This window comes from Paracoccus sp. TRP (genome assembly GCF_000185925.1).
Lineage (GTDB): Bacteria > Pseudomonadota > Alphaproteobacteria > Rhodobacterales > Rhodobacteraceae > Paracoccus > Paracoccus kondratievae.
Genome location: NZ_AEPN01000001.1, coordinates 111,248 through 165,094, shown reverse-complemented (window position 1 = coordinate 165,094; position 53,847 = coordinate 111,248). Strand labels below are relative to the sequence as shown.

The 53,847-nt window shown below is 63.9% G+C and carries 55 protein-coding genes (2 of these 55 only partly in view); 29 read left to right on the top strand and 26 right to left on the bottom strand.

Annotated elements, in window-relative coordinates; translation table 11 throughout:
* The 4 genes from dnaQ to PARACOCCUSGL_RS0100760 form a co-directional block, all read right to left on the bottom strand.
* Window positions 1–232: the 5' portion of a DNA polymerase III subunit epsilon gene (gene dnaQ / locus PARACOCCUSGL_RS0100775; RefSeq protein WP_010392062.1), read on the bottom strand. 488 nt of this gene lie to the left of the window's left edge; the window shows 232 of its 720 coding nt (coding positions 1–232); its start codon is at window positions 230–232; its stop codon lies beyond the left edge, outside the window.
* A complete protein-coding gene (gene coaE, locus PARACOCCUSGL_RS0100770) occupies window positions 225–824 on the bottom strand; it encodes a dephospho-CoA kinase (RefSeq protein WP_010392060.1) in 600 nt (199 codons plus the stop codon). Before coaE ends, dnaQ begins: the two co-directional genes overlap by 8 nt.
* The gene (locus tag PARACOCCUSGL_RS0100765) at window positions 821–1,669 is read right to left on the bottom strand and encodes a shikimate dehydrogenase (protein ID WP_010392058.1); all 849 of its coding nucleotides are present in this window, start codon (window positions 1,667–1,669) and stop codon (window positions 821–823) included. Before PARACOCCUSGL_RS0100765 ends, coaE begins: the two co-directional genes overlap by 4 nt.
* 144 nt (window positions 1,670–1,813) lie before the next feature.
* Window positions 1,814–2,260 (bottom strand): Rrf2 family transcriptional regulator, encoded by a 447-nt coding sequence (locus PARACOCCUSGL_RS0100760; RefSeq protein WP_010392056.1) that lies wholly within the window; start codon window positions 2,258–2,260, stop codon window positions 1,814–1,816.
* A gap of 153 nt (window positions 2,261–2,413) precedes the next feature.
* On the opposite strand from PARACOCCUSGL_RS0100760, the gene PARACOCCUSGL_RS0100755 reads away from it, so the two are divergent.
* From PARACOCCUSGL_RS0100755 to PARACOCCUSGL_RS0100725, 7 genes are read left to right on the top strand one after another with little or no spacing between them, the layout of a single operon-like run.
* On the top strand, window positions 2,414–3,631 hold the full coding sequence (locus PARACOCCUSGL_RS0100755; protein ID WP_010392053.1) for an NAD-dependent epimerase/dehydratase family protein: 1,218 nt from the start codon (window positions 2,414–2,416) through the stop codon (window positions 3,629–3,631).
* Entirely contained in the window at window positions 3,628–4,482 is an 855-nt protein-coding gene (locus PARACOCCUSGL_RS0100750; protein WP_010392050.1) for a glycosyltransferase, read from the top strand. Before PARACOCCUSGL_RS0100755 ends, PARACOCCUSGL_RS0100750 begins: the two co-directional genes overlap by 4 nt.
* The gene (locus PARACOCCUSGL_RS0100745) at window positions 4,479–5,321 is read left to right on the top strand and encodes an NAD(P)-dependent oxidoreductase (RefSeq protein ID WP_010392049.1); all 843 of its coding nucleotides are present in this window, start codon (window positions 4,479–4,481) and stop codon (window positions 5,319–5,321) included. The genes PARACOCCUSGL_RS0100750 and PARACOCCUSGL_RS0100745 overlap by 4 nt, the downstream gene beginning before the upstream one ends.
* Before the next feature lie 9 nt (window positions 5,322–5,330).
* Window positions 5,331–5,783 (top strand): GAF domain-containing protein, encoded by a 453-nt coding sequence (locus PARACOCCUSGL_RS0100740; protein WP_010392048.1) that lies wholly within the window; start codon window positions 5,331–5,333, stop codon window positions 5,781–5,783.
* Window positions 5,761–6,156 (top strand): GFA family protein, encoded by a 396-nt coding sequence (locus tag PARACOCCUSGL_RS0100735; protein ID WP_010392046.1) that lies wholly within the window; start codon window positions 5,761–5,763, stop codon window positions 6,154–6,156. The genes PARACOCCUSGL_RS0100740 and PARACOCCUSGL_RS0100735 overlap by 23 nt, the downstream gene beginning before the upstream one ends.
* A 51-nt stretch (window positions 6,157–6,207) precedes the next feature.
* Window positions 6,208–6,834, top strand: coding sequence for a LysE family translocator (locus tag PARACOCCUSGL_RS0100730; protein WP_010392044.1), 627 nt, complete (start codon window positions 6,208–6,210; stop codon window positions 6,832–6,834).
* On the top strand, window positions 6,831–7,478 hold the full coding sequence (locus PARACOCCUSGL_RS0100725; protein ID WP_010392043.1) for a pseudouridine synthase: 648 nt from the start codon (window positions 6,831–6,833) through the stop codon (window positions 7,476–7,478). The genes PARACOCCUSGL_RS0100730 and PARACOCCUSGL_RS0100725 overlap by 4 nt, the downstream gene beginning before the upstream one ends.
* 3 nt (window positions 7,479–7,481) lie before the next feature.
* Here the strand turns inward: PARACOCCUSGL_RS0100725 and truB are convergent, their stop codons facing one another.
* From truB to rbfA, 3 genes are read right to left on the bottom strand one after another with little or no spacing between them, the layout of a single operon-like run.
* Complete coding sequence (gene truB, locus PARACOCCUSGL_RS0100720) at window positions 7,482–8,378, bottom strand: tRNA pseudouridine(55) synthase TruB (RefSeq protein ID WP_010392040.1); 897 nt, start codon at window positions 8,376–8,378, stop codon at window positions 7,482–7,484.
* Between the two features lies 1 nt (window position 8,379).
* Window positions 8,380–9,135 (bottom strand): phosphodiester glycosidase family protein, encoded by a 756-nt coding sequence (locus PARACOCCUSGL_RS0100715; protein ID WP_010392037.1) that lies wholly within the window; start codon window positions 9,133–9,135, stop codon window positions 8,380–8,382.
* A complete protein-coding gene (rbfA, locus tag PARACOCCUSGL_RS0100710) occupies window positions 9,125–9,556 on the bottom strand; it encodes a 30S ribosome-binding factor RbfA (protein ID WP_010392035.1) in 432 nt (143 codons plus the stop codon). The genes PARACOCCUSGL_RS0100715 and rbfA overlap by 11 nt, the downstream gene beginning before the upstream one ends.
* 69 nt (window positions 9,557–9,625) lie before the next feature.
* Here rbfA and dapB point away from each other — a divergent pair, with 69 nt between their 5' ends.
* From dapB to trxA, 6 genes are read left to right on the top strand one after another with little or no spacing between them, the layout of a single operon-like run.
* Window positions 9,626–10,432, top strand: a complete 807-nt coding sequence (gene dapB / locus PARACOCCUSGL_RS0100705) for a 4-hydroxy-tetrahydrodipicolinate reductase (protein WP_010392033.1) — start codon at window positions 9,626–9,628, stop codon at window positions 10,430–10,432.
* A 31-nt stretch (window positions 10,433–10,463) separates the two neighbouring features.
* Window positions 10,464–11,882, top strand: a complete 1,419-nt coding sequence (locus tag PARACOCCUSGL_RS0100700; RefSeq protein ID WP_010392031.1) for a bifunctional tRNA (adenosine(37)-N6)-threonylcarbamoyltransferase complex ATPase subunit type 1 TsaE/phosphotransferase — start codon at window positions 10,464–10,466, stop codon at window positions 11,880–11,882.
* Window positions 11,879–12,550: a nucleotidyltransferase family protein gene (locus PARACOCCUSGL_RS0100695; protein ID WP_010392029.1), complete on the top strand. Its 672-nt coding sequence runs from the start codon at window positions 11,879–11,881 to the stop codon at window positions 12,548–12,550. The genes PARACOCCUSGL_RS0100700 and PARACOCCUSGL_RS0100695 overlap by 4 nt, the downstream gene beginning before the upstream one ends.
* On the top strand, window positions 12,543–15,485 hold the full coding sequence (gene addB / locus PARACOCCUSGL_RS0100690; RefSeq protein WP_010392027.1) for a double-strand break repair protein AddB: 2,943 nt from the start codon (window positions 12,543–12,545) through the stop codon (window positions 15,483–15,485). The genes PARACOCCUSGL_RS0100695 and addB overlap by 8 nt, the downstream gene beginning before the upstream one ends.
* Window positions 15,475–18,855: a double-strand break repair helicase AddA gene (gene addA / locus PARACOCCUSGL_RS0100685; protein WP_010392024.1), complete on the top strand. Its 3,381-nt coding sequence runs from the start codon at window positions 15,475–15,477 to the stop codon at window positions 18,853–18,855. The genes addB and addA overlap by 11 nt, the downstream gene beginning before the upstream one ends.
* A 53-nt stretch (window positions 18,856–18,908) precedes the next feature.
* Window positions 18,909–19,232, top strand: a complete 324-nt coding sequence (trxA, locus tag PARACOCCUSGL_RS0100680) for a thioredoxin (protein ID WP_010392022.1) — start codon at window positions 18,909–18,911, stop codon at window positions 19,230–19,232.
* A 4-nt stretch (window positions 19,233–19,236) separates the two neighbouring features.
* On the opposite strand, the gene PARACOCCUSGL_RS0100675 is transcribed toward trxA, so the two are convergent.
* Window positions 19,237–20,157 carry a hypothetical protein gene (locus PARACOCCUSGL_RS0100675; RefSeq protein ID WP_010392020.1) on the bottom strand — a complete coding sequence of 307 codons (921 nt, stop codon included), beginning with the start codon at window positions 20,155–20,157 and terminating at the stop codon, window positions 19,237–19,239.
* A gap of 101 nt (window positions 20,158–20,258) precedes the next feature.
* Between PARACOCCUSGL_RS0100675 and hslV the strand changes: the two genes are divergently transcribed.
* The 4 genes from hslV to PARACOCCUSGL_RS0100655 all read left to right on the top strand — a co-directional run bounded on the left by hslV (window position 20,259) and on the right by PARACOCCUSGL_RS0100655 (window position 23,550).
* Entirely contained in the window at window positions 20,259–20,813 is a 555-nt protein-coding gene (gene hslV, locus PARACOCCUSGL_RS0100670) for an ATP-dependent protease subunit HslV (protein WP_010392018.1), read from the top strand.
* Window positions 20,814–20,878: 65 nt separating this feature from the next.
* Window positions 20,879–22,183: an ATP-dependent protease ATPase subunit HslU gene (gene hslU, locus PARACOCCUSGL_RS0100665; RefSeq protein WP_010392016.1), complete on the top strand. Its 1,305-nt coding sequence runs from the start codon at window positions 20,879–20,881 to the stop codon at window positions 22,181–22,183.
* A gap of 56 nt (window positions 22,184–22,239) precedes the next feature.
* Window positions 22,240–22,416, top strand: coding sequence for a PLDc N-terminal domain-containing protein (locus tag PARACOCCUSGL_RS21325; RefSeq protein WP_010392014.1), 177 nt, complete (start codon window positions 22,240–22,242; stop codon window positions 22,414–22,416).
* Between the two features lie 60 nt (window positions 22,417–22,476).
* A complete protein-coding gene (locus PARACOCCUSGL_RS0100655) occupies window positions 22,477–23,550 on the top strand; it encodes an alpha/beta hydrolase (protein WP_010392012.1) in 1,074 nt (357 codons plus the stop codon).
* On the opposite strand, the gene PARACOCCUSGL_RS0100650 is transcribed toward PARACOCCUSGL_RS0100655, so the two are convergent.
* The gene (locus tag PARACOCCUSGL_RS0100650) at window positions 23,547–24,164 is read right to left on the bottom strand and encodes a Smr/MutS family protein (RefSeq protein ID WP_010392010.1); all 618 of its coding nucleotides are present in this window, start codon (window positions 24,162–24,164) and stop codon (window positions 23,547–23,549) included. The genes PARACOCCUSGL_RS0100655 and PARACOCCUSGL_RS0100650 overlap by 4 nt on opposite strands.
* Window positions 24,165–24,167: 3 nt before the next feature.
* On the bottom strand, window positions 24,168–24,824 hold the full coding sequence (locus PARACOCCUSGL_RS0100645; protein WP_010392009.1) for a Tim44/TimA family putative adaptor protein: 657 nt from the start codon (window positions 24,822–24,824) through the stop codon (window positions 24,168–24,170).
* A gap of 109 nt (window positions 24,825–24,933) precedes the next feature.
* Here PARACOCCUSGL_RS0100645 and PARACOCCUSGL_RS0100640 point away from each other — a divergent pair, with 109 nt between their 5' ends.
* The 3 genes from PARACOCCUSGL_RS0100640 to PARACOCCUSGL_RS0100630 all read left to right on the top strand — a co-directional run bounded on the left by PARACOCCUSGL_RS0100640 (window position 24,934) and on the right by PARACOCCUSGL_RS0100630 (window position 26,806).
* Window positions 24,934–25,494: an FxsA family protein gene (locus PARACOCCUSGL_RS0100640; protein ID WP_010392005.1), complete on the top strand. Its 561-nt coding sequence runs from the start codon at window positions 24,934–24,936 to the stop codon at window positions 25,492–25,494.
* A 50-nt stretch (window positions 25,495–25,544) separates the two neighbouring features.
* Complete coding sequence (gene secB / locus PARACOCCUSGL_RS0100635; protein ID WP_010392003.1) at window positions 25,545–26,081, top strand: protein-export chaperone SecB; 537 nt, start codon at window positions 25,545–25,547, stop codon at window positions 26,079–26,081.
* A gap of 119 nt (window positions 26,082–26,200) precedes the next feature.
* Entirely contained in the window at window positions 26,201–26,806 is a 606-nt protein-coding gene (locus PARACOCCUSGL_RS0100630) for an HD domain-containing protein (RefSeq protein WP_029371215.1), read from the top strand.
* 42 nt (window positions 26,807–26,848) lie between these two features.
* Here PARACOCCUSGL_RS0100630 and PARACOCCUSGL_RS0100625 read toward each other — a convergent pair whose 3' ends face one another.
* The 3 genes from PARACOCCUSGL_RS0100625 to PARACOCCUSGL_RS0100615 all read right to left on the bottom strand — a co-directional run bounded on the left by PARACOCCUSGL_RS0100625 (window position 26,849) and on the right by PARACOCCUSGL_RS0100615 (window position 28,477).
* Window positions 26,849–27,157: an H-NS family nucleoid-associated regulatory protein gene (locus PARACOCCUSGL_RS0100625; protein WP_029371213.1), complete on the bottom strand. Its 309-nt coding sequence runs from the start codon at window positions 27,155–27,157 to the stop codon at window positions 26,849–26,851.
* 81 nt (window positions 27,158–27,238) lie between these two features.
* Complete coding sequence (locus PARACOCCUSGL_RS0100620) at window positions 27,239–27,787, bottom strand: ActR/PrrA/RegA family redox response regulator transcription factor (protein ID WP_010391997.1); 549 nt, start codon at window positions 27,785–27,787, stop codon at window positions 27,239–27,241.
* 30 nt (window positions 27,788–27,817) lie between these two features.
* Complete coding sequence (locus tag PARACOCCUSGL_RS0100615) at window positions 27,818–28,477, bottom strand: SCO family protein (RefSeq protein WP_010391996.1); 660 nt, start codon at window positions 28,475–28,477, stop codon at window positions 27,818–27,820.
* 92 nt (window positions 28,478–28,569) lie between these two features.
* Here PARACOCCUSGL_RS0100615 and PARACOCCUSGL_RS0100610 point away from each other — a divergent pair, with 92 nt between their 5' ends.
* From PARACOCCUSGL_RS0100610 to PARACOCCUSGL_RS0100600, 3 genes are all read left to right on the top strand, one after another.
* Entirely contained in the window at window positions 28,570–29,913 is a 1,344-nt protein-coding gene (locus PARACOCCUSGL_RS0100610; RefSeq protein WP_010391994.1) for an ActS/PrrB/RegB family redox-sensitive histidine kinase, read from the top strand.
* Window positions 29,914–29,991: 78 nt separating this feature from the next.
* The gene (locus PARACOCCUSGL_RS0100605; RefSeq protein WP_010391992.1) at window positions 29,992–31,590 is read left to right on the top strand and encodes a PAS-domain containing protein; all 1,599 of its coding nucleotides are present in this window, start codon (window positions 29,992–29,994) and stop codon (window positions 31,588–31,590) included.
* Between the two features lie 93 nt (window positions 31,591–31,683).
* Entirely contained in the window at window positions 31,684–32,331 is a 648-nt protein-coding gene (locus PARACOCCUSGL_RS0100600; protein WP_010391989.1) for a 5'-methylthioadenosine/S-adenosylhomocysteine nucleosidase, read from the top strand.
* 578 nt (window positions 32,332–32,909) lie between these two features.
* Here PARACOCCUSGL_RS0100600 and PARACOCCUSGL_RS0100590 read toward each other — a convergent pair.
* From PARACOCCUSGL_RS0100590 to PARACOCCUSGL_RS0100560, 7 genes are all read right to left on the bottom strand, one after another.
* Window positions 32,910–34,538, bottom strand: coding sequence for a DUF4139 domain-containing protein (locus PARACOCCUSGL_RS0100590; RefSeq protein WP_010391987.1), 1,629 nt, complete (start codon window positions 34,536–34,538; stop codon window positions 32,910–32,912).
* Between the two features lie 106 nt (window positions 34,539–34,644).
* On the bottom strand, window positions 34,645–35,667 hold the full coding sequence (locus PARACOCCUSGL_RS0100585) for an aspartate-semialdehyde dehydrogenase (RefSeq protein WP_010391985.1): 1,023 nt from the start codon (window positions 35,665–35,667) through the stop codon (window positions 34,645–34,647).
* A 101-nt stretch (window positions 35,668–35,768) separates the two neighbouring features.
* Window positions 35,769–36,383: a glycosyltransferase family 29 protein gene (locus PARACOCCUSGL_RS0100580; RefSeq protein ID WP_010391983.1), complete on the bottom strand. Its 615-nt coding sequence runs from the start codon at window positions 36,381–36,383 to the stop codon at window positions 35,769–35,771.
* On the bottom strand, window positions 36,380–37,426 hold the full coding sequence (locus PARACOCCUSGL_RS0100575) for a glycosyltransferase family 4 protein (protein WP_010391981.1): 1,047 nt from the start codon (window positions 37,424–37,426) through the stop codon (window positions 36,380–36,382). The genes PARACOCCUSGL_RS0100580 and PARACOCCUSGL_RS0100575 overlap by 4 nt, the downstream gene beginning before the upstream one ends.
* The gene (locus PARACOCCUSGL_RS0100570; protein WP_010391979.1) at window positions 37,419–38,612 is read right to left on the bottom strand and encodes an MFS transporter; all 1,194 of its coding nucleotides are present in this window, start codon (window positions 38,610–38,612) and stop codon (window positions 37,419–37,421) included. The genes PARACOCCUSGL_RS0100575 and PARACOCCUSGL_RS0100570 overlap by 8 nt, the downstream gene beginning before the upstream one ends.
* Before the next feature lie 69 nt (window positions 38,613–38,681).
* Window positions 38,682–39,458 (bottom strand): 5'-nucleotidase, lipoprotein e(P4) family, encoded by a 777-nt coding sequence (locus PARACOCCUSGL_RS0100565; RefSeq protein ID WP_010391977.1) that lies wholly within the window; start codon window positions 39,456–39,458, stop codon window positions 38,682–38,684.
* A 96-nt stretch (window positions 39,459–39,554) separates the two neighbouring features.
* On the bottom strand, window positions 39,555–40,799 hold the full coding sequence (locus tag PARACOCCUSGL_RS0100560; RefSeq protein WP_010391974.1) for an MFS transporter: 1,245 nt from the start codon (window positions 40,797–40,799) through the stop codon (window positions 39,555–39,557).
* A 121-nt stretch (window positions 40,800–40,920) separates the two neighbouring features.
* Here PARACOCCUSGL_RS0100560 and PARACOCCUSGL_RS0100555 point away from each other — a divergent pair, with 121 nt between their 5' ends.
* Complete coding sequence (locus PARACOCCUSGL_RS0100555) at window positions 40,921–41,508, top strand: glutathione S-transferase family protein (RefSeq protein ID WP_010391973.1); 588 nt, start codon at window positions 40,921–40,923, stop codon at window positions 41,506–41,508.
* On the opposite strand, the gene PARACOCCUSGL_RS0100550 is transcribed toward PARACOCCUSGL_RS0100555, so the two are convergent.
* The 5 genes from PARACOCCUSGL_RS0100550 to PARACOCCUSGL_RS0100530 all read right to left on the bottom strand — a co-directional run bounded on the left by PARACOCCUSGL_RS0100550 (window position 41,484) and on the right by PARACOCCUSGL_RS0100530 (window position 47,291).
* Window positions 41,484–42,749, bottom strand: a complete 1,266-nt coding sequence (locus PARACOCCUSGL_RS0100550) for a TIGR03862 family flavoprotein (RefSeq protein WP_010391972.1) — start codon at window positions 42,747–42,749, stop codon at window positions 41,484–41,486. The two genes, PARACOCCUSGL_RS0100555 and PARACOCCUSGL_RS0100550, sit on opposite strands and share 25 nt — an antisense overlap.
* Window positions 42,722–43,750 (bottom strand): DNA polymerase III subunit delta, encoded by a 1,029-nt coding sequence (gene holA, locus PARACOCCUSGL_RS0100545; RefSeq protein WP_010391971.1) that lies wholly within the window; start codon window positions 43,748–43,750, stop codon window positions 42,722–42,724. The genes PARACOCCUSGL_RS0100550 and holA overlap by 28 nt, the downstream gene beginning before the upstream one ends.
* On the bottom strand, window positions 43,747–44,232 hold the full coding sequence (gene lptE, locus PARACOCCUSGL_RS0100540) for an LPS assembly lipoprotein LptE (protein ID WP_010391970.1): 486 nt from the start codon (window positions 44,230–44,232) through the stop codon (window positions 43,747–43,749). Before lptE ends, holA begins: the two co-directional genes overlap by 4 nt.
* On the bottom strand, window positions 44,219–46,753 hold the full coding sequence (gene leuS, locus PARACOCCUSGL_RS0100535; RefSeq protein WP_010391969.1) for a leucine--tRNA ligase: 2,535 nt from the start codon (window positions 46,751–46,753) through the stop codon (window positions 44,219–44,221). Before leuS ends, lptE begins: the two co-directional genes overlap by 14 nt.
* Window positions 46,754–46,829: 76 nt before the next feature.
* On the bottom strand, window positions 46,830–47,291 hold the full coding sequence (locus tag PARACOCCUSGL_RS0100530; RefSeq protein ID WP_010391967.1) for a DUF3576 domain-containing protein: 462 nt from the start codon (window positions 47,289–47,291) through the stop codon (window positions 46,830–46,832).
* Between the two features lie 322 nt (window positions 47,292–47,613).
* Here PARACOCCUSGL_RS0100530 and PARACOCCUSGL_RS0100525 point away from each other — a divergent pair, with 322 nt between their 5' ends.
* From PARACOCCUSGL_RS0100525 to pnp, 5 genes are all read left to right on the top strand, one after another.
* The gene (locus PARACOCCUSGL_RS0100525) at window positions 47,614–48,618 is read left to right on the top strand and encodes a porin (protein ID WP_010391965.1); all 1,005 of its coding nucleotides are present in this window, start codon (window positions 47,614–47,616) and stop codon (window positions 48,616–48,618) included.
* Window positions 48,619–48,687: 69 nt separating this feature from the next.
* Window positions 48,688–49,341, top strand: coding sequence for a YggS family pyridoxal phosphate-dependent enzyme (locus PARACOCCUSGL_RS0100520; RefSeq protein ID WP_010391964.1), 654 nt, complete (start codon window positions 48,688–48,690; stop codon window positions 49,339–49,341).
* A 147-nt stretch (window positions 49,342–49,488) separates the two neighbouring features.
* Window positions 49,489–50,406, top strand: a complete 918-nt coding sequence (locus PARACOCCUSGL_RS22300; RefSeq protein WP_304412093.1) for a calcium-binding protein — start codon at window positions 49,489–49,491, stop codon at window positions 50,404–50,406.
* A 151-nt stretch (window positions 50,407–50,557) separates the two neighbouring features.
* Entirely contained in the window at window positions 50,558–50,827 is a 270-nt protein-coding gene (rpsO, locus tag PARACOCCUSGL_RS0100510) for a 30S ribosomal protein S15 (protein WP_010391962.1), read from the top strand.
* A 288-nt stretch (window positions 50,828–51,115) separates the two neighbouring features.
* Complete coding sequence (gene pnp, locus PARACOCCUSGL_RS0100505) at window positions 51,116–53,266, top strand: polyribonucleotide nucleotidyltransferase (protein ID WP_010391961.1); 2,151 nt, start codon at window positions 51,116–51,118, stop codon at window positions 53,264–53,266.
* 368 nt (window positions 53,267–53,634) lie between these two features.
* Here the strand turns inward: pnp and PARACOCCUSGL_RS0100500 are convergent, their stop codons facing one another.
* A protein-coding gene (locus PARACOCCUSGL_RS0100500; protein ID WP_010391960.1) for a peroxiredoxin crosses the window boundary here: on the bottom strand, window positions 53,635–53,847 show its end. The gene runs 444 nt beyond the window's last position; the window shows 213 of its 657 coding nt (coding positions 445–657); its start codon lies beyond the right edge, outside the window; it ends in the stop codon at window positions 53,635–53,637.

Here is a 53,847-nt window from a genome sequence, read left to right as displayed (position 1 = left end):
CGAAATCGGCGGCGATTTCAGCGAATTTGGGCTTGTCGCGCAGAAAGTCGTCGCCAAGACCGTGCACCTCGAATGCCTCCTGCGGCATCGGGCGTTCGGGGTTGATATAGACGTGAAAGGTCTGCCCGGTGGGCAGGTGGTTCATCAGCTCGACCGCGCCGATCTCGACGATGCGGTCGCCGGTATCGGGGTCAAAGCCCGTGGTTTCGGTATCCAGTACGATCTCACGCATGGGCCTTACCTGCCATGATCAGGTTGCAGATGTCCACAATGGCGGCGCGCGCGCCTTCCAGCGTGTCCGAAGGGATTACCCAGTCGGCGCGTTTGCGTTTTTCGGCGTCAGGCATCTGGCGCGACAGGATCATCTGGAAATTCGCCTCGGTCATGCCGGGTCGGGCAAGGACGCGGGCGCGCTGCACCTCGGGCGGGGCCGAGACAACCGCCACGCCGTCCATCTGCGCCTGCATCCCGCCTTCGAACAACAGCGGGATGTCCAGGACCACAATGGGCGCATCGGCATGAGTGGATATAAAGGCGGCGCGATCTTCGGCCACCAGGGGATGAACGATGGCTTCAAGGCGGCGAAAACCCTCGGGCCTGGCCGCCAGCTTTTCGCGCAGGGCGGCGCGATCAATGCTGCCATCAGGGCCGAGCACACCGGGAAAGGCCGCCGCGACCGGAGCGACCGCGCGGCCGCCCGGGGCATAGAGGCGATGCACCGCCGCATCCGCATCCCAGACCGGGTGGCCAAGGTCGCGAAACATCCCGGCGGCGGTCGATTTGCCCATGCCGACCCCACCCGTCAGGCCAAGACGGAAGCTCATGCCAGAACGGCCCGGCGCAGTTCGTCATCGACCTCGGGGCGGTGGCCGAACCAGCGTTCAAAGCCCGGGGTTGCCTGATGCAACAACATGCCAAGCCCGTCCACGATCTTGCATCCGCGGGCCTGCGCCTCTTGCAAAAAGGAAGTCATCAGCGGGGTATAGACCAGATCGGTGGCCAGCGTTCCGGATGCCAGCGCGTCCAGTGGCACCCGCAGCGGAGGCTTGCCCTCCATCCCCATCGAGGTGGCGTTCACCACGGTCACCGCGCCCTCCAGCATGTTGCCGGCCTGTGCCCAGTCATAGACCACGACCTTGGCGCCGAACTCGGCCTTGATCTGCTCGGCCCGGATGCGGGTGCGGTTGGTGATGCGCAACTCGGGTACGCCGCTTTCCAGCAGCGAGGCGACCACCGCCCGCGCCGCACCCCCGGCCCCGATCACCGCGGCCGGGCCAAGGCCGGGGCTCCAGTCCGGCGCATGCTGGCGGATATTGGCAATAAATCCGTAACCGTCTGTATTATCGGCATGAATCTTGCCATCTGGGCGGAAAATCAGCGTATTCGCTGCGCCGATCAGCGCCGCGCGGTCGGTGACGACATCGGCCAGCGCCAGCACGCTTTCCTTATGCGGGATGGTAACATTTGCACCGACAAAACCCATGCGCGGCATGGCGCGCAGAACCTCGGCCAGATGTTCGGGCATCACCGGCAGGGGCACGTAATGGCCTGTGATACCATAGCGTTGCAGCCAGTGCCCGTGCAGCCGGGGCGAGCGGGAATGTGCAATCGGCCAGCCTATGACGCCGGCAATCGGCACGTTACGTGAGGCAGAGGGGGTATCAACCATGGCGAACCTGCGGCGCTTTCCAATGGGGTCATCACCCCGGCATCGGACAGATATGTTGCCTCACAACTGCCGCCCCCCCGTGCCGGGGTCAAGCGGCATCGCCCCTTTGTCCCCCGCCGCCATGGCAGGAATGCAACCAATGTCTCAGGCCAGGCTGATTTCCGGCAGGTCGCCCTCGGCCACCAGATCTTCCAGCGTCAGCGATTCGATCAGCAGCAGGTAGGACCAGAACACCTGTCCGAACATGCGGCGCAGGCGGCAGGTCGCCTCGTCCTCGCAATCCTCGCAGCGTTGGTAGGACCGGCGCGACAGGCAGGGCAAAGGCGCGATCGGCCCGTCCACCTGACGCAAAAGCTCGCCAATCGAGATTTCCTGAGGTCGCTTGATCAGCACATAGCCGCCTGCCCGGCCACGCCGCGAACCGACATAGCCGGCGTTGCGCAGTTCCAGCATGATATGTTCGAGAAAACGTTTGGGTGCGCCGGATCGCTGCGCGATCTCTTCGATCGTCAGGGCATTGCCGCCGGCGGCTACCTCATCTGCCAGGGCCATCAGAGCCTTGATGGCATATTTCGTTTTCTGCGAGATCATAAAGGAAATCCTTAGTGTTCACTGTCTCATCATGCAATGATTTCGGCAAGAATTTGCAGGCAGGGTTTTATTTCGTCTAGGAACCGACACCAAAGCGTTATCGTTTTGACACATTGCCAGCGCATTCCTGCCGGCAAAAGCGAGGAGAAGACCATGCGTATCGCAGTTCTTGGCGGTGACGGTTTCGTGGGCTGGCCGACGGCCCTGCATCTGTCGAACCTGGGCCATGATATCCATATAGTGGACAATCTGTCGCGGCGCTGGATCGACACCGAGCTGGGGGTGCAATCGCTGACGCCGATGGATTCGATTCAGGAACGCTGCCGCATCTGGCAGGAGCAGACCGGGCGGCGCATCCATTTCCACCTTTTGAACCTTGCCACCGAATATGAGCGGCTGAAGGCGTGGCTGGCCGAATACCGTCCCGACGCGGTCATCCATTTCGCCGAACAGCGCGCCGCGCCCTATTCGATGAAGACCGACCGCCACAAGGTCTATACCGTCGACAACAACATCAACGCCACGCATAATCTGCTGGCTGCGCTGGTCGAAACCGGCATCAATGCCCATTTGGTTCATCTGGGTACCATGGGGGTTTATGGCTATTCGACGGTTGGCGCCCCGATCCCCGAGGGTTATCTGGATGTCTCGATCGACACGCCCGCCGGCCCGCGCGAACAGCAGATCCTGTACCCGACCCGTCCCGGCTCGGTCTATCACATGACCAAGAGCCTCGATCAGATCATGTTCCAGTTCTATGCCCAGAATGACGGGCTGCGGATCACCGACCTGCATCAAGGGATCGTCTGGGGCACCCATACCGATCAGACCCGCCGGCACGAACAGCTGATCAACCGCTTTGACTATGATGGCGATTACGGCACGGTGCTGAACCGCTTTCTGATTCAGGCGGCGATCGGCTATCCGCTGACTGTGCATGGCACCGGCGGCCAGACGCGTGCCTTTATTCATATTCAGGACTCGGTGCGCTGTATCGAGCTGGCCTTGAACGACGCCCCGCAGGCCGGGGAACGGGTGCGCATCTTTAACCAGATGACCGAGACCCACCGCGTCCGGGACCTGGCCGAGATGATCGCGCGCTTGACCGGGGCCGAGGTCGCCTATTTGCCGAACCCCCGCAAAGAGGCCGATGAGAATGAGCTGGTGGTCAAGAACGACCAGTTCCTGGCGCTGGGTCTGGAACCGATTACTCTTGCCGAAGGTCTGTTGTCCGAGGTGGTCGAGGTGGCGCGCAAATATGCCCATCGCATCGACCGTTCGCGCGTGCCGGCGGTCTCGGCCTGGACCCGCGATCTTGCGCGCCGGCTTGAGCATGATCCCGAAGGCAACAGGCTGCGTTCCGTATCGTGATTTCCCAAGGCATTCACCCAGAAGGCAAGGCGCGGTCCGACCGCGCCTTTGTCACGCTGGCCACCAACCCCGACTATGCGACCGGGGCGGCGGCGCTGTTTCGCTCGTTACGGCGGACCGGGACCAGCGCCGATCTGGTCCTGCTTTATACTGACCTGCCCTCGGATGCGGTCGAGGGGTTGCGGGCACTGGATGTGCGGCCGGTGCGCGTCGATCTGTTGCCGACCTCCGAGGGGTTCAATGTACTGCATGCCCGTGACCGGCTGCATGGCGCAGCGCCTTTTACCAAGGGTGAAAAGCCGCCCTTTCACACGCCCCTGGACAATTTTGCCAAGCTGCGGCTGTGGCAGCTGGATTATGCGCGGGTGGTCTTTATCGACGCCGATGCCATCGTTTTGCAAAACATCGACCGGCTTTTCGACTACCCCGAATTTTCGGCCGCGCCGAATGTCTATGAATCGCTGGCCGATTTTCATCGGCTGAACTCGGGTGTGTTCACGGCGAGACCTTCGGCGATGACCTTTCAGGCAATGCTGGCTCGTCTGGACCAGCCGGGGCAGTTCTGGCGGAGGACCGACCAGACGTTCCTGGAAAGCTTCTTTCCGAATTGGCACGGCCTGCCGGTGTTCGACAACATGCTGCAATATGTGTGGCTGAACCTGCCCCAGCTCTGGCGCTGGCAGGATATCCGCGTGTTGCATTACCAGTATGAAAAACCGTGGCAGGACCATGCCAAGGCCCGGCAGCTTGCCCCGCTGATCGAGCTGTGGCGCGCCCATGCCGGCGACGGTCCGGTTCCTGATCTGCGCGATCTGCCACCCCCGCCCGGTGCGGCAGGGGGCGGGGCATGAGGATCGCGGTGACCGGGGCTTCGGGCCTCGTCGGGCGCTGGCTGCATCGCGCCGCGCTGGGGGCGGGGCATGAGGTGCTGACACTGCCCGGTTGGCGGCTGGGCGATCTGCCCGGTCTTTCGGGCTGCGATGCGCTGATACATGCTGCATTTCACCACCTGCCCGGGCGCTATCGCGGCGGTGAGGGTGACGATCCGCAGGGATTTTTGCGCGCGAACCTTGATGGCTCGCTGATGCTTTTCCGTGCGGCCCGGGATCAGGGGGTGGGCCGGGTGCTGTTTCTATCCTCGCGTGCAGTGCATGACGGTCACCCCGAGGGGATGGCGCTGCCCGACGATCTGCCCCCCGCGCCGACCAGTCTTTATGGCGAGGTCAAGGCACGGGCCGAGGCGGCGCTGTTCAAAATGGCGGATGCCGCTTTCCTGACCGCCAGCCTGCGCCCGACCGGCGTTTATGGCCCGGGCACGCCGCAGAAATGGGCCGGGCTGATTGCGGATTTCCTGCAGGGCCAGACCCCCACCCCCCGCGTCGCGACCGAGGTGCATGGTGCGGACCTTGCCAATGCGGCGCTGATGGTACTGGCCGATCCCGCGATGGCGGGCAGCTATAACGTCAGCGATCTGGTGCTGGACCGGCAGGACCTGCTGGCCGAGGTGGCGCGGCTGACCGGCTGCGGAACGGTCCTGCCCGGGCGGGCCGATGCCTCGGTGCTGCGCCTGCCGCTTTGCTCCCGGCTGGAGGCTTTGGGTTGGAGGCCGGGCGGAAGGGCGTTTTTACGGCGCGAGATGCCCGTGATCCTGCGTGATCTGCAGGGTGACAGTGCCGCGAGCCGTGGTTAATCTGGCCATATGCCAGATTATGATGACCTTGCTGCCCGCATCCGTGCCCTGACCCATGGCGAGACCGACGAGGTCGCGCTTATGGCAACGCTGGCCTGCGAAATCCACCACTCGGACGACCGTTTCGACTGGACCGGCTTTTATCGCGTGACCGAGCCCGGATTGCTTAAGATCGGCCCTTATCAGGGCGGGCATGGCTGTCTGGTGATTCCGTTTTCGCGTGGGGTCTGCGGGGCGGCGGCGCAGACGCGGCAAACCCAGCTTGTCCCCGATGTGGACGCTTTTCCCGGACATATCGCCTGCGCCAGTTCGACAAGGTCCGAACTGGTGATCCCGGTCATTTCCAGCGGTGAACGGCTGGTCGGCGTTCTGGATATCGACAGCGACCAGCCCGACGCCTTTACGCAACAAGACGCCGGCCGCCTGCAGGAGATCCTTGATGCCACGTTCGGACGCGACTGAATTCACTGGCCATTGCCTTTGCGGCGCCATCCGCTTTCACGGCACCTATGACGCAGGGCATGACCTCAAGGCCTGCCATTGCAGCCAGTGCCGGCGCTGGTCGGGGCATTACTGGGCTGCGATTCTGCCCCGGTCGCTGCAGATCGAGGGCGAGGTGAAATGGTATCGCGCCTCGGACATCGCCCGGCGCGGCTTTTGCGCCGAATGCGGCAGTTCGCTGTTCTGGCAGCGCGACGGGTCCCCCGTTATCGACGTGGCGGCGGGCGCCATCGACAGCCCGACCGGGTTGCGGTTGCAGGGGCATATCTTTGTCACCGACAAGGGTGATTATTATCAGATCATCGACGGGCTGCCTCAGGATCCGCACGAATAGTTGACGCCGTGCGCCGCCCGGCATAGGCGGCGGGAAAAAAAGGGGCGCGCGATGATCTGGGACACGCTGGCGAATTTTCCGTTGCAACAGCTTCTGGCCTTCATGGCCGGGGCATTGGTGCTGAATTTTGCGCCGGGGCAGGATGTGTTCTTTGCCAGCGCCTGTGGCATACAGAACGGGCCGCGCGCGGGGGCTTTGGCCGGGTTCGGGGTCGGGCTTGGCGTCGTCTGCCATGTCGTCATGGCGACGATCGGTCTGGGCGCGCTGGTTGCCGCCCATCCGGGCGCGCTTGCGGCGATCAAATATGCCGGGGCGGCTTATCTGTTGTTTCTGGCATGGAAAAGCTGGAACGCCGGGGCGATCACGCCACAGACCAGCGCCGCCAGCCGCAGCTGGAACATCATTCGCCGCGGCGCGCTGTCAAACCTGCTGAACCCCAAGCCGGTGCTGTTCCTGCTGGCCTTTCTGCCCCAGTTTACCCGCCCGGAATACGGCCCGATATGGCAACAGATTCTGGGGCTGGGGCTGATGTTCACCCTGTCGGGGACGCTGGTCACCATGGGCTATGGCGTGGTCGCGGGGCTTGCAGGCAAGGTGATCGGGCAAAGGCTTGGCGTCGTCAATCGCATCGCGGCGGTGATGTTTGCCGGTCTGGCGCTGCGGCTGGTCTGGAAATGAGCTTTTCCTATCAGCCGACGGCCGAGCAGCCGCGCGTGATCCATGCCGATCACGAAATCCTCGTGGTAGAAAAGCCGGCGGGCCTGTTGTCCGTGCCCGGCCGGGGCGAAGATCGCGCCGACTGCCTGATCGAGCGGTTGCGCACGGCCTTTCCCACCGTGCTTTTGGTGCATCGGCTGGACATGGACACCTCGGGGGTGATGGTTTTTGGCCTGACGCCCCATGCGCAGCGGCATCTGTCCAGACAGTTCGAGGACCGCCGCACGAAAAAGACCTATGTCGCCCGGCTCTGGGGTCGGCTTGAGCCGAAAAGCGGCATGGTGGACCTGCCGCTGATCGTCGATTGGCCGAATCGCCCGCGACAGAAGGTCGATCATGAACAGGGTCGCCCTGCACAGACCGAATGGCGGGTGGTCAAATCCTCGGATGCCGAGACGCGCGTGCGGCTGATGCCGATCACCGGCCGCAGCCATCAGTTGCGGGTGCACATGGCCGAGCTTGGCCACCCGATCCTTGGCGATCCGCTTTATGCGACGGGCGCGGCGGCGGATTTCCCGCGGCTGATGCTGCATGCCGAAAGCCTGCGTTTCAAACACCCGGAAACCGGTGTCATGCAAAGCTTTTCCGCGCCCGTGCCGTTCTGAGCCTTAGCCCAGATTAAAGACTCGCGATGGCTGGACCTCGCCACCCATGTAACGGCCGATGCACAGGGCGCGACCGTTGCGGCTGACCCAGACCTCTTCGCCGAACTCGGCATGGCCCAGAACCTGACCGGGGTTGCCGTTCAGGATACGGGTGGCGCCGATTTCGGTCGCCTGCATCTCGGGCAGGTCGGTCAGGGCGGCTTGTACGGGCAGCAATGCGGCCTCGATCTCGGCCTGATTGGCGCGGTCGATGCGGTCAAAGGCAAAGCCGTCCCCGGCGTCGAAGGGGCCTGACCAGATGCGGCGCAGCTGTCCGACATAGCCAAGGCAGCCCAGTTTGCGGCCAAGGTCGCGCGCGATCGAGCGGACATAGCCGCCTTTGCCGCAGACCATGCGCAGATCGGCGCTGTCGGAGGTCGCTGCCAGCAGCTCAAGCGATTCCACCCACAGCGGGCGGGCGGCAAGCTCGACCGTCTCGCCCTCACGAGCAAGGTCATAGGCGCGTGCGCCATCGACACGGACCGCCGAAACGGCGGGGGGGACCTGCATGATCTCGCCGGAGAAATCGGGCAGTGCGGCGCGGATCGCGGCCTCGTCAGGGCGCATGTCGCTGGTCTTTGTCACCTCGCCCGAGGCGTCGTCGGTCGTCGTCTCGGCGCCCCAGAGCACAGTAAAATCATAGGCTTTCAGCGCCTCGGTCAGGACCGGCACGGTCTTGGTCGCCTCACCCAGCGCCACGGCCAGCACGCCGGTCGCATCGGGGTCCAGCGTTCCGGCGTGGCCGGCCTTTTTCGCGTCGAGCGCCCAGCGGACCTTGCTGACCACATCGGTCGAGCCAATGCCCGCAGGCTTGTCCACGATCAGCCAACCGTGGATCTCGCGTCCCTTTTTTCGCGCCATTCTAGTTCTGTCCTACATATCCAATAATCGGCCCCAGCCGCCGGCCGAAATCGGCGCGGCCAAGGTCTGGGGCGTATAGCCGCGAGACCGAGCCATCGAAATAGAGCGCGTCACGCGCCCCAAGCCCGTCGCGGAACAACCGGCCGAATTCGTGAAAGGTCACTGCGCGGTCCGAGATGGCGAACCACGCCGTCTGCCCGTCGGGCGAGACGCCGACACCGTTGCGGATATAACGGCTGTCGCTGTCCACCAGAAAGCGCGGGTGCAGTGCGCCGTCGATCACCAGCATCGGTCCCGACTGGGTGGCGATGCGGCATTCGGGCCGGGCCTTGGCAAAAGCGCGGCTTTCGATCACCTGATAGGGCCGCGTGCCGCCGGCGCAAAAGACGCCGTTTGGCAACATGCCGAAATTGCCGCCTCCGCCCGCCGTGACCAGATCGTGTCGGGTGACGCCCTCACTGACGTAAAGCCCGACCGGAGAGTAATCGGGGTGATACATGCCCGCGTTCATGGCAAACCCCAGCACTTCGTCTTCGGCGAGGGTGCGGCGAACAGAGGTAAAATCGCCCAGAACACGCCCGTCGGGACCGTTCAGCCACAGCCTGAGCCCCGGCTCCTGTTCGGCCGTCAGCGTGCAGATCACATAGTTCTGCCCGTCAAAGTCACGCTTTTCGCAGATCCCTGCTACGGCGGGCAGGGTCATGGCGATCAGCGCGCCGATGGCGAGGCCAAGCCGGCGCCTGAGGTCAGTCTTCATCGTCTTCCGGGGCCGATTCGATATCACGCCGCACGCGATCTTCGGACAGAAGGCGGCGGGTGTCATCCATACGGTCGAAGGTCTCGTCTAGGACAAAGCGCAGCTGCGGCGCGTATTTCAGCGTCATCGCCTTGGCGACAAGGTGGCGCAGCTCGCCCGAGTTGCGGCGCAGCGCGGCCAGCGCCTCTTGGGCGTCGTGCCCGCCCAGCGGCAGCACATAGGCAGTTGCGACCTTGAGGTCGGGCGAAGTCCTGACCTCTCCGACCGTGATCGAATGCCGGTTCAGGTCGGGGTCGTGAACGTCCCCCCGCAGGAGGACGTCGGAAAGCGTGCGGCGAATCAGCTCGCCGACGCGAAGCTGGCGCTGCGAGGGGCCATGATGCGAAGATCCTGCGCCGGAATGAAAGCGGTTCTGTGCCATGGGCGCAGATGTAGGGGGTCGCGGCCCGCGCCGCAACGGGATAGACATGCCTGAAACGGGAGATCGAGTATGGAAAAACCGGGAATCGTCATCACGGGCGCATCCGGCCGCATGGGTCAGATGCTTGTGCGCACCGTTCTTGCCTCGGATCAGGCCCGCCTTGCCGGTGCCATCGTGCGCGAGGGCAACTCCTGGGTCGGCCGCGACCTGGGTGAGGCAATGGGCGGTGCGGCGCTGGGAATCACCGTGACCGACGACCCGGTCGAGGCGATTGCCAAGGCACAGGCGGTGATTGATTTTACCACTCCGGCGACAACCGTGGCCTTTGCGGAACTGACCGCGCAGGCGCGTGCCGTGCATGTGATCGGCACCACCGGCTTTGAGCCCGAAGATCTGGCCAAGCTGAAGGCGGCCGCCCGTCATGCGCCGATCATACGCGCGGGAAACATGAGCCTTGGGGTGAACCTGCTTGTCGGCCTGACCCGCAGGATCGCAGCCACCCTGGGCGAGGACTGGGATGTCGAGGTGGTCGAGGCCCATCACAACCGCAAGGTCGATGCTCCTTCGGGCACGGCGCTGATGCTGGGCGAAGCTGCCGCCGTCGGGCGGGGCCACAGCCTGGACGAGCTGCGCACCCCGGCGCGCGAAGGGATCACTGGCGCCCGTGTTCCCGGCTCGATCGGTTTCAGCGCCATTCGTGGCGGCGATATCGTGGGCGAACACGATGTGATCTTTGCCACCGCGGGTGAACGGGTGGTGCTGCGCCATGTTGCCACCGACCGCGCCATCTTTGCCCGCGGTGCGTTGCGCGCTGCGCTGTGGGGACAGGACAAGGGGCCGGGGGAATACGACATGGCCGACGTTCTGGGGCTTTGACAGCGGCGCGTCCCGCATTAGGTTTCCTGTGATGACCCTGCTTGCGACGCTTGATCATGCCGATGCCGACCTGACCGCATGCCTTGCGCGGATCATGGCGGCTGTTCTGAAACCCGGCGACGTGGTCGCGTTGCAGGGGCCGGTCGGTGCGGGCAAGACGCATTTCGCCCGCGCCCTTATCCGCGCACGTCAGGGTGCGGGGGCCGAAGAGGTGCCCAGCCCGACCTTTACCCTTGTCCAGACCTATGCCGACCCGATGGGGACCGAGATCTGGCACGCCGATCTTTACCGGCTGACCCATCCTGACGAGCTGGAAGAGCTGGGCCTTGATGATGCCATGCGTGAGGCGATCGTGCTGATCGAATGGCCCGAACACGGCGGCCCCCTGCCCGATCCGCTGACCATCGGGCTGGAGCCCTTGCCCGAGGCGCCCGATCTGCGCCGTATCACGATTGCCGGGGCCGAGCCGCATTGGGGCGCGATGACCCGCCTGCCCGCCATTGCCCGGCTGATCCATCGCGCCGGCTGGTCCGAGGCGCGGCTGGTCCCGCTGGCCGGAGATGCCTCGTCGCGGCGCTACTTCCGGCTGATCGAACCGGACGGGCGCAGTGCGGTGCTGATGGATGCTTCGCCCGGTGTGACCGCGCCCTATGTGGCGATGACGCAATGGCTGCGCGCCCTTGACCTGCATGCGCCCGGGATACTCGCCACCGATCAGGCGCAGGGCCTGCTGCTGATCGAGGATCTGGGCGACGATCTGGTTGCCCGCGTGCTTGAGGCCCAGCCCGAGCTTGCGCCGCGTATCTATGATCGCATGACCGACCTTCTGGTGCAGTTGCATGGGCACGAGCCGCCCGATTTCGTGCTGCGCCTCGATGGGGCGGAACTGGCCCATCAGGTCGGGCTTTTTGCCGAATATTACCCCGCCGCTGCTGGCGCGCCCGGCAAGGGGGCCGAGGTCGCCCCGGTGATCGAACGGCTGCATGCCGAACTGGCCGCGGACATGCCTCCGGTGCTGGGTCTGCGTGACTTTCACGCCGAGAATGTCGTCTGGCGCGACGATGCTCCGCTGGGGCTTCTGGATTTTCAGGACGCGGTGGCGGTGCACCCGGCCTATGACCTTGTCTCGGCATTGCAGGATGCGCGCCGCGATGTCGCGCCCGAGATCGAAGAGGCCCAGATCGCCCGTTACATCGCCGCGACCGGGGTTGATGAGGCGCGGTTCCGTGCCGTCTATGCGCTGCTGGGCGCGCAGCGCAACCTGCGCATCATGGGTATCTTTGCCCGGCTGGCACAGCGCGACGGCAAGCGGCGCTACCTGGCGTTCATGCCGCGCGTCTGGGCGGCGATCCAGCGCGACCTGACCCATCCTGCGCTGGCCCCGCTGGTCGAGGCACTGGAGGGTGTCCCCGCCCCCACGCCCAAGGTGATCGAAGGGATTGCCGGATGAGCTTGCCGATGATGGTCTTTGCTGCGGGCAAGGGCACCCGCATGGCGCCGTTGACCGACCGGGTACCGAAACCGTTGATCAAGGTCGGCAGCCAGACGCTGCTTGACCGGGCGCTGGCGCTGGGACGGCAGGCGGGCGCCACCCGGCTGGCGGTGAACATCCACCATCTGGGCCAGCAGATACGTGACCACCTTGCCGGACAGGATGTCGCCATTTCGGACGAATCCGATCTGTTGCTTGAAACCGGGGGCGGGCTGCGCAAGGCACTGCCGTTGCTGGGCCCGGGCCCGGTCATCACCGTGAATCCCGATGTGATCTGGACTGGTCCGAACCCGGTCCGCGCGCTGCTTGATGGCTGGCGCGAGGATATGGACGCGCTTTTGATGCTGGTGCCGCTTGCGCAGACGCGTGGCCGTCAGGGGGGCGGAGATTTCAGCCTTGACCCCGCAGGCCGGCTGATCCGCAAGGGGGACCTGGTCTATGGCGGCGCGCAGATCATCCGGCACGACCGGCTGGCCGAGATCCCCGATGAGGTGTTTTCGCTGAACCGCCTGTGGGACCTGATGATTGCCGAGGGCCGGGCCTACGGCCTTGTCCACCCCAGCCTGTGGTGTGACGTTGGCCGGCCTGACTGCATCCCGCTGGCCGAGGCACTGATTGATGAGTGACTGGCAGAACGGCCTGTTCGCCCTGCCCTGCGGAGCCGATTTTCCCGGCGCGCTGGCCGAGGGGCTGATCCGCCGCATGGAGGGCCGCCCCCCGCAAGAGATGGCGCGGGTCACGGTCTATGCGAACTCGGGTCAGTCGCTGATGGCGCTGCGTCAGGCCTTTATCCGGCGCGGGCCGCTGCTTTTGCCGCAATTGCGACTGATCGCCGATCTGGGCGGCGGCGCGGCCACCGCGCCTCTGGCCCGCCGGCTGGAGCTGGGGCGGCTGATAGACGCGGCGCTGCGGGCCGATCCCGATCTGGCGCAAGGGCAGTCGGTGCCGGAACTGGCGGCATCGCTTGCGGCGCTGATGGCCGAGATGCAGCTTGAGGGGCTTGGTCCCGAGGCGCTTGAAAAGATCGACGCCAGCGAACATGCCCAGCATTGGGGTCGGGCGCTGGCCTTTCTCAAGATTGCGGCGGGCTACTATCTTGCCGATCCGCCGCAGGACCGCGAGGCCCGGCAGCGCGCCGCGGCCGAGGCGCTTGCCGCTGCCTGGGCGCGGGGCGAGAAATTGCCGCAAGGGCCGGTGATTGTCGCGGGCTCGACTGGCTCGCATGGCGCGACCCGGGATTTCATGCGCGCCGTGGCCCGCCTGCCGATGGGGGCGGTGGTGCTGCCCGGGTTTGATGCCGACCTGCCGCAATCGGTCTGGGACGGGCTGGATGTCATGGCCGAGGATCACCCCCAGGCCCGCTATGCGCCCTTTCTGGAGGAATTCGGCCCACCCCGCGAATGGGTCGAGGGTGCGGCCCCTGATCCGGCACGCAACAGGCTGATTTCGCTGGCGCTGCGGCCTGCACCAGTCACCGACCAATGGATTGAGGAAGGTCCGCAGCTTGGCGATCTGCCGCCTGCGACCGCAAACCTGACACTGATCGAAGCCGAAAGTCCCGGCGAAGAGGCCGAGGCCGTCGCGCTTATCATCCGCAAGGCGGTCGGGGATGCCCGGCCGGTGACACTGATTGCCGCTGACCGCATGCTGACCCGTCGCGTGCAGTCAGCGCTGGACCGCTGGGGCATCATCCCTGACGATTCCGCCGGTCAGCCCCTGCCACTGACCGCGCCCGGCCTGTTCCTGCGTCATGTCGCCGATTTTTTCGGGACGGAAATGATGGTGGACGCGTTGCTGGTGCTGCTTAAGCATCCGGTGACGGCAACCGGGCTTGGCTCTGATTACCGGCGCGAACACAACCGCCACACCCGCGATCTGGAATTGCACCTGCGTCGCAACGGCCCCGCCTTTCCCGATGGTAAGGCGCTGCGGGACTGGGCGGACAGGGGCGATACCTCTAGCAAACCCTGGGCGCTGTGGCTGGCAGGTCTGCTTGAGCGGATCGTGCCGCTGGCCCGCGACCGGGCACCGCGCCCGCTGGCCGACCGGCTGCGCGATCTGCGCGCCTTGGCCGAAGAGCTGGCCGCGGGTCCGGGGGGGGATGCAGAATCGTCCGGACTGTGGGCCAAGGCATCGGGCGGGCTTGCGCGCGGGGTGCTTGACCATCTGGCCGCTCATGCCGCCATGGGCCATGATCTGCGTCCGGGCGAATTCCGCGATCTGCTTTACGAAGAGCTGCAAGGTCAGGCGGTGCGGCAGGATGTGGCCGCCCATCCTCTGGTCCGTTTTCGCGGCCCGCGTGAGGCCCGGACCGAGGCGGTCGGACCCGAGGCCGGACTGGTCATCCTGTCCGGCCTGAACGAGGGCGGCTGGCCGCAGGCGCTGCCCCCTGATCCCTGGCTGTCGCGGCCGATGCGGCTGGCAGCGGGGCTGACCCTGCCCGAACGGCGCGTGGGTCTTGCCGCGCATGACTTTCAGCAGGCGGTTGGCGCTGCGCAGGTGGTGCTGACCCGCGCCCGCCGCGATGCCGAGGCCGAGACGATCCCCTCGCGCTGGCTGAACCGGCTTGTGAACCTGCTTGGCGGCCTGCCCGCCCAGCAGGGGCCCGAAGCGCTGGAGGCGATGCGCAGCCGCGGTCGGTACTGGCTTGATCTTGTCGAGGTCCAGGCCCGTCCGCGCATTCAGCCTGAGCCTGCGCCGCGTCCTTCGCCTGTCCCGCCGCCCCCGGCGCTGCGTGAAATGTCGGTGACCGAGGTGCGGACACTGATCCGCGACCCCTATTCGGTCTATGCCCGCCGGGTTCTGGGCCTGCGCGCGCTGGATCCCTTGCGCCCCGAGCCGGACGCGGCCGAGCGGGGCAACGTCCTGCATGTGATCATGGACCGCTTTCTGCGTGGCCTTCCCGAACTGCCCGAGACACCTGCGGCGATGAAATCGCGCTTGCTGTCCATCACCGATGAGGTGCTTGAGGCCGAGGTGCCATGGCCCTCGGCGCGGCTTTTCTGGCGGGCGCGTATCGCCGGTATTGCTGATCGGCTGATCGCGGATGAGGTCGACCGGCTGTCGCGCGGCACCCCGACCGTGGTCGAGGAATACGGCGCCCTGAGTGTCGAGGGGCTGGATTTCCGTCTGATCGCCCGACCCGACCGGCTGGATCTGCTGCAGGACGGCCGGGTGCATGTCTATGACTACAAATCCGGCCCGCCCCCGACCGATAAGCAGATCCGGCATTTCGACAAGCAACTGCCGCTTGAGGCGGCGATGGTTCAGAACGGAGCCTTTCAGGCGCTGGGTCCGGCTGAGGTCGAAGGGATCAGCTATATCCAGCTTGGCGGCGAGGGAAAAACCCAGGGCCGCGAGTTCAGCCCCGAACTTGCCGAGGAAACCTGGCAGGGCTTTGTGACCCTGATCCGCCGTTATCTGACGGGCGAGCGCGGCTTTACCGCCCGTCTGGCGATGGAGCGGTCGGACCATGCCAGCGACTATGACCACCTGTCACGGCATGGGGAATGGGACACGACCGAGATGCCGAAAAAGCAGAGGTTCGGCGATGATGGATGAGGCGACGCTGGCGCAGGTGCGGGCGGCGGACCCGCATCGCTCGACCTGGCTGACCGCGAATGCGGGCTCGGGCAAGACACGGGTGCTGACCGACCGCGTGGCGCGGCTTCTGCTGGCCGGAACCGCACCCGAGCGCATCCTGTGCCTGACCTATACCAAGGCCGCAGCGACCGAGATGCAGAACCGTCTTTTGTCGCGACTGGGTAAATGGGCGATGCTGCCCGAGGCCGATCTGCGCGCCGAGCTGGCCCGGCTGGGCGAGGCGGGCGCGCCTGATCTGCCTGCCGCGCGCCGGCTGTTTGCCCGCGCAATCGAGACGCCGGGCGGGCTGAAGGTCCAGACGATCCACAGCTTTTGCGCCGGGGTCCTGCGCCGCTTTCCGATCGAGGCCGGGGTGCCCCACGGCTTTACCGAACTTGATGACCGCAGCGCCGCCCTGATCCGCGCCGAGATCATCGAGGAGATGGCCCGCGATCAGGTGCCTGAATTGCAGGACCTTCTGCTTTTGCATTCCGGCGACAAACTTGACGCCTTTCTTGCCGGGTTGCGAGGGTTCGATGCACCTGCGGACCGCGATACGCTATGGGCGGCCAGCGGGCTTGAACCTGGCGAGGACATGCAGGCGCTGCTGGCGGAATGTTTCGCGGATGGCGCGATGGTCATTCCGGCGCTGATCCCGCATCTGCTGAAAGGCCGCAGCACCGACCAGAAGGCGGCAGAAAAGCTGATGCCCGGCAATTGGACGCAGCCGGGGCTGGCCGAGCTTGCGATCCTTGAATCGGTGCTGCTGACCGGTGCGGGGGCGAAGCAACCCTTCAGCGCCAAATATGACAGCTTTCCGACCAAGGATCTGCGCAACGGTCCCTGCGCCGGGCTGATCGACGACCTTGCCATCCTGATGGAGCGGGTCGAGGCCGCCCGCCCTCGTCGTGTTGCCCTGACCCATGCTGAGCGGACGCTGGCGCTGCACCGCTTTGGCCATGCGTTTCTGACCCGCTATCGCGCCCATAAGGCGGCGCATGGCCATCTGGACTTTGACGATCTGATCGAACGCACCGCACGGCTGTTGTCCGAAAACAGCATGGCGCAATGGGTGCTTTTCCGGCTGGATGGCGGCATTGATCATATCCTTGTCGATGAGGCGCAGGACACAAGTCCCGCCCAATGGCAGGTGATCGAACGGCTGACGGATGAGTTCACTTCGGGTCAGGGGGCGCGAACGGACCGGCGCAGCCTTTTTGTCGTTGGCGACCCCAAACAGTCGATCTATTCGTTTCAGGGTGCCGATATCGCCGTATTCGAGGCCCGGCGCGCGGGCTTTGCCGAGGCGTTCGAGGCGGTCCAGAACCCCATGCAGATGCTTGAGCTGCGCCATTCTTTCCGCAGTTCGACCGCGATCCTGTCGCTGGTCGATCAGGTCTTTGCCGGTGATGCGGCGCGCGGGCTTGGCGATCCGCCACAGCACCGCGCCTTTCGGGATAAGATGCCGGGCCGGGTGGATCTGTGGCCGCCGATCCCCAAACCTGAAAAGCCCGAACCGGGGGACTGGACCGCTCCGGTCGATCAGCCGGCCGAGAATTCGGAAACGGTGCAGCTGGCCCGCGCCATCGCCGCCGCAGTCGGTGACATGCTGGGCCAACCGATCTTTGACGCCAAGATCGGCAGGGCACGCCGGATCCGCGCAGGGGATGTGCTGATCCTTGTCCAGCGCCGGTCTGAGCTTTTTGCCGAGATCATCGCGGCGCTGAAGGCGGCGGACCTGCCTGTCGCCGGTGCCGACCGGCTGAAACTGGCCGGAGAGCTGGCGGTTCGTGACATCCGCGCCCTGCTGTCGGTGCTGGCCACGCCCGAGGATGATCTGTCGCTGGCCGCCTGCCTGCGCTCGCCGCTGTTCGGTCTGTCCGAAGAGGAACTTTATCGCCTCGCCTCGGGACGAAAACGTGGCGAATACCTGTGGCGGCGGTTGCGCGAATCCCAGCACCGTCATGCGGTCGAGGTGCTGTCCGATCTGATGGGTCAGACCGGCTTTATGCGCCCCTATGACCTGATCCAGCGCCTGCTGATCCGCCATGGCGGGCGCGAGCGGCTGATCGCCCGTCTGGGTCCCGAGGCCGAGGACGGCATAGATGAGCTGCTGTCCCAGGCGCTGAGCTATGAAAGCATGGAGACCCCCTCGCTGACCGGGTTTCTGGTCTGGCTGACCGGGGGCGATGTCGAGGTACGCCGTCAGGCCGGTTCCGCCGGAGATGGCGAAGGGTTGATCCGGGTGATGACCGTGCACGGCTCGAAAGGTCTGGAAAGCCCGATCGTCATCATGCCCGACTGCGCGACACGCCGTGCCCCGCGCGAGATGCCGGTGCTGGTCGGGCCGGACGGGCTGGCGCTGTGGCGGGGCCGCAATGGCGAGCGTCCCGAGCCGGTCGAAGAGCTGGCCGCGCTGCAAACCGAGCGTCAGCTACAGGAACGCAAGCGGTTGCTCTATGTAGGTCTGACGCGCGCAGAAAGCTGGCTGATCGTTGCCGCAGCCGGTGATACCGGCGTGGGCGAGGACAGCTGGCACGCGATGGTCGAAGCTGGCATGGGCCGCAGCGATCTGACCCAAACACGCCTGCCCGCCCCTTGGGGCGGCGAGATCCGCCGCCTGTCTTTTGGCGACTGGCCCGAGAATGCGCCCGAAGCTATCCGGGAAAGCCGCGCACCTCTGGATGAGCCGCAGTGGCTGCGTTCGTCCCCGCCGCCTGCGCCGCCAAAGGCCCGGCCGGTGGCAGCGACCGCTTTGGGTGGGGCCAAGGTGATTGGTACCCCCGGCGATGGTGATGGCGACGCCGAGGCCGCAATGCTTGCCGGGACCCGGCTGCATCTGCTGCTTGAGCATCTGCCCGACCGTGACCCCTCGGACTGGCCCGGGGTCGCCCGCGACGTGCTTGCCGATGCCGAGGGCGGATTGCCCGGCCCCGAAGAGATGAGCGCGCTGCTGGATGAGGTTCGCGCGGTGATCGAGGCCCCGGACCTTGCGCAGGTCTTTGCCTTGTCAGACAAGGCCGAGGTGCTGACCGAGGTAGCTTTGGCCGCCGATATTCCGGGTATCGGCACCCTGACCGGTGCGGTGGACCGGCTGGTGATCGAGCCGGGACGGATCGTCGCCGTTGACTATAAATCGAACCGCGAAGTGCCCGACCGGCCCGAGGCGGTGCCCTTGGGCATTCTGCGCCAGATGGCCGCCTATCGCGCTGCGCTGCGCCAGATCTGGCCCGATGCGCAGGTCGGGGTTGCGGTTCTGTGGACGGTCGCGCGCAGCCTGATGGTGCTGCCGGATGCGCTGCTGGATCGGGTCATGGCGGGCCTTGACCCCGGCACCGGCGGTGCATAGCTCTTGTCCGATACGCCCCGCCGGTGCCAGCCGGCACATTGCAGGAGAGCCCTATGGCCAACACTCAAGCCGTTACCGACGCCGAATTCGACAGCGAAGTCCGTCAGTCCTCGACCCCTGTCGTGGTCGATTTCTGGGCCGAATGGTGCGGGCCTTGCCGCCAGATCGGCCCCTCGCTGGAAGAGCTGGCAGCCGAATACGAAGGCCGTGTGAAAATCGTCAAAATCAACGTGGACGAGAACCCCGAAAGCCCCGCCGCCCTTGGCGTGCGCGGTATTCCGGCGCTTTTCCTGTTCAAGGACGGGCAAGTCGTTTCGAACAAGATCGGCGCTGCGCCTAAAGCTGCGCTGAAAGCCTGGATCGACGAGTCGATCTGATCCTTTACGCGTCGGGGGCGGTGCCGATAGGCCAGCCGCCCCTGCGCATTGCATCAATGATCCGCGCCCCTGCATCGGGCCGCGAGGCATTGATCGAATTTTCCTGAAGAAACCAGAACAGGTAGCGGTCGAAATCCGGGGCATGTGTCTCGGCGCGGGCCAGTGCCTCTGCCACGCCCAGATCGGCGACATTCAGGCCGATGTGGTGAAAGTCGATCTGCCCGAACAGGACCGCAGGCTTGCCCAGCAGATAGCCGTCAAAAGCGACAGCGCTGTTTTGCGTCGCGACAAAGGCGCAGTCGCGCAAGATCCGCATCGTGTCGCCGCCGATTTTCAGGTTGGGGTAGCGCGCAGCAAGCTGGTCCAGCGCGGCATGGTCGGCGTCGTCATAGATCTCTCTTGGGTGCAGGGTGGCGACGGTCGGGCGCCCGGTGGCAGCAACGGCATCAAGCATCTCGACCGGGCTCGTGCTCTGGAATGACCGGCAGCGGCGGATGTGGCCCTGTAGCGGCACCAGCACTGTCTTGCCCCGCTGCGGCGGCGGCCCGGGCAGGACCCTTGTGCGCAGCCGCTCGGCAAAGGTGTGCGCTGCCTCGGGATCGACGGTTGCGGGGTCGTAGCTGCGTTTTGCGACCTGAAAGCGCCAGCGCTGCTGCACCGGCTCGATCTGCCAGAACGGATAGTGATAGGCGCGGCGAAAGGTCAGCGCCCGCTCATGCGTGGGGGCCTCCATGTGAAACAGCGCATATCCGCCCCGCAGGGGGGCCGCCATCCGCGCCATATGGCCGGTTTCGTGCCATTCGACCTGCCAGCCCGCGCCTTCGACCGCGCGGCGCAGAACGGCCATGAAGTTAAAGCTGCCTGCCCGGGCCGATCGCAGCATCGAACCTTCCAGATAGACACGCAGGATTGGCGCTTTGGTCATGCCGGCAAGCTATCGGCCCGCGCGGCGCTGTGGAAGGGGCGGGTTGCGAAAGCGGCCATGGACCCATATCTGACGCGGCAGGGCTGAGATCGGAGATAGGCATGTCCGAAGACAAATTTCCCGGCTGGCACGGAACCACGATTCTGGCGGTGCGGCGCAATGGCCGTGTCGTCGTCGCCGGGGACGGGCAGGTCAGCGTTGGCCAGACGGTCATGAAGGGCACGGCACGCAAGGTGCGCCGGCTAAACCCGGGCGGGCATGACGTTGTCGTTGGTTTTGCCGGTTCCACCGCCGATGCCTTTACCCTGCTGGAACGGCTGGAAAAGAAGCTTGAGGCGGCGCCCGGGCAACTGGCCCGCGCCTGTGTCGATCTGGCCAAGGACTGGCGCATGGACAAATACCTGCGCAATCTTGAGGCCATGCTGATCGTGACCGATGGCAAGGATATTTTCGTCGTCACCGGCGCGGGCGACGTGCTTGAGCCTGAACATGACGTGGCGGCCATCGGTTCGGGCGGGAACTTTGCCCTTGCCGCTGCGCGGGGGCTGATGGAAAGCGACCTGGATGCCGAGGCTGTCGCGCGCAAGGCGATGGCGATTGCCGCCGATATCTGCGTCTACACCAACGGAAATCTGACGGTCGAGGTGCTGGGCTGACGCCCCGCCGCCCGTGAGCAGGAAACAGGATGGCCGCCGGTAGCCCCTGACAGGAAAGGTAGAGCATGAGTGACTTGACGCCGCGCGAGATTGTCTCGGAGCTGGATCGCTTCATCATCGGGCAAAGGGACGCCAAGCGCGCCGTGGCCGTGGCGCTGCGCAACCGCTGGCGGCGGCGGCAGCTTGGCGACGATCTGCGCGACGAGGTCTATCCCAAGAACATCCTGATGATCGGCCCGACCGGTGTCGGTAAGACCGAGATCAGTCGCCGCCTTGCCAAGCTGGCCCGCGCCCCTTTCCTGAAGGTCGAGGCGACCAAGTTCACCGAGGTCGGCTATGTCGGCCGCGACGTCGAACAGATCATCCGCGACCTGACCGATGCCGCGATCATCGAGACGCGGGAGCGCATGCGCGAACAGGTCAAGGCCCGCGCCCATAAATCGGCTGAGGACCGCGTTGTTGCCGCCCTTGCCGGCGAAGGCGCCCGCGAGCAGACCCGCGAGATGTTCCGCGAAAAGCTGAAACGTGGTGAGCTGGACGACAAGGTGATCGAGCTTGAGCTGCGCGACAGCTCGAACCCCCTGGGCATGATGGAGATCCCCGGCCAGCCCGGTGCCATGGGCGGGATGATGGATCTGTCAGGTCTTTTCAAGGCTTTCGGCGGCCGGCAGGTTCGCCGCAAGATCACCGTCGCGGAAAGTTATGAACTGTTGATCGCGGAAGAGGCAGACAAGCTTTTGGATGACGAGGTGGTCCGCGCCGCCGCGCTTGAGGCGGTGCAGGAAAACGGCATCGTCTTTATTGATGAGATCGACAAGGTCGCCGCGCGTACCGATGCAAGGGGCGGCGATGTCTCGCGCGAGGGGGTGCAGCGCGACCTGCTGCCGCTGATCGAGGGGACCACGGTTTCCACAAAATACGGCCCGGTCAGGACGGATCACATCCTGTTCATCACCAGCGGCGCTTTCCACATCGCCAAGCCATCGGACCTGCTGCCCGAACTTCAGGGCCGCCTGCCGATCCGGGTCGAGCTGCGGGCCCTGACCGAAGAGGACTTTATCCGCATCCTGACCGAGACCGACAACGCCCTGACCCGGCAATACACGGGCCTGATGGCGACCGAGGGGGTGACGGTCCAGTTTACCGATGATGGCATTCGTGCGCTTGCCCGGATCGCTGCCGAGGTGAACAGCTCGGTCGAGAACATCGGTGCCCGCCGCCTTTACACGGTGATGGAGCGGGTGTTCGAAGAGCTGTCCTTCAGCGCCCCCGACCGCTCGGGCGAGACGGTGGTGGTCGATGAAGCCTTTGTCGAAAAGCATCTGGGCGATCTGGCGCGTTCGACCGACCTGTCTCGCTATGTGCTTTAGGGAACCCTGACGCCTTTCCCACCGTTGTGCAGATGACGCAACGGTGGGGAACGCTTATGGGATATGTCTTCGGATTCATCATCTTCGCGCTGGATGTCTGGGCCATTGCCTCGATCATCAACACGAATGAAACCACGACGACCAAGCTGATCTGGATCGCGCTGGTGGCTATCCTGCCCGTGGTCGGGTTGATCATCTGGTGGCTGGCGGGTCCCAAGGCGAATTACGGCTGAGGACTTTCCCGCCGCGTCGCGGCATGGCATTGTCCCCCGCAAGTCTGAAAGGCGGGGGATATGTCGGCGCGGATCCTGTTTTCGCTTATCTTGTTGCTCGCGGCTTGTGCGCCACGGGGTGATATCACCATCGCCCCCGAGGCGGCGGGGGTCGGTCATGTCGAGCGCATCTATATCGCTACCAACCGCACCCCCGATGGCCGTGGTCAGGAGCAGGTAAGCTTTGGCCGCGTCGATGTCTCGGTCCCGCCCGAGCGCCAGCCCGGCTCGATCACCTATCCCCGCAGGGGGGCAAGGCCCGATCCCCGACGCGACTTTCTGGTTTCAGAATTTGTGCGCTATCCCCGCCCCCGGGATTTCCGCGCCGATCTGCGCCATGCCATCGCCGCGCGGCCCGCAGGCGACCGCGACGTAGTCCTGTTCGTTCATGGTTACAACAATACCTTTGCCGAGGGGCTTTATCGCTTTGCCCAGCTTGAACATGACCTGAGCCTGCCCGGAGTGCCGCTGCATTTCTCATGGCCATCACGCGGGCAGCCGCTGGCCTATGCGGCAGATCGCGAAACCATCCTTTATTCCCGCGATGCACTGGAAAGCAGCATCGACATCGCCACTGATGCGGGTGCCGGCAAGGTCATTCTGGTGGCACATTCGATGGGTGCTGCGCTGCTGATGGAGAGCCTGCGCCAGATGGCCATCGGCGGCAAACGTCAGACGCTTGACCGTATCGGCGGGGTGGTGCTGCTGTCGCCCGATATCAACGTCGACCTGTTCCGGATGCAGGCCAAAGCGATCGGGCGGCTGCCGCAACCCTTTGTCATCTTTACCTCGGGGCGGGATCGGGCGCTTAGCCTTTCGGCGCTGATCTCGGCCGAAGAGGTGCGGCTGGGCAGTCTGACCGATGCGGCGCCGGTGGCGGATCTGCCGGTGACACTGGTCGATGTCGGTGCCTTTTCGACCGGAGACGGGCATTTCAACGTCGCCACCTCTCCGGCACTGTTGCAGATCCTGTCGCAGGCGCAAGAGCTGAACCAGAAATTCTCGCTCGATGCCTCGGGCGGGCTGGGGCCGCTGACCCGCGCCACGCTGCATGCCGAGCGTGCGGCCCAGATCGTGATCTCGCCCGCTTTCTAGCGGCGCAGATAAACGTAATAGGCGCCTTCACCGCCGTGGCGGCGATGCGCTGGACGGACCTGCAGCACGGCTGTGCTTAGTGGCGGCATATGCAGCCAATGCGGCACATTGTGGCGCAGGGCCCCGGGCCTGACCGGCAGCGGCGCATCCGGCCCGCCTGCCCGTCCCTTGCCGGTGATGACCAGAACCAGCCGTAATCCGTCTGCCCGCGCCTGCATGATAAAGCGGGTCAGCACCGGCTGGGCGACGGCCAGTGTCATGCCATGCAGGTCGATCCGCGCTTCGGGCGACAGCTTGCCGCGCGTCATCTGGCGATGGGTCTTGTGATCCATGCGCAGGGGCTGGGCGTCCAGCGCCTCATTCGGCAAGGGGGACAGGTCGATGCGGGTCGAGGCGGCATCCTTGCGGTTGCCAAGCCGCAGTCCGGCTAGCGAGGGCGGCGGCACCGGCTCGGCCGCCTGCCGCGAGGGCGCCATCTTTGTCGGGGTCAGTGCCGGGGGCGGATCATCCGCTGGTGCGGGATGCCTGCCCCCGGGGTGCAATGGATCGACGCTGGCGGCGACGCGGGACCACAGGACCTTGTCCTCGGTCGAAAGTCCCCGCCGCCGCTTCATGGTTCAGGCCGTGGCAATAAGCTGCCAGTTCGGATCATCCTGACCCATGCGGCGGGCAAAGGTCCAGGTGTCGCGCTGTTTGCGGGCAGCCTTGGGATCGCCTTCGACCACATTGCCTTCGGCATCGCGGGTGGCGACGATCATTTCGCCGACGAAGCGCACCGAAAGCTCGGCCATGCCGGTCGCCTGCGTGAACTCGGCCGCTGCAAGCGCGGTTTCGCGGGTGCCAAGGAACTGCGCCTCGGTGGTCAGGCCGCGCGATTTGCGATCCTCGATCACCGCATCAAAGGCCTGCGCGATCTCGGGGGCGAGAAAGGCGCGGACCTCGGACAGGTCGCCGCGTTCAAAGGCCATCAGGATCATTTCATAGGCAGCTTTTGCGCCGGACAGGAACGGGCCAACGGCAAAATCGGGTTCAAGCCGCTTCATCTCGGCCAAAGCCCTGGCGGTGGGGCTGCCCGGTTCGGCGTGATCGGCGATGTCGCTGTCACCCGGTTCGGCTGTGCCGTCGATAACGTCGAACCGGCTGCGCTGCGCCGGTTCTTCGGGCACGCGTGGCGGTTCGAATCCATCTCGTGTGCCCAGGACCCCCCTTAGACGCAGGATCAGGAACACGGCAATCGCCGCCAGGACGATCAGTTGCAGCAGGGGGTTCGACATCAACGGACCTAACGAGCTTTGTAACGGCGGTTTGCATGCTTATGTAGGGTGGAGACCGGCCCAAGTCCAGTTGACGCCGGAAAGAGAAGCTGCCGGAGGATAAGGCTTTATGTGGCTGTTCTTGCCATTCGTGGTTTTGCCGATCATCGAAATCGCGCTGTTCATCCAGGTCGGAGGCGCGATCGGCGTCCTGCCAGCCATCGCGCTGGTCATCGGCTCGGCGTTTTTGGGGGTGGCAGTGATGCGCTGGCAAAGCACGCGTGCTGCGATGGATCTGCAACGTGCGATGCAAGAATTTCGCGCGCCCGGCCGGCCTATGGCCCATGGTGCGCTGGTGATGATCGGCGGCATGCTTCTGGTGGTGCCCGGGCTTTTCACCAGCATGCTTGGACTGTTGCTGCTGATCCCGCCGGTGCGCAGTCTGATCCTGCGACAGATGGCCTCACGTGTTCAGGTCTCGGGTATGGGGCTGCACTATAGCCAAAGCGGCGCTGATTTCGGCACCGATTATCCGGCGGGTTTTCGGCCCGGTCGGGGCGGGCGCGAGGATGGCGTGATCGACGGCGAATATTCGGTTCAGGACGACCCGCCAGCCCCGGTGCGCGAGGGTCTGACCGATCAAAGCGGGACCGGCGGGAAACCCGGCAACTCGGGCTGGACCCGGCATTGAGTGGCGGGCCGGGCGGTGCTAGAACCGCCTCAAGATCCGAGGAGAACTTGATGAGCGACGAAAACAACAACGGCGCTGGCGCGCCCGATGCCCAGAACCCCGGGCAGAATGCGGGCCAGCAGCCAGCGGTGCGCCTGCAGATCCTGACGCAATATGTCCGCGACCTGTCCTTTGAGAATGTGGTTGCGCAAAAGGGTCTGCCCTCGGGCGAGGTCCAGCCCGAGATCAGCGTGCAGGTCAGCCTGGACGCCCGCAAGCGCCCGGCCGACAACCAGTACGAAGTGATCAGCAAATTCCGCGTGCAGTCCTCGAACGCCAAGGACAAGTCGCCGCTGTTTCTGTGCGAACTGGATTATGGCGGGATCTTTCTGGTCGAGGGCGTGCCCGAGGACCAGTTGCATCCGTTCCTGATGATCGAATGCCCGCGGCTGATGTTCCCCTATGTGCGACGCATCGTTTCGGACGTGACGCGTGACGGTGGCTTCCCGCCCTTTAACATGGACCCGGTGGATTTCGTGACGTTGTACCGGCAGGAAATTGCCCGGCGCATGCAGGACCAGCGTCCTGCCGATCAGCCGCTGTCCTGAACCGTTCACTTCTAAGTGAGACTGGTCCCTTGGGGTCTGCGGTTTCCTGACCGCAGACCCTTTGCATGTCTGGCGTGGGCCTGACGGCCCTGCCCATTGCAAAAAAGACGGAGCGCAGCATGACAAAAGGCACAAAACGGGCCTGGCAGAGGATGCTGTCAGGGCGGCGGCTGGATCTTCTGGACCCGACCCCGGTCGATATCGAGATCGGCGACATTGCCCATGGTTTAGCCTTTGTCGCGCGCTGGAACGGGCAGACCCGGGGCGACTGGGCTTATACGGTGGCCGAACATTCACTGTTGGTCGTGGAGATCCACGACCGCATAAATCCCGGATGCGATCCGCGCTGGCGTTTGGCCGCACTGCTGCACGATGCACCGGAATATGTGATTGGGGACATGATCTCCCCGGTAAAAGCCGCGCTTGGCAGTGAATATGGAGAAATGGATGCGCGTTTGACGGCGGCAATTCATCGCCGCTTTGGTTTACCCGCGCAATTACCCGCCCCGGTTAAGCGCGCAATAAAGCGTGCCGACCGGATTTCGGCCTGGCTGGAAGCCATTCAGATTGCCGGGTTTTCCAGGGCAGAAGCAGATCGGTTATTTCCAGTTCCACAACCAGAAATTGTACAAGGGCTGGAAATACGTTTGCGTCCACCACTGGAAACCCGCAACGCGTTTCTACGCCGCTTTTCCGAACTCATAACAGAATTAGACAAATACTAATAAACATAAAGCAAGTCACCGCATGGAGAATACAGTAACGGCCTAGATTTCCATATCTTTCAGATTTTTACCTGCGTCCAGAGCTTCTTGTACCCAGCGGGGCTTGCGTCCGCGGCCGGTCCAGGTCTGGGACGGATCCTCGGGGTTCGCGTATTTGGGTGCGACTTTGCCGCGTGCTTGCTTGGCAACGGTCAACTCGGCCAGGTTAAAGCCAAATTCCCGGGCAGCACTCTCGGCTGCGGCCAAAGCTTCACGCTTGCGACGGTCTTCAAAAGTCGAAATAGCGCGATCAAGCTTATTCCGCAGGTCCCGAAGCTCGCGTAAGGACAGGGCGTCCAGATCGATGCTCATACGTTTATCCTTATTCTGCAGTTTGTGTGCCTCAATATTTGCATTCTGCATTGGAATGCAATCTTTTTCAGGCCTCTGCTATTAACGTGGGCTGCGCTTTGCCAAAATTCTTTGTAGGGTCCGGCGATGCATATGCAGCCGCCTTGCCGTCTCGCTGACATTACGATCACATTGTTCGTAAACGCGCTGAATATGCTCCCAGCGCACCCGATCAGCAGACATGGGGGTTTCGGGCGGGGGCGGCAGCGTCTCATTCCGCGACAGCAGCGCGCGGGTCACATCATCGGCATCAGCAGGTTTTGACAGGTAATCGGTCGCGCCCATTTTGACCGCCGCCACGGCTGTGGCGATCGCGCCGTAGCCGGTCAGAACGACGATGCGGGCGTCTTCGCGGGCCTCGCGCAGGGCATCGACGACATCCAGCCCGTAGCCATCTTCCAGCCGCAGATCGACCACCGCATAGGCCGGGGCGCGTTCAGCGACTGCGGCGCGGGCCTCGGCGACCGAGGCGGCGCGAATGACGTTAAAGCCACGTTTTTCCATGGCGCGCGCCAGACGGTTCAGAAAGATCTCGTCGTCATCGACCAGAAGCAGACTGGGGTCGGGTCCGATTGCGTAATCCTCTGCCATATTTGCTCGCCTTTGAACGCTGTGTGTTGATTAGGGGGTTTTTCCGGATCGGTCAAACTCTGCCGCTACGGTAACGAAACAGGCAGAGCGGTCTGCAACCTCTTGCGCCGGAATGTCGCGGCCAAAGATTTCGACCGTCCCGGCGGCGGGAATGATCAGGTAAGTGCTGGTGGTATGGTCCACGAGATAGTTTTCCGGATCGTCCTGATCATTCACCATGTAATAGCTGCGCCAGGATTTTGCGACCTTTGCGATTTCATCGGGGGTCCCGGTCAGCCCGATCATCCGTGGATGCATGGCCTGGGCGAAGCCTTTCAGCACCTCGGGCGTGTCGCGCCCGGGATCGACAGAGATAAAGACCGGCCTGACCGCGATGCCCTGTTGATCAAGGATCGAAACCGTCTCGGCATTGCGCGCATTGTCTAGCGGGCAGACATCGGGGCAATAGGTATAGCCGAAATAAAGCAGTGCGGGTTCTGCCAGCACCTGCCCGTCGCTGACACGCTGCCCGTTTTGATCGGTCAGTTCAAATGACCCGCCCAACCCGCCAAAATCACCAGAGACCGTGCCTTTACGGCAAACGGCAAAGGGATCAGCCCGACCCGGAGAAAGCCAGAACGCGCCGGCGACAAGCAAAATTCCCGCAATCAGGCTGCCAAAGATCAGGATTCTGCGGTCTTTGCTCGTCATCGTGACGCACCTTTGCGGCTGTGCGGCGCATTGATCGCCCATTCTGCCGTGGCTATCAATGCGAAACCCTGTCTCAAGTAGAAAGACCCGACGTGCCCCTCGGCCTTGTCTCTCGCCGCATCGACCTGTTCCCCGGACAGCCCGCGCCCGAACCGATCCGCCTGCGTACACTGATCCTGCTGCGCTGGGTGGCCATTGCCGGACAGCTTGCCGCCGTTGGCGCCGCGCTGGTGATCGGCGCGGGCTTTCCCCTGCTTGGGGTTCTCTTGGTGATCGGGCTGGCCGTGGCGCTGAACGTGATGCTGATGGCGCGTCCGGGCCGACGCATCCCGGCGCGCGAGGCCGCCTGGCAGCTGGGCTTTGATCTGGCGCAGGTTGCGACCTTGCTTGCACTGACCGGGGGGCTTGCGAACCCGTTTGCCCTGCTGTTGCTGGCCCCGGTGACGATTGCTGCAACGGCTCTGCCGCCTCGGCACCTGCTGGCGCTGGGGATTGCCACTTTCCTTATGGTCACTCTGGCTGCGATTTTTGCCCAGCCGCTGACCTTTGGACCGCAGGGGCTGGTGGCGCTGCGCGAGCCACTTCTGGTCGGGCACTGGTTCGCCATTGTCATCGGCGCGGTGTTTTTCTCGGCCTATGCCCGTCTGGTTGCGGGTGAGGTCAATGCCACCTCGGACGCGCTGTTCGCTGCCCGTCTGGCACTGGAGCGGGAACAAAAGCTGCAACATCTGGGCGGTGTCGTCGCCGCAGCCGCGCATGAGCTGGGAACGCCCCTGGCCACCATCAAGCTGGTCAGCGCCGAGCTTGCCAACGAGCTTGCCGACGCCCTGCCTGATCGTGAGGATCTGGCCGAGGACGTCGCTCTGGTCCGCCAGTCCGCGGATCGTTGCCGGGACATTCTGAACTCGATGGGCGGTGCGGGGCGCGATGACCTGCTGATTCGGTCAGCACCCCTGACCGAGGTTCTGGCCGAGGCAGCCTCGCCCCACCAGGATCGCGGGGCCGAGATCTCGATCCTGCCCGCGCCCGAGCGGCTGATTGTCCAGCGCGACGCCGCGGTGATCCACGGCCTGCGCAACCTGATCCAGAATGCTGTCGATTTCGCCTCGGGCCGGGTGACGATTGAGACCGGGGCCGACCGTCGCAATATCTGGGTGCGGATCGTCGATGACGGTCCCGGCTTCCCCTCGGGGCTGCTGCCGCGCATTGGCAGCCCGTTTCTGACCACCCGCCCCCGGGCCGAGGACGGGCGCAGCTACGAGGGGATGGGGTTGGGCCTCTTTATTGCCAAGGCGCTGTTGGAACGCTCTGGTGCGTGGCTGAACTTTGCCAACGCCCCCCAAGGCGGTGCCCAAGTCGTGGTGACCTGGCCGCGCGAGATGATCGAGGCTGAAAATCGGGCGGCTTTGGGGCCAAATCCTGAAATTCGCTCATAATTTTCAAATAGCGTTAACCACTTTTTAAAGTATCCGCTTCAGGCTGTAAGCGTTGGTCTTGCTCAGGGATGCTTTGCCATGGTCGTGCATTTCCTTATCGCCTTCCTGGCGGCGGCGCTGGCGGTGCTGCTGGCACTGGCGTTGATCCGGCTGCTGGACCGGCAAGGCGAAAAGGCCCGGCGCGCAGGCCAGCTGGAACGGGAAATCGAGCCTATTGTTTTCCTGTTCTGCGGTACCGCACTGGTCGATGCGACACCACCGGCCCGGGCGTTGCTTGCAACTTTGCCGGGTGAGGGCGACTGGCAGCGCCTGACCGCATGGCTTGGTATGCGCCTGCCAGAGTTTGCGGCGCGTTTACCAGATCTGGGCAGTGCCGCGCGCCATGAACTGTGTGAACATGAGAGCGAAAGTCCCTTGCGCCTGCTGATCGAGGATCTGGGAGAGGGGTTCATGCGTCTGACGCTTGCCGATCTTGCGGCGGAAAACGCAGGAATTCTGGTCGACTCCCTGACACTCCGTGCGATGGAGCAAGAGCTTGAGACCCTGCGCAGCACTATGGATCATTCGCCGATGCTTGCCTGGCGCGAGGACCGGCAGGGACAGGTAACATGGGCGAACTCGGCCTATCTGGGGCTGGTTGACGCGCAGGGACATGTGGCCTGGCCGCTGCCGCAGCTCATTGATCTGTCCGCACGGCCAGCGCAGGCCAGTACCAGCAGCCCGGGTTCGGCGCGACGGGTGCAGGTTGATGCGGGTGGGCAAAGCCGCTGGTATGATTGTTATCTGCATGAAATGTCTGATCAGACTGTGGCCATCGCCCTGCCTGCGGATGCTGCGGTGCGCGCCGAGCGCTCTTTGCGCGAATTCGTCCAGACGCTGACCAAGACCTTTGCAGATCTGCCCATAGGGCTTGCTATCTTTGACCGTGATCGCAATCTGCAACTTTTCAACCCGGCATTGATCGATCTGACCGGGCTTGCCACCGGCTTTCTGACCGCGCGTCCGACGCTTTACGCCTTTCTGGACCGCCTGCGCGAGGCGCGGATGGTGCCTGAGCCCAAGGATTACCGCAGCTGGCGCAATCAGATGAACAGCCTTGAGGCTGCCGCATCTACCGGCCACCATGTCGAAATGTGGTCTCTGCCCGGTGGTCAGACCTATCGCGTTACCGGGCGCCCGCATCCCGACGGCGCGGTGGCCTTCCTGTTTGAGGATATCACCTCGGAAATCTCGCTGACCCGCAAGTTCCGGGCTGACCTGTCGCTTGGGGCCGAGGTCTTGGACGCGATCGAGGATGCGATGGCGGTGTTTTCCGGCAATGGCGCGCTGCTGCTGTCGAACCGCCGCTATGCCGAACTTTGGGGCAAGGCGATTCCGACCACCCTGACGGATCATGTCGCGGTCTGGTCGGCTGCCTGCGGTGCCAGCCCCGGCCTTGCCACCCTGCGCGAGGCGCTGGATTCTGCCCTGCTTGACGAGCCTCTGCACGGGGCTATGGCAGGCCCTGCTGGCGGGCTGCTGTCCTGGGAGTTGCGCGGCCTGTCGGGCGGGCGGTTGCTGCTTTGCTTTGCTGCGTCGATGCCCAGCCTGCCTTTGGGGCACGAAACTATCCACGGGGCTGCGACCAACCTTAAGCCTGCGGAAAAGGCCAAGGAACGGCGTATGGTGACCGGGTGATATCTTGCCCTTTCGGCCGGTCCGCGCTTCCTTGTCCGAAATATTCAGGGAGCGATTGATGACAGGGTGGATGTCTCGTCAATCCGGGCGGTCATGACGACCAGCCCCGATCTTGTCGCCGGGCGGCGTGTGCTTTTCGTCATGGCGGTCGATAGCGAATACGGTCCGCATCTGCGGGCGCGGATCAGGCCGTTGATGACGGGTGTTGGCCCGGTCGAGGCGGCAGTGGCGCTGACAGCGGCCCTGACGCAGCTGTCACTGCAGGGTGAGTTGCCCGAACTGGTGGTCTCGCTCGGCTCAGCCGGATCGCGGCGGCTTGAGCAGCTTGGCATATATCAGGTCTCATCGCTGGAATATCGCGACATGGATGCCTCGGCACTGGGCTTCCCACGGGGCGAAACGCCGCTGCTGGGTCTGCCGGGGCGCATCGATCTGGCGCTGCGCATCCCGGGCATTGCCGAGGCGAGCCTTGCGACCGGGGCAAGCGTTGTCAGCGGTGCTGCCTATGACGATATCCATGCGGATATGGTCGATATGGAAACCTATGCTGTGCTGCGCGCCTGTCAGCGTTTCAACATCCCGCTGATTGGGCTGCGCGGCGTTTCGGACGGGGCCGAAGAGCTGTCGCACCTGTCGGACTGGACACAGTATCTGCATCTGGTCGATGAGCGGCTGGCTGAAGCGGTGGACCGCCTTAGCGAGGCACTGGAAAGGGGCGACCTGCTGCTGGAATGCGGCTGACCGCAGCATCGGGCAATGTGATCATCAAAGACGTGCCCGATATGACGCTGCCAATCTTGGCATCCTTTAGCTGAGGCGGTGGGTCACACAACCCTGGTCCGGCAATAAAAGGCAAAGGTGGGCGCTTGCGGTCCATGACCTCCCTCGCGGAGGGGTTTGCGGGGAAAAGGCTGCGCCAGCCAGGCATGCTCCGGCATACCACCTGGGCCAGTAGCGCCAGCCGGGTATCCGCCTAACCGGAAAGGTTTTGACCTGTCAGAACCCCAAAACCGGGGGCGATCTTGATCCGCATGCTCTGGCTGCGGATGCCGGTTTCCCGTTCCTGGCATGCTGATTCTGACCCCCTTCGGGAATTTGTCCTGCGTTTGCAGAAAAAGGCTGTACCGTTGAAACTAGTGAGGAAGCCATTGCCCTGGACTGGCCTTATGCCTGTTCAAGAGCGGTCACCGACCATCTGATTTCCGGCCCCGGGCGCCATTGGTAAGTTTCTGCATAGCAACTACGGTCGGCTAAGGCAGCAAAACCCGATCAGCCGGCCGGGGCGATTTCGCCCCGGTATTGATCGCGGGACGGACGCGTCACTCGCCGCCGACCAGCGCCTGCCCTTCGGGCCAGCGTAGCGCGGTGGTCAGGGTGATCTGCTGTGTCTCACCTGCCTTGATCTCGCCGTTCCAGACCAAAAGCCCGCGCTTGCCATCAGGGTCGGTCTCATCCGGTTCGGGCTTGGCGGACCAGTCGATGCGCAAAGCCTCCTGGGTCGAAACTGGAACCTGATCGATCACCCGCAGCGGCCATGCCTCGGCGGTCAGGTTGCGGATCTGCAAGATCGCGGTTTCGCGCCGCTCAGAGGATTTTGAGATCAGCCCGCGATTGCCCTCGACCTCGTCGGGAATGCGCCGTTCCAGCTTGATGCCGGTCAGCGGACCGAAGCCCAGTTTCATATCGTCGCCGGCGGCGGTCAGCTCAAGTGCGCTGCGTCCGACCATGGCGCCGTCGGCATAGAAGGTCGCCTGTCCCGGCAGGATGATGGCGCCGGTCGAGTTAACCGTGTCGGCGACCAGATAGGCGGTGCTGTCGCGCCGCGGGACGGCTTCGGCAAGGATCCTGGGCGTCAGATCGTGGGAATCGAGCGGCAGGCGCAGCGCGTCGGCCCCATCGCGCAGCGTTACCGGCGCCGGGTAGTCATAGACCACTGTTTCGCCCAGCATCCCCATCAGCGCGGTGCCGGCGATCCTACCTCGGGCGAGGGGGGCGGCCTCTGCAGTCGCATCCATGGCCATTTCTGCCATCGGTTCACCTGAACGGCTGTAGAGCTTTCTGTCCTGACCTTCGAGGCGTGGGAACGAAGGGTAAAGCTCGCTCGGTGCCGATTGATCCATAGGCCGCGCGGTGGAAAGCAGCAGATGCGCGCCCAGCCAATCCTCGCCGGTTTCCTGCCGGACGACCAGCCCGCGATCCAGCCGCAGCGTCTTTTCCTTGCGCTGCAGCCAAAGGTCATAGACCGGCGACCAGCTTGCCTCGTCAGTCAGGCTTGTGATGCGGATACGGGCGGGCTGGCCCTGCCCCTGCACTGCGATGACCAGCGCGCCGCGACCGGAATCCGTACCGCGCAAAGCCTCAAGCCGGGCCTCGGCGCGGGCCAGCTCTTCTTCCAGATCCTCGCGCCCGGCCTCGGCGGTCTCGGCCTCCAGCTCGGCACGAATCGCGGTTTGGCGGGCCTGCAAAAGTTGCTCGCCAACCGTATTTGCCAGGGTGGTGATGTCCGTGGCACCGACGGTGTCGGATTCGGCAAGCTTCATCAGGAATTCGATGGTGTCTTCTGCGGCTTCGGCACGGGCCTTGATTCCGGCCACGCTGGCGTCGCGTTCGGCGAGTGCGGATTTGAGGCGGCGGACCTCTTGCTCTGCCTCGCGCAGTTCGGGGGATTTCGCGGGAGTTTCGGGCAGCGCGCGTTCCTGCTGAAAGCCGGTCGCGCCAATCACCGCGCCTTTGGCGGTGACGCGCAGGCTGGCGGGATCGATCCCTTCGGGAATGCCGGGGATGACCAGTTCATGCGCTCCGTCGGGCAGATCAAGGCTGGCTTCGCGCGTAACGCTTGCACCCCACGGATAGACGGTGACGTCAGTGACGCGGGCAGTTGCCTCGATCCGGTCGGCAAAGGCCGGGCCGGCGGCAAGAATGGCGGTGGAAAGCAACAGATGGCGCATCAATTTCCCTCGTCGTGAATCCGGTCAGGGTCTGCAAGCGCCGTGGGAAATGCAAGAGGGCGCCCCCACGAAACCTGCGGGAGCGCCGTCACATCTTCGTATCCGATCAGCCCTTCCTGAGGCAGCGATTGCCCAGAAGCTCGGCGATCTGGACCGCGTTCAGCGCCGCACCCTTGCGCAGGTTGTCGCTGACGATCCACATGTTCAAGCCGTTTTCAACCGTCACGTCCTGACGGATGCGGCTGACGAAGGTGGCGAAATCGCCGACGCATTCCACCGGGGTCGCGTAGCCGCCCGGCTCGCGCTTGTCGATGACCAGCAGGCCCGGAGCCTCGCGCAGGATGTCGCGGGCCTCGTCTTCGTCGAGGAACTCTTCGAATTCGATGTTCACCGATTCCGAATGGCCGACAAAGACCGGCACGCGCACACAGGTTGCCGTGACCTTGATCGCCGGATCGATGATCTTTTTGGTCTCGACCACCATTTTCCATTCTTCCTTGGTGTCGCCGCTATCCATGAAAACGTCGATTTGCGGGATCACGTTGAAGGCGATCTGCTTTTGGAACTTCTTGGGCTCGACTTCCTGACCGGGGACATAGACGCCCTTGGTCTGGTTCCACAGCTCGTCCATACCCTCTTTCCCGGCGCCCGACACCGACTGATAGGTCGAGACGACGACGCGCTTGATACGGGCGCGGTCATGCAGCGGCTTCAGCGCCACCACCATCTGCGCGGTCGAGCAGTTGGGGTTCGCGATGATCATCTTGTTGCGATAGTTCTCGACCGCGTCGGGGTTCACCTCGGGAACGACCAGCGGGATCTCGGGGTCGTAGCGATACAGCGACGAGTTGTCGATCACCACGCAGCCTTGCGAGGCGGCGATCGGCGCATAGGTCTTGGTCGCGTCGGAGCCGATGGCAAAAAGCGCGATGTCATAGCCGGTAAAGTCGAACCCTTCGATGTCCTTGCACTTCAGGGTCTTGTCGCCATAGCTGACCTCAGTGCCAATGCTCCGGCGCGAAGCCAGAGCAACGACCTCATCGGCAGGGAACTGGCGCTCGGCCAGGATGTTCAGCATTTCACGGCCCACGTTCCCCGTGGCGCCGGCGACAACGACCTTGTAGCCCATTGGGGTCTCCTATGACAAAGGACGACGCGATATAGGGTGTTTCCCGGGAAAGGGAAAGCAAGATTTCGTCAAAAAGACCGATATAATGGCAAAATTCTGTCCTAATGACGAATAATTCGGCGATCTGATGAGATCAGCTCCTGAACCCAGGCAGATTCCTGTGAAAAATCATGGGGAACCTGCTCGGCGGTTCGCCGGCCAGACAGCGACAGAGAGGCAAAGAAATCAAAGCCGAAAAGCTCTAGCCGCGCCATTTGCGACCAGGTGATCAGCGCGATCATCATTGCTCCGGTGGTGGGCGGTGCGCCAAGTTGGTCTCTTAGTGCCTGATAATCGCCCAGTGGATGCAGGTAAAAGCCGGGGCTGATCGCGGTTTGCCAGTCCAGCCGCTTGCGCTTGGGCGACATCCACAGGATGCGCGCGGGCGCGATACGGTCACGGTCCGCATCGGGCAGCCGTGTCGCCAGCGCCAGCCAGTCGGTGCGGGTGCCGTGGCTTGCGGCGGCGGGCATCGGGGCGCGGTTGATGCGGATAACCAGGTCGGCGTTGTCGATACGCTTGCCGTGTCCGGTCTGGGCCAATGCGCGCGCATTACCGACCAGTGCGACATGTTTGTCCTTTAGCGCCGCAAGCAGGTCGCTTTGCGGTACCGAGAGGCTTTGCAGCGCCGTCTCATTGCGCAAGGTCCGGGCGATCAGAAAGCCCAGGCGGTTCACGACAACAGCCTGCGATAGACCTCTGTGATGGCGCGGGCCTCGCCCTCGATGGCGTGATTGGTCTGGACATGCTCGCGCGCCGCCTGCCCCGCCGCCTGCCTGCCCGCATCGTCGTCCAGCCAGTGCGCCAGTGCTGTGGTCAGCGCATCAAGGTCCTCGCGGTCGACAAGGCTGCCCGTTTCTCCGTCGCGGATCAGCGTTTCATAGGCACCGACCCGGGTGGCGACGGTCGGCACGCCGCAGGCCGCGGCTTCAAGCGGGGTCAGGCCAAAACCTTCCCACCGGGCCGGGGCGGTGAACAGGTCGATGGCCTGGTAGTTGCGCACCACCTGCTCCCACGGGACTTCGCCGAGAAAGCGGATACGGTCTGAAAGGCCGGCGGCCTCGATTTTCGCCTTCAGCCCGTCCGCAAAGGCCTGATTGTCGGCGGTGATACGTCCGCTCATGATCAGCCGCGCACGCGGTCGCGAGGGGAACAGTCGCAGCGCCGCCTCGACCAGCAGATCAATGCCCTTTTGCGCACGGACGCGGCCAAAACAACCGATCACGATGTCATCAGGTGCAAAGCCCAGCTCGGCCCGCAGCGCCGCGCGATCGGGGGCGGGATGAAAGACCGACAGGTCCACGCCGTGCAGGATCACCGTGGCGGGACGTTCAAGATAGCTCGCAGCCTGCGGCGAGGTGGCGATCAGCGCGTCCTGACGACGGATCAGCCAGCGGGTAAAGCCGGTATGGCGGCGTTGCGCGGCCGAGGTGAACAGCAGCCGGTAACGCCGCCGCAGCATATGCCGCAGGATCAGCCCCAGCGCCATTTCCGTGTTGCGCCGCGCGTGCCAGACCCGCCAGCGGTCCCGGGGCAGCAGCGCGGCGCGGGTCAGTGGAATATGTGGCAGATCGGGTGGCAGACCGGGGCCGGTGGCGACGATGCCGATCATGCGTGCCTGTACCGGGATCAGCCGCACCACGGTGGCCGTCACGCCCGACAGGCGGCGTTTCAGGTTCGGGGCAACCACATTGATCCGGTCGGCGGGAATTTCAGGCATCAGGTGTCTCGGGCGTCAGGAAATACAAAAGGAACCCCACCGTAAGCGGAATCAGGAAAAACAGGAACAGGGTCGAGTAAGCATGCGCCGCATCCCCGCCCGCCGAGGCCCAGCGATAAACCGGGCGCGAGGAGAATTGCAAAAGTCCGGTTCCTCCGATCGAGAACATGTTGAGGAAGGTGACGCCCCGCCCTACCAGATGTTGTGGTAAAAAGGCGCGGCCATGCGCCATGAGGACGCTGTAACTGACCCCCGACAGCCCGACGAGCGCCAGCAGCGTGACCGACAGCGGGACGCTTTCGGCGGGAAAGAGCCATAGCGCCGCCATGACCGCCACCCCGCCGCCGTTCGAGATCAGCGCCAGACGCCGGATCGAGCCGACAAGCCGCAGTGCCGGCCCGACAAGAAAGTTGCCGACCACCATGGCAACACCCATCGCCAGCGTTGCCTGGCCGATAAGCTGGTCCGATGCGTCGTGCACCTCGGCCATATAGGGACCCGCCCATAGTCCGCGGATCGCGGCCGAGGCGGCATAGTTCACTGAAAACAGCGGCAGGATGAACCACAGCGGCCGCAGTCGCAGGATTTCGGCCAAAGAGCCGGGCCGCTCGGTCGGGGGCAGCCGCTCGGGGTCGCGGGTCAGCGCAAGGATCGCCACCGCCACCGCAAGTGTGGCAAGCGCAAGCAGGGCCAGCGTTTCGCGCCAGCCGATGGCCTCGATCGCCCAAAGCAACGGGGCCGTGCCCAGAATATTGCCCATCGAGCCAAAGCCCACCGTCGCCCCGGCCAGCGTGCCAAAGACTGCCGCCGGATAAGTGCGCGCAAAGATGTAATAGCTGCCCATCAGTGCCGGCGCGCAGCCAACCCCCATCAGGGCCAGTGCTACGTGCAGATGCCAGGGCGCCTGCGCCAGCGCAAAGACCGCTGCCCCGCCCGCGCCCCCAAGCGCCAGCAAAGCTGCTACGGTCCGGCGCGGCCCGACCCGGTCCAGTGCCGTGCCGATGGGGATCTGCATCAGGGCAAAAGTCAGGAACCACATGCCAGATGAGATCGCCAGATCTTCGGGGTCGGCCCCCAGTTCGGTGCGTAGCACCGGCGCCAGAACCGCCAGGAAAGCGCGGTAAAACTGGCTAAGTGTATAGGCCAGGATCAGGCTGATGATCCCCGCCGACATCAATGCACGCATGAACCCCCTCCGGCCAGACGGGCCGAGACTTGCCGATCCCCCGGCCAGAGGCAATGGTCCTTTCGGCGGTTATTCGGTCTTGAGCACGGCGTCCCAGCCGGTCAAAGGTGCCTCGCTCCATTCGCCATAGGTGGCGTTTGGCAGCACGATCCAGTCGGTGCCGAAACGGGCGCGGTTTTCTTCTACCTTCTGCCGTTTGGTGGCGGTGTCAGCCTTATGAAATACGCCGTCAAAGTCGTGCAGCGTATCGCCGAGCAGCAGGATGATCTGATGATCCTTTGACACGACGCCGCGCCGCTCGACCTTGGTGGTGCCGTACAGCAGCACCTGATCGTCCGAAACCTGCGGCAGCCCAAGTTCGTTCAGCGTGGCGATGGTCGAGGGTTTGTTCTCGCCGAAACGGTCCGAGATGTAGTAGATCGCTACCCCTGCCTTGTCGGCATGATCCAGAAACTCTTTGGCGCCGGGGATCAGGGTGGGTTTGCCCTCACGTTCCCAGAAACCCCAGGTGTCCCAGGTGTCGTATTGGTGGCATTCCTGCATGTCACGGACCAGCAGCGCGCTGTTGTCGATCACGGTTTCATCGAGGTCAGTGACAACAGCCAGCTTTGACGGGTCTTCGGCCTTGGCAACGGCGGCATCCAGCCGTTCGGTCGCCAGCGCAAAAGCCTGCAATTGCAGCGCCTGCACCTCGGCCGATTGCTGCTGATAACGCAGACCCATGGCAAATTCGCGCACCTGGCATTGCGGCATTTCCCCGGCGTCCTGCGCCAAAGCAGCCGGAACAAGCAGCGCCGTTGCGGTCAGGCCTGCCGCCAGACGGCGGGCAAGGCGGTCAATGGACATGAAAACTCTCCCTGTTTCGCGGTGGCGCTTCTGTCTGCGCCTGACCGCAAAAGCTAGATTTCATTGATTGACCAGTCAAACAAAAAACCGCCTGGTTCAGGTAGTGGCCAACCGTGAGGGGGCCTCGCGCACGGGCAGGTGGATCAGCGCGCTGAAGGCTCCGACGCCGACCCCTACCCACCAGACGATCGTATAATCGCCGTAGATGTCGTACATCTTGCCGCCCAGCCACACGCCAAGGAACGAACCAAGCTGGTGGCTAAGAAAGACAAAGCCGTAAAGCGTGCCCATGTAGCGCAGCCCGTAGATATAGGCGACCAGCCCCGAGGTCAGCGGTACGGTCGCAAGCCACAGCCCGCCCATGACCAGCGAAAAGATGATGACGCTGGTCGGCGTGATCGGCAGCAGGATAAAGGCAGCGGCGGCAATGGTGCGCAGCGTATAGATTCCGGCCAGCAGGTATTTCTTGGTATAGCGCTTGCCCAACCAGCCTGCAAAGATTGATCCGGCGATATTTGCAAGCCCGATCAACGAGATAGCTGCCGCACCAAGTGTCGAAGTGGTGGTGATCCCGATGCTTGCCAATGTTCCAAGGGGGCTGATCGGTCCGCACATCTCGGTCACCATGGCGGGGAAATGCGCGGTGATAAAGGCCAACTGATAGCCGCAGGAAAAGAAGCCGGCAAAGATCATCAGATAAGACGGGTCGGTAAAGGCGCGTTTCAGCACCGAACCCATGCTTTCCTCAAGCTCGCTGCGGCTGGCGGGCTTGCCACTGCTCAGCATGGGCAGGAAAAACAGACAGGCCAGCACGATCAGCCCAAAGATGATGAACACGCTTTGCCACGGGTAATGCATCAGCAGCATCTCGGCGAGCGGCGCGCCAAAAACCTGCCCGGCCGAGCCGGCGGCAGTGGCGATCCCCAGCGCCAGGCTGCGGTTTTCGTCGCTGGCGGCCCGCCCGATCACGGCAAGGATCACGCCAAAGCCGGTGCCGGCGATGCCAAAGCCGACCATGACCTCTAACAGCTGCACGGTCAGTGGGTCGGTCGCATAGGCTGTCAGGATCAACCCGGCAGAGTACAGGAATGCGCCGATGATCACCGACCAGCGGTCGCCCCAGCGTTCGGCCAGCGCGCCAAAGATCGGCTGACCGATCCCCCAGGCCAGGTTCTGGATGGCGATGGCCAGGCTGAACTCGGCGCGCGGCCAGCCGAATTCCTGCGCGACGGGGATCTGGAACACGCCAAAGCTGGCACGCAAGGCAAAGTTGATCAGCAGGATAAACGATCCGCCGATCAGCACCGCATTGAACAGCGGGGCGCGCAGTGTCCTGTTCATGAAGATCTCCCTCTCGCAGCCCGCAATTCCTGCGCCTCGATGGCGGCCGCGTCAATGGCGCTGATTGTGGGAATCGTCCCGTCGGTCTAGCCTTGGATCATAAGGCAATGCGAGGAGCCAGATGTATCAGGTAATCGGAACTGGCAAGAGCCGCGCCCTGCGCGTGCTCTGGATGCTCGAAGAGCTTGGGCGTCCCTATGAGCATGTCGCCGTCAATCCGCATTCCGAAGGGGTCACACCCTTCAACCCCGCAGGCAAGGTGCCGGTGCTGGTGGTGGACGGCACGCCCATCACTGATTCGACCGCGATCCTGACCTATCTGGCCGACAAGCATGGCGCGCTGACCCATCCCGCAGGCACGCTTGAGCGCGCGCGCCAGGACAGCCTGATGCAATTCGTGCTGGACGAATTCGACGCCGCCTTATGGCTTGCCGCGCGCCACAGTTTCATCCTTCCCGAGGAAATGCGCCTTGCCGCGATCAAGAATACCCTGCGCTGGGAGTTTGAGCGCAGCCAGCGTACCCTTGTCCATCGCATGGCCGACGAAGGTTTCCTGATGGGCGACCGCATGACGGTGCCCGACATCATTCTGGCGCATTGTCTGACCTGGGCCCTGACCGCACGGTTTCCGATCATCGAACACCGGCTGACGGGTTATCTTGAGATGATGCGCGCCCGGCCCGCCTATCTCCGTGCCGCGGCGAGATAAGCGGCGGCACCCCGGCCAGCCCGGCGCCCGGTGGCAAGACAGCCGGTCAGCAGATAGCCCCCGGTCGGAGCCTCCCAATCCAGCATCTCGCCCGCGACAAAGACCCCGGGCATCGCCTTCAACTCCAGAGTCTCAGCCACGCTCTCGGCGGCAATCCCTCCTGCAGAAGAGATCGCGCGCGCAATACCCATCGGCCCCTCATGCGACAGCACCAGCGCTTTGGCGCGACGGGCCAACTCATCGTTCGCCAAAGGCAGCGGCCTGCCCCATTCCATCAGCAGCGCAGCGCGAACCGGATCGCCCAGCCCCCGGCGCAATCGGTTGCCGATCGACAGTCTGGACGGTGCGCGTGCAAACCGCCGCGCCAGCTCATCAACGCCCAGATCCGGCGCCAGATCGACGTGGACCCGGGCGCCGTCGCGAATGGCAGCCGAGACCTCATAAACGCCCCCGCCCTCAATCCCCTCGGCAGTGACGACCCATTCGCCCCGGCTGACATGCTCTCCGGCCCATAGGGCGACACCCTTGACCGCCTGCCCAAAATGCCGCGCCATCTGCGCTGACCACGAGACGCGAAAACCCATATTCGCAGGCTGGAAGGGCACGACCTCAACGCCGCGCCCGACAAGCCAAGGCACCCATGCCGCGTCCGAACCAAGCCGGGGCCAACTCGCCCCTCCCAGTGCCAGCACCACGGTGCGGGGACGCAGCAAGGCTGTACCCTCCGGTACTTCAAACCGCCAGAACACTCCGTCAAAGCCGTTCCAGCGCCAGCGGGTACGCAAATCGACGCCCTGCCCCGCTAATCGCGCCAGCCAGGACCGAAGCAGCGGCGACGCCTTCATCCCGACCGGAAAAACACGCCCGGTTGAGCCGGAAAACAGCTCGATTCCCAACCCGCGCGCCCAGCTGATGACCTCCTGCGGCCCGAATTCTTCTGTGATCAAATATCCCGGGGGACGCGCGCCCCCCCCCCCCCCCCCGGGGGGGGGGGGGGGGGGCCCCCCCCCCCCGTACCGCGTCATGAACAGCTCCCAAGGCTCATCCTTAGTCAGGTTCAGCCCAGATTTTCCGGCCATCAGGAGCTTGCGCGCCGGGGTCGGCATGGCCTCGGCCACCACCACCTGCGCACCCTGTCCGGCCAGAACCTCGGCCGCCATCAACCCGGCAGGCCCCGCGCCGATCACAAGTGCCCCGACGTCTTGCGGATTTGTCACCGCACCCCCCGCGGCATCATGCATAACCGCAGCAGCATCCGCTCCATCAGCGCCATAGCCGGAGCGCGAGAGGATGAGCGCAGCACCAGATCGGTCTCGATCAGCTGATGGATCGCATCTTCCAGCGCGCGCATCCCCCAATCCTGGGCCTGCCGGATCATCCGGTCACGGCGTGGCCCAAAGACCGGAGGGCGCAGCCGTGCCAACCCTGCCCCCGGTCCGCCGGGGTCCGAGGCGGCGGTATGCAGCGCCCTGAAATGCCGCAGCGCCGCGATGCACAGCGTCACCGGGGCAATGCCTTGTCCCTCGATGCGTCGCATCAGCTTTCCGAATTCGCGCGCCCTGCCCTCGGCCACGCAATCAATCAGGTCGTCGACCTCGGCCTCGATGGTCGCAGGTGCAAGGGCTGCGATCTCGGCCGGGCTTAGCGGTTCGGGGTCACCATGTTTGTAAAGGCCGATCTTTTCCACCGTCTGGCGGAAATCGCCGGGATCAAGCGCGCGCGCCAGCGCCATCAGATCGCGCATCGATTCGCGCGGGATTTCCCGCAACCCGGCATCGCGCAACCAGCGCCCGACCTCATCCTCACCAGGCGGGTCGTCATAGATCGGGGCGGTGACAGCGGCAGGATGGGGCTCGAAAAGCTTGCGCAGCGCCGAGGATTTGTTCAGCGCCCCGGCCGCGACAACGATCACGGCATCGCCCGACCTCCATTCCGAGATTGCCGCGGCGATGGCGGGGGCAGCAGCATCCGTTGCGTCATCGACCAGCACCACGCGCTGACCGGGAAAAAAACCGACCGCCTTGACGGCATCAAGCAGGGTTGCGGGGTCGCGGCGCAGGTCACCGCCCGGGATGCGGGTCAGCCGCATCTCTTCCTCGGCACCCTCACCGACCAGAGCCTTGGTGGCCTCGGCCCGTTTCAGTGCCACCCGCATCGCGTCCTGGCCATGGATCAGCAGTGCCGGGCGGGTCGGATCGGGCCGCGCCAGATAATGTCCGATCTCGGCGCCCTTGAGGATCATGGCACCGCGTCTGGCTGAACGGCCAGCAGCCGCGTCACCACCTGATCGGCCAGCATACGGGCCAGCCGGTCATGCGCGTCCTGTTCGGCCGCCATGGTGGCGATGGTGGTCCCCGTGGTCGAATATGAGGTAAAGCTGCTCACCTGTCCGCGCGTCACCTCGCGGGCTGAGCTTGCCTCGGTCAGCACGAAATCGGCGGTGCCGTTCAGGGCGTAGCGCGTCGTCACCTCATCCCGGGTGATCGCCTGCGGAACAACAGCGATGCGCAGCCGGTATTCCAGCAGGAAGCGCGCGTCTTTTTCCGGCCCCAGCTGCTCGGCAATCCGGCCTGCAAAGGCAAAATCGTCCGGGGTACGCGGATCGGCGGTGCGGACCTGGCCAAAAAGCTTGCCGCCCGTGCCCCCCGGTCCGTAGACCGGGGAAAAGCCGCAGGCCGCCAGCGCCAGCGCGCCAAGGATCGCCGTTCGTCTAGACCACGACATTGACGATCCGCCCCGGCACGACGATCAGCTTCTTGGGCGCAGAGCCGGCCATGAATTTCTGCACCGTCTCATCGGCCAGAACGAGCGATTCGATCTGTTCCTTGGGCATGTCTTTGGGCACCTCGATCTCGGCACGGCGCTTGCCGTTGATCTGGATCGGCAGCACGACCGAATCCGAAATCAGCAACGCCGGGTCCGCCTTGGGCCAGGGGGCATCGACAACCATGCCCTGTCCGCCGGCCCTGGACCAGACTTCTTCGGCCAGATGCGGCACCATCGGGGCCATCAGCTGGGCAAGGATGCGCAGCACTTCGCGCCGCGAATCGCCGCCTGCCTTTGATTTCGCGGTCGTGTTCGCCAGTTCGTAAATCTTGGCCACAGCCTTGTTGAAGGCAAAGCTTTCGATGGCGCGCGTCACCTCATCAATGGCTCGGTGTGCGGCGCGGATCAGATCGGGGTCTTCGCCCCCTTCGGGGATCTCGTCGGCAAGCCGCCACACCCGGCCAAGAAAGCGGTTCGCGGCCTCGGCCCCGGCGGCGGTCCATTCGACGTCACGTTCGGGCGGGCTGTCCGAAAGCATGAACCAACGCGCGGTATCCGCACCAAAGCTTCCGACGATATTGACCGGATCAACGACGTTTTTCTTGGATTTCGACATTTTGGCCGAGGGAATCACCTCAACCGCTGTGCCATCGCTCAGCTTTCCGTCGACGACATCTTCGGGCAGGTGATAGACCGGGCGACCGCGTCCATCCCGGGTCATGTAGATCTCATGCGTGACCATGCCCTGGGTAAAGAGCGCATCGAAAGGCTCTTTCGCGGCTTCGGGCAGGTGGCCGGTCCTGACCATCGCCCGGGCAAAAAAGCGCGAATAAAGCAGATGCAGAATCGCATGTTCGATGCCGCCGATATATTGGTCGACATTCATCCAGTAGTCAGATTCGGCCCGATCGGTCGGGGTCGCGGCATGGGGCGCGGTAAAACGCGCATAATACCAGGACGAATCGACAAAGGTGTCCATGGTGTCGGTTTCGCGCCGCGCGGCGGCACCGCAATTCGGACAGGTCACCTGACGCCAGTTCGGATGGCGATCCAGAGGGTTGCCGGGCTGGTCAAAGCTGACATCCTGCGGCAGCAGAACCGGCAGGTTGTCTTTCTTTTCAGGCACCACACCGCAGCTGTCACAATGGACCACAGGGATCGGGCAGCCCCAATAGCGCTGGCGCGAGATGCCCCAGTCGCGCAGCCGGTATTTGGTCACGCCTTCGCCATAGCCATTCGCCTCGGCATGGGCGATGGCGGCATCCACCGCGGCCTCTCCGGTCTGTTCGGCCTCTCCGGCAAAGCCGCGCACATAGGTCACGACTTCGGATTTCAGCGGCACATAGGGTTCTTTGGCGACCAGCGCGTCGGCCTCGTCCAGCGTCGTGCCGCGCGGGCCAAAGGTGGCGCGGATCGGCAACCCGTATTTCACCGCGAATTCATGGTCGCGCTCATCATGGGCGGGCGAACCAAAGATGGCGCCGGTGCCATAGTCCATCAGCACGAAATTCGCGATCCAGACCGGCAGTTCCCAGCCGGGATCAAGCGGATGACGAACCCTGAGCCCGGTGTCAAAGCCCAGCTTTTCTGCCTTTTCAAGAGCTTCCTCGCTGGTGCCGAGCTTGCGCGCCTCGGCGGCAAAGGCGGCAATGCGAGGGTCGGCCTCAAGCGTGCGCGCCAAGGGATGATCGGGCGAGATCGCGACAAAGGACGCCCCGCGCAGCGTGTCCGGGCGGGTGGTATAGACCTCAATCTTTTCAAAACCTTCGGGGGCGTTCACGGTTTCGAACCGGAATTGCAGGCCCCGCGACTTGCCGATCCAGTTCTGCTGCATCAGCCGGACCTTCTCGGGCCAGCCCTCCAGCCCGTCCAGCGCCGCAAGCAGCTCTTCGGAATAGTCCGAGATGCGGAAGAACCATTGCGTCAGCTCGCGCCGCTCGACCGGGGCGCCCGACCGCCAGCCCTTGCCGTCGATCACCTGTTCGTTGGCAAGCACGGTCATATCGACCGGGTCCCAGTTGACCATGGCCGATTTGCGATAGATCAGCCCCGCCTCAAGGAAATCCAGAAACAGCGACTGCTGCTGCTTGACGTAATCGTCGTCGCAGGTGGCAAATTCGCGGCTCCAGTCGATTGACAGGCCCAGCGGTTTCAGCTGCCCCCGCATGGTGGCGATATTGCCGTAGGTCCAGTCGCGCGGATGGCCGCCCTGTTCCATCGCGGCGTTTTCGGCCGGCATGCCAAAAGCATCCCAGCCCATCGGGTGCAGCACGGAAAAGCCCTGCGCGCGTTTGAACCGGGCCACAACGTCGCCCATGGTATAGTTGCGCACATGGCCCATATGGATGCGCCCCGAAGGATAGGGGAACATCTCGAGCACGTAATATTTGGGCCGTTCGTCCCGGACGGCGCGGAACGCGCTCGCCTCTTCCCACGCTTTTTGCCAGCGCGGCTCGCTGATTGCGGGATCATAGGGCATGGAAACCTCCGGGCGTCAGACTGCCCGCAGGGTATTAGCCGCTTGCCCGATGCAGGTCCAGCGGGGTCGGTGCTGCTTAGAGATTACGGTCCTGCAGCCGCAGCTGACGGGCGCGGGTCAGAATCGCGTCTTCGACCGCGCGGACCGTGTCCGGCGCCACCGCTGCGCCGCCCGAACCCTGCAGCGAAACCTTAAGCGCACGCGCATCAAGCGAAGGATCGCTGACCTTGATTGTGGCGCGATAGGCGCGGCCACCGCCCGGAGGCGTGCCGTAGCCGGTGACGATCACGCCGGTAAAGGGGTCGACCGACTGGATCGGCAGAAAGTCCAGAACCTCCAGACTGGCGTTCCAGAGATAGCGGTTGACGGCCACCGTATCGTTCGGGTCGCGGCGATTCGAAAAGACGTCCCAGATCGTGGATTCGCGCTGTTGCGGCTGCGTGGTCTGGGACTGGCCCTGACGTCCTGTGCCCGAACAGGCGGCAAGCCCCGCCAGGATCAGCAGGGTGGCGGTCAGCCGTACGGCGCGTCTGGTCATCTGAAGTCCCCCGGATCGTCCTTGCCGGAGCCATAGCGCAATTTTGCCCCTTGCGACAAGAGATGCCGCGCCTGCCTGCGCAATCCGGCTGGCCGTGGTGAATATAGTACGCGCGCGGGACAGGGGGCGCATGGCTCCGCGGCGGGGCAAAACCGGCACCGGGGCGTTGCAATGGGGTGTGGCTCATGTGCATCACAGCATCCCGGAAACTGGCTAAGTGGATGCGATTTCGTTGCAATGCGGGGGGGAAAGCGCGACACAACAGGCATACCCCAGCCGGTACTCCGGGGTGGGGCATACGAGAGAGACAAGAGGGAAAACCATGAAAAAGGTTCTTTTCGCCACCACCGCGCTGGTTATGACCGCCGGTGTTGCCGCTGCCGAAGTCGCCATCTCGGGCGACGGCCGCATGGGTGTGATCTATGACGGTGACGATGTCCAGTTCGCCAGCCGCGCCCGCGTGAAGTTCACGCTGACCGGCGAATCGGACGCTGGTCTGTCCTTCGGCGGTGAATTCCGCGTTGACCAGGAAGACTGGAACAACTCGTACCGTTCGGCTGCCCGCGGTGAGCGTGGCGCTGTCTGGATTTCGGGCACCTACGGCAAACTGTCGATGGGCGACGTCGTTTCGGCTTCGGAAGCCGCGATCGGCGACCTGTATGAGATCGGCTACACCGACGGCGCCGTTGCTGGCGATCCGGAAGAGATCAGCTACCTGGTCGGCGACGGTGCCAACCGCGATCAGGGCCCGACGATCCTGTATGAATACACCGTCAACCAGATCTCGTTCTACGCTTCGGCTACCGATGGTGTTGACACCAGCGTCTACGACGTGACCACCGGCGCTAACAGCTACAACCCCATCACCGGCAGCCCCGACTCCGACGCTCTGTCGGATCACGTTGCCTACTCGCTGGCCGCTAAATACGACGCCGGCAACTGGTGGGCCGCTCTGGGCTATGCCAAGCACGACGACATGAGCGAAATCTCGCTCGGCGGTGAAGCCAAATTCAATAATTTCTCGGTGAAAGGCGTCTTCGTCAAATACGACGACGTGTTCGTCGGCACCGGCGCTGAGTTCGACTCGACCATCGGTCTGTCGGCTGCTTACCAAGCTGACGCTCTGACCGTGAAGGGCTTCTTCCGTCAGGACAAAGTTGACGTGTATGGCGCCAGCGACATCAAACCGCGCGCTATCGGTATCGGCGCTGACTACGACCTGGGCGGCGGCGCCGTTCTGGCCGGCGGCATCATCAACGTCGACTCCGACGTTGCTGGTGTAGACGACGACACCTACGCTGACGTCGGCGTGAAGTTCAAGTTCTGATCCGTCAGAACCTGGAATCAGGAAGAGCGGGCCTTGCGCCCGCTCTTTTCTTTTGGGAATCATGCACTCATGGGACTGGAAGAGATCAAGCGCCGCATCGCGGCGGCCGAAAAGGCATCGGGACGCGCAGCAGGAGAGGTCACTCTGATTGCGGTCAGCAAAGTGCAGCCCCCTGGGCGGGTTGAGGCGGTATTGGAAACCGGCCACCGCATCTTTGGCGAGAACTACGTCCAGGAAGCGGTCGGAAAATGGCCCGATTGGCGCACGCGCTTTTCCGGGGTCGAGCTGCACATGATCGGCCCCTTACAGACCAACAAGTTGAAACCTGCGCTTGAGCTTTTTGACGCGATCCACACGCTGGACCGTCCGTCTTTGGCAAGTAAACTGGCCCGGCAAGTGCAGGCACGCGGCAGTTGTCCGCAGCTTTTCGTTCAGGTGAACACCGGTGCCGAGCCGCAAAAGGCGGGTATTCTGCCGGATGATGCCGATGCCTTCATCGCCGAGTGTCAGGCCATGGAGCTGGTTTTGTCGGGGTTGATGTGCATCCCGCCCGAGAGCGAAGATCCGGTGCCGCATTTCCGCGCTTTGCGTGACATCGCCGCCCGTAATGGTCTGCGCGGCCTGTCGATGGGCATGAGCGCCGATTTCGAAACCGCCATTGCCGAAGGCGCAACCCATGTCCGCGTCGGCAGCGCAATCTTTGGCGCTCGCGATTATAGCTGACCCGTTCAGATCACCCTTTTACTGAATCCTCGGTGCAGCCGTGAGGAGCATCTGCTTTGTTAACTCATTGTTGACATTGAGGATGCGAGCCCAGCGGTGCCGCGCTAGGTTGCTCGTAAAGGTTGTGTGATTCTTTCGGGTGTTGTCATGTTATTGCTCAGCAGTCTGCTCACTATGCTGTTCGCTGGTCTTGCCATTGACGTGACCTCGACGACCCGGAACCCGACGACTGATGATGAGCCGGACGGTTCGGGCAGCCCGCCTGACGGTGATGAGGGTAATGGGGCTGAAAGTTCCGTTCAGGATGGCACCGAAGGTTCGGACTGGCTGGCCGGCGGCGAGGGTGATGACCTGCTGCGCGGTCATGGCGGCAACGACGATCTGCATGGCGGGCAGGGGAATGATACCCTGTTGGGCGGCGACGGCGATGACTGGATCTATGGCGACGGCGATTATGGTCCGGGTGGCGACGATCTGATCGGCGGGGGCGAGGGCAACGATTACCTCACCGGTCAGGGCGGCAATGACACTCTGCACGGTGGCGGTGGTAACGATACGATCTTTGGCGGTGAGGGCGATGACCTGCTTACCGCTGGTGACGGCGATGATTGGCTGTGGGGCGGGATCGGCAATGACACCCTGATCGCCGGGCGGGGCGAGGATGATCTGGACGGAGGTGAGGGCGATGATCTGCTGATCGGTTCGGCCGATCCGGATCGCGCCTGGCTGCATGGCGGTGAGGGTCGCGATACGCTGTTGCCCGGCGCGGGCGATTTCGCCGAGGGGGGCGAGGGCGAGGATCTGTTCGCTCTCGAAATGCCTGGCGACCGGGCTGACTTGGACGCGCCTCCGGCCGTTATTGCCGATTTCAACCCACGTGAGGACCGGATTGAGCTGCGCTATCAGGATGATGGCAGCGGCACCGAACCTGTCGTGACGGTTGAGCGGGACGAAAACGACGCAGCGGTGATCCGCGTGGACGGGGTGATTATCTGCGAGGTTCAGAACGCCCCGAACCTGCGCGCAGAAGATATCCTTTTGAACCAGATCAAACCGCAGAAGTAACCGTGCTGGCCAAGGAATCCGCTTTCCTTTTGCACCGATTCCGCCTATACGCCCGCATCCGCCTGAACGATTCTGGCGGTGTTCTCCATGGGCCTGTGCTGGACGACATCCCGGCCTGAGCCATAACCCTTTGTTCTGAAAGGAGCCCCCGATGTCGATTACGGTTGAAGAAAAGAACCGCGTCATGGCCGAATTCGCCACCAAGAAAGGCGACACCGGCTCGCCCGAGGTGCAGGTTGCGATCCTGTCCTCGCGCATTGCTACTCTGACCGAGCACTTCAAGACCCACAAGAAAGACAACCACTCCCGCCGTGGTCTGCTGAAGCTGGTCGCGCAGCGTCGTAAGCTGCTGGACTATCTGAAGCGCAAGGACGAAGCCCGCTACACCGCGCTGATCGGCAAGCTGGGCCTGCGCCGCTAAGGCAGGAACAGGGTGGCGCAAGCTGCGCCGCCAAGCGTTGCGCCCGTGGCCAAGGCCGCGGGCGTTTGCATTTTCCGGCCACGGATTTGCCCGTTACGCTGCTGGCCTGAAGGGGCAGGGCGCTGGCAAACCACTTCCCATGCACCCTGTTTTCCTGTATGGGGCAACTCCATCTGTGACGTGACGCCAGGCCCCGGGGCACATGCAAAGGATAGGGGCGGCGGCAATGGGGCCGCCATTTGACACGGGACGCGACCGGAGGGCCGGCGCGTCGCCAGAGGAAACCGAATGTTTGATGAAGTGAAGAAATCGATCCAGTGGGGCAATGAAACGCTTACGCTGGAAACGGGCAAGGTTGCCCGTCAGGCCGACGGCTCGGTGATTGCCACTCTGGGCGAAACCAGCGTGATGGCCAACGTCACTTTCGCCAAGGAACCCAAGCCCGGTCAGGATTTCTTTCCCCTGACGGTGCATTATCAGGAAAAATACTATGCCGCCGGCAAGATCCCCGGCGGTTTCTTCAAGCGCGAAGCACGCCCGAGCGAGCGTGAGACGCTGACCGCGCGCCTGATCGACCGTCCGATCCGCCCGCTGTTCGTCCCCGGCTTCAAGAACGAAGTGCTGGTGATGTGCACCGTGCTCAGCCACGATCTGGTCAACGATCCCGATATCGTCGCCATGATTGCTGCCTCGGCTGCCCTGACCATCTCGGGCGTGCCCTTCATGGGGCCGATCGGCGCGGCGCGCGTTGGCTTTGCGAACGGCGAATATGTGCTGAACCCCGAAGTTGCCGATATGGAAAACCTGCGCGGCAACCCCGAGCAGCGCCTTGATCTGGTCGTCGCCGGTACCCGCGACGCGGTGATGATGGTCGAATCCGAGGCCTATGAGCTGACCGAGGCCGAGATGCTGGGCGCGGTCAAGTTCGGCCACGAGGCCATGCAGCCGGTGATCGACCTGATCATCTCGCTGGCCGAAGAAGCCGCCAAAGAACCCTTTGAGTTCCAGGCGCCGAACTACTCGGCCCTGTATGACCGCGTGAAATCGCTGGGCGAGGCCGATATGCGCGCCGCCTATGCAATTCAGGACAAGGGTCAGCGCCGCGACGCCATCGAGGCAACCAAGGCAAAGATCCTCGAAGGTCTGAGCGAGGAAGAGCAGCTTGACCCGAACCTGGGTTCGGCGCTGAAAAAGCTGGAATCGGGCATCCTGCGTGGGGGCATCATTGATGGCCGCCCGCGGATCGACGGCCGCGACAACCGCACCGTGCGTCCGATCGACGTGGAAGTCGGCTTCCTGCCGCGTACCCATGGTTCGTCTCTGTTCACCCGCGGCGAGACGCAGGCGCTGGTCGTGACCACCCTGGGCACCGGCGATGACGAACAGATCATCGACGCGCTGCACGGTAACTTCCGCAGCAACTTCCTGCTGCATTACAACTTCCCGCCCTATTCGGTCGGCGAGGTTGGCCGTGTGGGTTCGCCGGGCCGTCGTGAGATCGGTCACGGCAAGCTGGCATGGCGCGCGCTGCAGGCGGTTCTGCCTGCGCCGACCGACTTCCCCTACACCATCCGCGTGGTCAGCGAGATCACCGAATCGAACGGCTCGTCCTCGATGGCTTCGGTCTGCGGTGGCTCGCTGTCGATGATGGATGCGGGTGTGCCGCTGAAGGCTCCGGTTGCCGGTGTCGCCATGGGTCTGATCCTCGAAGAGGATGGCCGCTGGGCAGTCCTGACCGACATTCTGGGTGACGAGGACCATCTGGGCGACATGGACTTCAAAGTTGCCGGGACGGAAAACGGCATCACCAGCCTGCAGATGGACATCAAGGTCGCGGGCATCACCCCCGAGATCATGGAGCAGGCCCTGGCTCAGGCCAGGGACGGCCGGATGCACATCCTGGGCGAAATGTCGAAAGCTTTGTCCGAGGGCCGTCGCGAATTCAGCGCCCATGCTCCGCGTATCGAAACCATGACCATTCCGGTCGACAAGATCCGCGAAGTTATCGGCTCGGGTGGCAAGGTCATCCGCGAGATCGTCGAGACTTCGGGCGCCAAGGTGGACATCAACGACGATGGCACCATCAAGATCGCCTCGTCCAACGCCGATGCGATCCGCAAGGCGCATGAGATGATCTATTCGATCGTGGCCGAGCCCGAGGAAGGCAAGATCTACACCGGTAAGGTGGTCAAGCTGGTCGACTTTGGTGCCTTCGTGAACTTCTTTGGCAAGCGTGACGGCCTGGTCCATGTCAGCCAGATCGCCAACAAGCGCCTGAACCACCCCAATGAGGTGCTTAAGGAAGGCCAGGAGGTCAAGGTCAAGCTGCTGGGCTTTGATGACCGTGGCAAGGTTCGCCTTGGCATGAAAATGGTCGACCAAGAGACGGGCGAAGAGATCCAGCCCGAGAAAAAAGAAAAAGAAGACGCCGAAGGCTGATCTTTCTTTTTCTTAGTGCATATCGGCCCGTCCGCAGGTTTGCGGGCGGGCTGTTGCTTTTTCGGCGAGGTTATTGTCCGCCAGGGCGGTCGGGTCAGCTGTTTGTTTCCCCGGTTTGATGGTGCGATCCATTCTTTGGAATGGAAGGATGCCTTATAGGCGAGTTCGTTGTGGAAGCGCCACGACCACGCTCGCCCTCCAAGCGGCCATACAGTGACTGGCGGCCTTGCCCGCAGGCTCAAGACCCTCGACGGTCAATACATCTGCAAGATCCGGACATCAGAGCCGGAACGATTCATCCAGAACCGTCCGCCAGATGTCCGGACTGAACAATCCAGGCGGGGCGAAAGGCCCCACCCGGCCCGGAGTTACGCCGGGTCCTTGGCAAAACGCAGGTAAGGCAGCTTTTTGTCAAGCTGGCCATAGCGCGCCTCGGCGGCGGCGTCGTCCAGCGCCAGCGCCACGATCACATCCTGGCCCGGGACCCAGTTTGCCGGGGTTGCCAGCGGAACGCCGTCGGTTTTCCGCACCGCGTCAAGCGCGCGCAGGATTTCGGCAAAGTTGCGGCCGACCGACATCGG

What these genes read in the sequence shown, in the direction of transcription:
- coaE (WP_010392060.1), bottom strand. Translation starts at nt 824, where the DNA reads ATGAGCTTCCGTCTTGGCCTGACGGGTGGGGTCGGCATGGGCAAATCG.
- PARACOCCUSGL_RS0100765 (WP_010392058.1), bottom strand. Translation starts at nt 1,669, where the DNA reads ATGGTTGATACCCCCTCTGCCTCACGTAACGTGCCGATTGCCGGCGTC.
- PARACOCCUSGL_RS0100760 (WP_010392056.1), bottom strand. Translation starts at nt 2,260, where the DNA reads ATGATCTCGCAGAAAACGAAATATGCCATCAAGGCTCTGATGGCCCTG.
- PARACOCCUSGL_RS0100755 (WP_010392053.1), top strand. Translation starts at nt 2,414, where the DNA reads ATGCGTATCGCAGTTCTTGGCGGTGACGGTTTCGTGGGCTGGCCGACG.
- PARACOCCUSGL_RS0100745 (WP_010392049.1), top strand. Translation starts at nt 4,479, where the DNA reads ATGAGGATCGCGGTGACCGGGGCTTCGGGCCTCGTCGGGCGCTGGCTG.
- PARACOCCUSGL_RS0100740 (WP_010392048.1), top strand. Translation starts at nt 5,331, where the DNA reads ATGCCAGATTATGATGACCTTGCTGCCCGCATCCGTGCCCTGACCCAT.
- PARACOCCUSGL_RS0100735 (WP_010392046.1), top strand. Translation starts at nt 5,761, where the DNA reads ATGCCACGTTCGGACGCGACTGAATTCACTGGCCATTGCCTTTGCGGC.
- PARACOCCUSGL_RS0100730 (WP_010392044.1), top strand. Translation starts at nt 6,208, where the DNA reads ATGATCTGGGACACGCTGGCGAATTTTCCGTTGCAACAGCTTCTGGCC.
- PARACOCCUSGL_RS0100725 (WP_010392043.1), top strand. Translation starts at nt 6,831, where the DNA reads ATGAGCTTTTCCTATCAGCCGACGGCCGAGCAGCCGCGCGTGATCCAT.
- truB (WP_010392040.1), bottom strand. Translation starts at nt 8,378, where the DNA reads ATGGCGCGAAAAAAGGGACGCGAGATCCACGGTTGGCTGATCGTGGAC.
- PARACOCCUSGL_RS0100715 (WP_010392037.1), bottom strand. Translation starts at nt 9,135, where the DNA reads ATGAAGACTGACCTCAGGCGCCGGCTTGGCCTCGCCATCGGCGCGCTG.
- rbfA (WP_010392035.1), bottom strand. Translation starts at nt 9,556, where the DNA reads ATGGCACAGAACCGCTTTCATTCCGGCGCAGGATCTTCGCATCATGGC.
- dapB (WP_010392033.1), top strand. Translation starts at nt 9,626, where the DNA reads ATGGAAAAACCGGGAATCGTCATCACGGGCGCATCCGGCCGCATGGGT.
- PARACOCCUSGL_RS0100700 (WP_010392031.1), top strand. Translation starts at nt 10,464, where the DNA reads ATGACCCTGCTTGCGACGCTTGATCATGCCGATGCCGACCTGACCGCA.
- PARACOCCUSGL_RS0100695 (WP_010392029.1), top strand. Translation starts at nt 11,879, where the DNA reads ATGAGCTTGCCGATGATGGTCTTTGCTGCGGGCAAGGGCACCCGCATG.
- addB (WP_010392027.1), top strand. Translation starts at nt 12,543, where the DNA reads ATGAGTGACTGGCAGAACGGCCTGTTCGCCCTGCCCTGCGGAGCCGAT.
- addA (WP_010392024.1), top strand. Translation starts at nt 15,475, where the DNA reads ATGATGGATGAGGCGACGCTGGCGCAGGTGCGGGCGGCGGACCCGCAT.
- trxA (WP_010392022.1), top strand. Translation starts at nt 18,909, where the DNA reads ATGGCCAACACTCAAGCCGTTACCGACGCCGAATTCGACAGCGAAGTC.
- PARACOCCUSGL_RS0100675 (WP_010392020.1), bottom strand. Translation starts at nt 20,157, where the DNA reads ATGACCAAAGCGCCAATCCTGCGTGTCTATCTGGAAGGTTCGATGCTG.
- hslV (WP_010392018.1), top strand. Translation starts at nt 20,259, where the DNA reads ATGTCCGAAGACAAATTTCCCGGCTGGCACGGAACCACGATTCTGGCG.
- hslU (WP_010392016.1), top strand. Translation starts at nt 20,879, where the DNA reads ATGAGTGACTTGACGCCGCGCGAGATTGTCTCGGAGCTGGATCGCTTC.
- PARACOCCUSGL_RS21325 (WP_010392014.1), top strand. Translation starts at nt 22,240, where the DNA reads ATGGGATATGTCTTCGGATTCATCATCTTCGCGCTGGATGTCTGGGCC.
- PARACOCCUSGL_RS0100655 (WP_010392012.1), top strand. Translation starts at nt 22,477, where the DNA reads ATGTCGGCGCGGATCCTGTTTTCGCTTATCTTGTTGCTCGCGGCTTGT.
- PARACOCCUSGL_RS0100650 (WP_010392010.1), bottom strand. Translation starts at nt 24,164, where the DNA reads ATGAAGCGGCGGCGGGGACTTTCGACCGAGGACAAGGTCCTGTGGTCC.
- PARACOCCUSGL_RS0100645 (WP_010392009.1), bottom strand. Translation starts at nt 24,824, where the DNA reads ATGTCGAACCCCCTGCTGCAACTGATCGTCCTGGCGGCGATTGCCGTG.
- PARACOCCUSGL_RS0100640 (WP_010392005.1), top strand. Translation starts at nt 24,934, where the DNA reads ATGTGGCTGTTCTTGCCATTCGTGGTTTTGCCGATCATCGAAATCGCG.
- secB (WP_010392003.1), top strand. Translation starts at nt 25,545, where the DNA reads ATGAGCGACGAAAACAACAACGGCGCTGGCGCGCCCGATGCCCAGAAC.
- PARACOCCUSGL_RS0100630 (WP_029371215.1), top strand. Translation starts at nt 26,201, where the DNA reads ATGACAAAAGGCACAAAACGGGCCTGGCAGAGGATGCTGTCAGGGCGG.
- PARACOCCUSGL_RS0100625 (WP_029371213.1), bottom strand. Translation starts at nt 27,157, where the DNA reads ATGAGCATCGATCTGGACGCCCTGTCCTTACGCGAGCTTCGGGACCTG.
- PARACOCCUSGL_RS0100620 (WP_010391997.1), bottom strand. Translation starts at nt 27,787, where the DNA reads ATGGCAGAGGATTACGCAATCGGACCCGACCCCAGTCTGCTTCTGGTC.
- PARACOCCUSGL_RS0100615 (WP_010391996.1), bottom strand. Translation starts at nt 28,477, where the DNA reads ATGACGAGCAAAGACCGCAGAATCCTGATCTTTGGCAGCCTGATTGCG.
- PARACOCCUSGL_RS0100605 (WP_010391992.1), top strand. Translation starts at nt 29,992, where the DNA reads ATGGTCGTGCATTTCCTTATCGCCTTCCTGGCGGCGGCGCTGGCGGTG.
- PARACOCCUSGL_RS0100600 (WP_010391989.1), top strand. Translation starts at nt 31,684, where the DNA reads ATGACGACCAGCCCCGATCTTGTCGCCGGGCGGCGTGTGCTTTTCGTC.
- PARACOCCUSGL_RS0100590 (WP_010391987.1), bottom strand. Translation starts at nt 34,538, where the DNA reads ATGCGCCATCTGTTGCTTTCCACCGCCATTCTTGCCGCCGGCCCGGCC.
- PARACOCCUSGL_RS0100585 (WP_010391985.1), bottom strand. Translation starts at nt 35,667, where the DNA reads ATGGGCTACAAGGTCGTTGTCGCCGGCGCCACGGGGAACGTGGGCCGT.
- PARACOCCUSGL_RS0100575 (WP_010391981.1), bottom strand. Translation starts at nt 37,426, where the DNA reads ATGCCTGAAATTCCCGCCGACCGGATCAATGTGGTTGCCCCGAACCTG.
- PARACOCCUSGL_RS0100570 (WP_010391979.1), bottom strand. Translation starts at nt 38,612, where the DNA reads ATGCGTGCATTGATGTCGGCGGGGATCATCAGCCTGATCCTGGCCTAT.
- PARACOCCUSGL_RS0100565 (WP_010391977.1), bottom strand. Translation starts at nt 39,458, where the DNA reads ATGTCCATTGACCGCCTTGCCCGCCGTCTGGCGGCAGGCCTGACCGCA.
- PARACOCCUSGL_RS0100560 (WP_010391974.1), bottom strand. Translation starts at nt 40,799, where the DNA reads ATGAACAGGACACTGCGCGCCCCGCTGTTCAATGCGGTGCTGATCGGC.
- PARACOCCUSGL_RS0100555 (WP_010391973.1), top strand. Translation starts at nt 40,921, where the DNA reads ATGTATCAGGTAATCGGAACTGGCAAGAGCCGCGCCCTGCGCGTGCTC.
- PARACOCCUSGL_RS0100550 (WP_010391972.1), bottom strand. Translation starts at nt 42,749, where the DNA reads ATGCATGATGCCGCGGGGGGTGCGGTGACAAATCCGCAAGACGTCGGG.
- holA (WP_010391971.1), bottom strand. Translation starts at nt 43,750, where the DNA reads ATGATCCTCAAGGGCGCCGAGATCGGACATTATCTGGCGCGGCCCGAT.
- lptE (WP_010391970.1), bottom strand. Translation starts at nt 44,232, where the DNA reads ATGTCGTGGTCTAGACGAACGGCGATCCTTGGCGCGCTGGCGCTGGCG.
- leuS (WP_010391969.1), bottom strand. Translation starts at nt 46,753, where the DNA reads ATGCCCTATGATCCCGCAATCAGCGAGCCGCGCTGGCAAAAAGCGTGG.
- PARACOCCUSGL_RS0100530 (WP_010391967.1), bottom strand. Translation starts at nt 47,291, where the DNA reads ATGACCAGACGCGCCGTACGGCTGACCGCCACCCTGCTGATCCTGGCG.
- PARACOCCUSGL_RS0100525 (WP_010391965.1), top strand. Translation starts at nt 47,614, where the DNA reads ATGAAAAAGGTTCTTTTCGCCACCACCGCGCTGGTTATGACCGCCGGT.
- PARACOCCUSGL_RS0100520 (WP_010391964.1), top strand. Translation starts at nt 48,688, where the DNA reads ATGGGACTGGAAGAGATCAAGCGCCGCATCGCGGCGGCCGAAAAGGCA.
- PARACOCCUSGL_RS22300 (WP_304412093.1), top strand. Translation starts at nt 49,489, where the DNA reads ATGTTATTGCTCAGCAGTCTGCTCACTATGCTGTTCGCTGGTCTTGCC.
- rpsO (WP_010391962.1), top strand. Translation starts at nt 50,558, where the DNA reads ATGTCGATTACGGTTGAAGAAAAGAACCGCGTCATGGCCGAATTCGCC.
- pnp (WP_010391961.1), top strand. Translation starts at nt 51,116, where the DNA reads ATGTTTGATGAAGTGAAGAAATCGATCCAGTGGGGCAATGAAACGCTT.